We start from the raw sequence: 57,671 nt of genomic DNA on the forward strand, positions 1-57,671 counted from the left end.
ACAGCGGCATTTGTTTGTGGTGCTGTTCAGGCTGAGCTCATCACAGCGACAATAACAGGAAGCGGAAGCGGATCGCTTGGAATCAGCTCTTTCACAGATAGTGTATTTACGTGGACGATTTCATATGACAGTGAAAATGTGTATAAACCGGCTGGCGAAACCACTTCCGTTTTTCTGAACCCCTCGGTATCAGAAATAACAATAGCCGGTTTTGCTTCTGCCTCTGTAACTCTGGAACACGGTGTTTTAACTGCACCCAACGATGCTGCTCTTGTATTTATTCCCATTGCAATGACAGGAATAGTGCAGGGTTCAAATATTCTTACGATTACTGATCCGAGCAAGCCGGGTTGGAATGGAACTTCTGCTTATTCCGCCAGTGGAGGAATTCTCGCGGACTTTACGCTGTTTTCCAATATTATAACTTCTGAAGGTACGTTAACGATGTTGACTGGAGAGGTTGAGTCCTTTTCGGCTATTCCTGAACCGGCAACGATTGGATTTGTCGGATTGTTTGGAGGAGGCCTTCTTGCGGTTCGGCGTTTTTTTATGATGTAAGTTTCTGTATAGGCGGGAAGAAGGCGAATGGAAAATTCCATTCGCCTTTTGTTTATCCGGCAAAGACGTACTGCCCGGTCGGGAAAGAGATACATAGCAGGGTCTTGATGGCTCTGCTTTGATTGCCCGGTTATCGGGATTTCCGGTAGGCGAGGGGGCTTTGTCCGAAATGTTTTCTGAAGCTGTTGCTGAGGTGGGAGGCGTGGGTGAAGCCGGTTTCGGCGGCGATGTGTTCGATGGTCCAGTTGGTGTAAAGCAGCAGTTCGGCGGCTTTGTTGAGGCGCATTTTCATGAGGGTCTGGTGCAGGGTGGTTTGAGCTGATTCCCGGAACCGCCGGTTGAGCAGGCTGCGGGAAATGCCCAGTTCGGCGGCGACTTCGGGGGTGCCGATTTTTTCATCCAGATGTTGCTGCAGGTAATGGATGGCCCGTCGAATCAGTTCGTCGGCCATGACAAAGGTATCGGAACTGGCGCGGGTGATTACCCCTTTGGGCTGAATGAATGCCGTATTGGCCGGAACGGTTTCGCCGTCCATGGCGGCCTGCAGCAGCTCCGCGCCCTTTCGAACCATGCCGGAGGTGTCGCGGTCGATGCTGGAAATGGGCACACTCTGTACTTCACAGACCAGCGGGTTGTTGTCGACACCCAGAATTGAAAAATCGAGCGGAACCTGAAATCCGGCTTCCAGGCTGAGGGCGGAAATCCAGGCGGCGTCGGCATCGTTTGCGGTGAAGATTGCACAGGGGCGGGGCAGGTTCCGTAGTCGGTCGGCCATGGTGTTATTGTTCAGGCTGCCGGCTCCATCGATGCGGATTACCGTTTTTCCGCTTTTCTGCAGTTCAGCACTGAATGCGCCCTGGCGGGCTTCGCCGAACGGTGTCGGTGTGCTGGCATACCAGGCAAAGTGGCGGTGGTTATAGGAGAGAAAATGGCGCGCGGCGATCCGGCCGATGGCCGTGTTGTCGGCGCCGACGCGTGGAAGTTTAATATCATTGCGCCAGGTGGAAAGGTCGACACAGGGGATTTCCGGATGCTGCAGGATAAAGCCGGCTGTGCGCGGATTGTCGGTGAGCGAACTCAGAATTCCGTCGCCGCGCCACCGGTTGACCATGCCGGTGGGGGTGAGCAGATTGGTATCCAGGTGCCAGTTGAATTTCCGGGCGGCTTCAACGGCGGCCTGATGGGTGGGCAGGTCGTAGGCGTTGAGCAGCAGCAGCACTCTTCGTTTATTCAGCATGGAATTATAGAAATGTGTTGTGGCGTATTTTGCAATAATAAATAATAAACCATGCAATATGAATTCTGTCCGTCCCGGCGTAGGCTGTTGCGTTGGTTGTGTATTCCAATTGTTGGAATATAGAGAAGAAGGACAAGAGGGACATGGAACGGATAGATCAAAAGAGGATGACGGCTTCATTGCCGCCGGAACGGGTATTGCAGTTTGGAGAGGGCAATTTTCTGCGGGCGTTTATCGACTGGATGTTCCACCGCATGAACGAGAGCGGTGTGTTCGGCGGAAGCGCTGTGGTGGTTCAGCCGCTGGAAAACGGTCTGGTTGAAAAGCTGAATGATCAGAAAGGCCTTTATACACTTTATCTGCGGGGAATTCAGAATGGTGAACAGGTGGACTCTCATGAAGTGATCAGTTCGATCAGCCGGGGAATCAATCCTTATTCCGACTGGGAAGGTTTTCTGGAAACGGCGGCCAATCCGGATATGCGTTTTGTGGTTTCGAATACGACGGAAGCGGGCATTGCCTATCAGCGTATGGAACCACCGGATTCCTGTCCTGCATCCTTTCCGGCAAAACTGACCGCCTGGCTCGTCCGGCGCTTTGAACTGCTTGGCGGCACTGCTGATTCCGCGATGATTTTCATGCCCTGCGAACTGATCAACTATAACGGCCGTAAATTGAAGGAGTGCATTCTGAAGCATTCTGCGGACTGGAAGCTGGGCGGGGACTTTGATGCCTGGATTGAAAACGACTGTATTTTTCTCAGTACGCTGGTGGACCGTATTGTGCCGGGATATCCCGGCGATGAAGCGGAATCGATGATAAGTCAGCTGGGTTATTCGGACGATCTGATCTGTACCGGAGAAATTTTTCATCTGCTGGTGATTGAAGGGCCTGAGGAGTTGAAAGCCGAGTTGCCGTTTCATAAGGCGGGATTGAATGCAGTCTGGACGGACGACATGCAGCCGTACCGGAATCTGAAGGTCAGTATTCTGAACGGTGCTCATACATCGAGTGTGCTGGCGGCCTATCTGGGCGGTCTGGATCTTGTACGTGAGATGGTGGAGGACGGGCTTTTCGGAAGATACGTGCAGGCGGTTCTGTTTAATGAGATTATTCCGACGCTGGATGTGGAGCGGGAAGAAGCGAAGGTCTATGCGGGGGCGGTACTGGAACGGTTTAGAAATCCGTTTATTCGGCACGAGCTGCTTTCCATCAGTCTGAATTCGGTTTCAAAATGGAAAGTGCGCGTCTTACCGTCGGTAAAAAACTATATCGTGAAATTCGGCGAAGTACCTTCACTACTGGCTTTTTCCATGGCGGCGCTGATTGCCTTTTATAAAGGAGATCTGCGGGACGGGTATGAACCGAATGATGATCCGGCGGTTCTCGAATTTTTCCAAACGGCCTGGTCGGGGCCTGAGGTGGTTGCGCGGGTGCTGGAACATACGGATTTCTGGGGCGAGGATCTTACGGCACTGCCGGGGTTCGAGCTGGAGGTTTCAAAAGCGCTGGGCCGGATGCTGCATGGTGGTATGCGTAAAGCGGTAAAAGACTGGTTGGATCATGAAGACGCTTAAAATCAATGAACGCGATAACGTCGCCGTCGTCATTTCCGACGATTCGGATAAAATTCCGAGAGGGCATAAAACAGCCCTGGTTCCGATTGGAAAAGGAGAGGCAGTCATTAAATACGGCTTCCCGATCGGTTATGCGACTGAGGCGATTGCAGCCGGCGACTGGGTGCATGATCATAATGTAAAGACCGGGTTGTCCGGGGTTCAGGCATATACGTATGAACCGGACTTCCAGCCGCTGGAGCGTATTGCGGATGGGAAAACCTTTATGGGGTATCCTCGGGCCAACGGGGATGTCGGGATACGTAATGAACTCTGGATTGTACCGACGGTTGGATGTGTGAACGGACTGGCGGAAAAGGCGGCGGCGCGGCTTTGTGCAGAAGGTTTGCCGGATAACGTGGATGATGTGGTCGTTCTGGCACATCCGTACGGCTGTTCCCAGCTGGGGGATGATCATGAAGCTTCGCGGGCGATTCTTTCGGCATTGGTAAAGCATCCGAATGCCGGAGGTGTGCTGGTGGTTGGTCTGGGATGCGAAAACAACACCATGAAAGAATTCCGGGAACTGATCGGGGAGGTGGATGAGCGCCGTGTCAAATTTCTGGTAACGCAGGCGGTGGAGGATGAGCTGGAAGAATGTGGGAAACGGCTGCATGAACTGTGCGAAACGGCGGCGGAGGATCGGCGCGAGCCGTTACCGGTTTCCAGACTCCGGATCGGATTGAAGTGCGGCGGGTCGGATGCTTTTTCCGGCCTGACGGCCAATGCACTGGTAGGCGCGGCTTCGGACCGTTTGATTGCGCGCGGTGGATCCGCGGTACTGACCGAGATTCCGGAAGCGTTCGGGGCTGAAACCATACTGTTCAACCGGGCCGAGGATGAGCAGGTATTTCAGGATGCGGTTGATGTGGTGAACGATTTTAAAACCTATTTTCTCTCGCACGGTGAACCGGTGGGGGAAAATCCGTCGCCGGGTAATAAAGCCGGCGGGATTACGACACTTGAAGATAAATCGCTCGGCTGTGTGCAGAAGGGCGGAACTGCACCGTTGAGTGATGTGCTGCGGTACGGTGCGCGGATTCGGAAAAACGGGCTGACCCTGCTGGAGGGTCCCGGTAATGACATTGTAGCCGTCACTGCGCTGGCTGCTGCCGGCTGCCATATGGTGCTGTTTACTACAGGACGGGGTACTCCATTGGGCGGACCGGTTCCGGTGGTGAAGATTTCTTCCAATTCGGTGCTCGCTGAGCGGAAGAAAAACTGGATCGATTTCAATGCAGGTGTGCTGTTGGAGGGGCTGAAATGACTCCGGTTGGTAACGAATTTTTTGATTATCTGGTCGATGTGGCCTCAGGACGTAAAACGCGGTCGGAAGAAAACGGGTATCGTGATTTTGCCATTTGGAAACAGGGGGTGACGTTGTGATGAGAGGGATACTGGTTGCATTGAGTTCATGGATCGCATTCAGTGCTGCAGCACAGCACGCTGAGCGGGTTTATCTGAGCGGTAAAGGGCCGTCGGATGCGGTCGAGTGGGATTTCTTCTGTTCCAAGGGTCGGAAGAGCGGGGAGTGGACGAAGATTCCGGTGCCGTCGAACTGGGAGCAGCAGGGGTTCGGCGCATACAATTATGGCCATGAACCGGCCGCGGAAAAAGCGGACGAAACGGGCCGCTATAAGACCACTTTTTTTGCTCCGAAGGAGTGGAAAGATAAACATGTGCGTCTGGTGTTTGAAGGGTCCATGACGCAGACCGAGGTGACGATTAACGGTAAGCAGGCCGGGTTCCCGAATTATGGCGGCTATCTTCCGTTCCGCTATATTCTGGATAAAACCAAGCTTAAATACGGCGAGGAAAATGTTCTTGAAGTGCTGGTAAAGAAGAAACCGGACAACGACAGCCTGGATCAGGCGGAGCGTAAGGCGGATTTCTGGGTATTCGGCGGGATCTACCGTCCGGTTTATCTGGAAGTGCTTCCGCGTGAATTTGTGAACCGGGTAGCGATTGATGCGCGGATGGACGGATCGTTCAGAATGGATGTATTTCCGCAGGTGCAGCAGCCTACCAAATTCCGTGAGGAGTTTAAGGAATACGTGGATGAACTCACTGCGCAGATCCAGACGCTGGACGGGGAGAATGTCGGAAAGCCGATGATCGCCCCCATTTATGGTTCGGCCGGACGCATACGCCTTGAAAACCACATTAAAAAACCGTCGCTGTGGTCGCCGGAACATCCGAATCTGTATCAGGTAAAACTGACGATGAAACACAAGGGGAAGGTGCTGTCGACAACGGTTGAACGTTTCGGTTTCCGGACGTTTGAACATCGGCTGGGCGATGGACTTTATCTGAATGGCAAACGTATTCTGATCAAAGGGGTGAACCGCAATGTGTTTGATCCGCAGCATGGGCGGGCGATTGATGCGGAGCGGGTCTGGCGCGAAGCGTGTGAGATCAAGGCGATGAATGCCAACCTGGTACGTTCCCATATGCCGCCGACGATGGAGTTTATGAGGGCGTGTGATGAGCTGGGTCTGATGGTGATTACGGAGCTGTGCAACTGGCATGATCCGGTGATTGATACGCCGATTGCACGTAATCTGGTGTATGAGCTGGTTACAACCTATCAGAATCATCCGTCGGTGATTATCTGGGCGAACGGCAATGAAAACGGGTTTAATCTGGAAGTGGATGAACTGTATCATCTTTACGATCTGCAGAATCGTCCGATCATTCATCCATGGGCTTATTTTGAGGGGATGAATACCAAGCATTATCCGGACTGGAAGGAATTCCAGCTGCGCCTGAGTCATGATAAGGTTTATCTGCCGACCGAGTTTCTGCATGGTCTTTATGATGGAGGTCACGGGGCCGGACTGCAGGATTACTGGGATGCAATTAAAGCTTCGCCGATCGCGGCCGGCGGGGTGCTCTGGTGCTGGGCCGATGCGGCGATTGCCCGTACAGACCGGGAGGGAATGCTGGATACCGACGGCAATCATTCGGCGGATGGTATTGTCGGTCCGAACGGAGAGAAGGAGGCCAGCTATTATTCCATTCGTGAAATCTGGTCACCGATACAAATTGCCATGAAAAGTTTGCCGGATAATTTCAGCGGAAAAATCCCGCTGGAAAACCGGTTTTATGAAACCCGCCTGGATGCCTGTTCGTTTGAGTGGAAACTTGTGAATCATACCGGACCGTTTGAAGAAACACAGAGCAGTGTGCAGGCCGAAGGACGGGTGACAGGACCGAAAATAAAACCTGGAAAAACGGGGATGCTGAAACTGCGGCTTCCGGAGAATTGGAAAAAGGCTACGGCACTAGAACTGCGAGCATTCAGTTCCGGCGGACGGGAAATTATGCAGTGGGCCTGGCCGATCCGTTCCCCGGAAATTAAAGGTGCCGAAGCTGTCGTGCGGCAGGCTGATGACAATCCGTTCGAGATTACAGCCGGTACAACTACCTGGAAATTTTCTCCCGAAACCGGACAGTTGCTGAACTGCAGTGCCGAAGGATTCGGCCGGGGCCCCGTACTTTATGCGGGCACGCTGGATGGCGCTTTGGAATTTTCCTGTGTCTGGAAAACCTCGGTTGCGAAAAAGAACAATACCGTTGTCATTCGTTCGGTCAGCGAAGATGCGTCATTCAGCTGGACGGTTCTTCCGGATGGTTCGGCGGTGCTGGATTATGATTTTTCGGCTCCGACTAACGAACTGGTGTATGCCGCAATCGGGTTTGATCTGGAAGAAGCCGCGGTGGCTTCGAAGCGGTGGCTGGGGCAGGGCCCGGACCGTATCTGGGGCAACCGGCTGCGCGGTCCGCAGTTCGGGCTGTGGGAAAATGAATATAACGATCATGTTGTCGGTGTGAACTGGGGCGAAACGCCCTTTAAAGGCATTTTCGGAAATGTCGACTGGATGCAGCTGAATCTGAAATCCGGAAAGACGCTGGTAGCCGATACGGATTATGCGGCGGTCGGTGTGCTGCGTCCGGCCAATGCGGAGGGCGAGCGGAATAAACACGGGCCGACCAGTCCGGTGCATGCATGGTGGCATTACCCGGAATCCGGCGGTTTGTATCTGTTCCATAAACTTCCCGGGACGGGAACCAAATTCGCCAACGCGTGGGAGCTGGGACCGCAAGGAAATGTGACTGTACTCAAAAGAACAATTGCCGGCCGGATACAATTGATGGTTAAATAATTACCCATTAGAATTCATTCGGAGGGGATTATGAAAAATGAGAATAATAGAGGGATCTCAAAAGGAGCGCCGAGCGGTTTTCTTATTAGTATAATCGTTCATGCTGCGGCATTTATGCTGGCCGGATTGCTGGTGGTCTTTTCGGTCACTCAGAAAGAAGAGAAAAAATTCGTGCCGCCCAAACCGGTTGACCGTCCGAAGATGAAACTGAAAAAGCCGAAGGTGAAGGTGAAAAAATCATCGAAACCGAAGGCGACCAACCGGATTGTTACCAAGGTGCAGAAAGCCAGTATGCCCGATATACAGCTTCCGGAACTGTCCGGAATCGGAGAGAACCTGAGCGGGGATATCGGCGGTTTTGAGATTATGCCGGATTTGGAATCGCTATCGGTACTGGGAAGTTCGCAGTCAATCGGCAGCGACCTGGAAGGCACGTATTATGACCTGAAGCTGGATCGGCAGGGTCGGTTTATTTCCAACGATAAAGAGACTTTCCGGGCCAACATGATTGATTTTGTCCGGAAGGGCTGGAAGCCTTCGGTGCTGTCGAAATTTTATCGTGCGCCGAAAAAGATTTATGCGACTTCTCTGATTGTTCCGACAACGCAGTCGTCCATTGCGCCGGCCGCTTTCGGCGACCGCGATGCCAGTGGGGCCCAGTGGATGGTGCATTATAAAGGCCAGCTGGTCCATGCGGAAGGCATTACGTTCCGCTTCTGGGCGGCGGCCGATGAAACACTGCTGGTCCGGGTGGATGGAAAAATTGTGGTGGGTGCAAAATGGGCGAATACAGATACCGGGTGGTCCAATGTTGAACCGGATACCGTGACACCGTTCTGGCAGAGTTCATCCATGGATTCCTACCGGTTTATTCTGGGGAACAGCCGGGCTGCTGTGGGGGACTGGATTACGCTGGAACCGGGCGTTCCGCTTGATCTGGAAATCATCATCGGTGATAACGGAGGTAAGGCCAGTTTCTTCCTCGCCGTAGAAGAAAAAGGGGTGGAGTACCCGAAAAGCAAGCAGGGTGGTCCGATTCTTCCGGTGTTTAAAACGGCTCCGATTTCCCGTGATATGATGGATATCATTTATAAGGATCTGGTTGAAGGCGAGGTGAGCCTGACCGACGGACCTGTATTCAATGACTATGCCGGCGGTTCTGCTGAAATGAGTCCGGAACCGGCTCAGGCCGCGAATCCGGTGCCGGTTGAGCCGAATCTTCCGGAGTCGGATGTCGCCACCTGGGAGCTGCAGGATGGTACCGCTTTCGAGGCCGAGCTGGTGAATGTGATGGCCGGTACGGCTGTTTTTAAGAATGCACGGAATAAGGCGGTGAAGGTGCCGCTTGAAAAGCTGACCGAGCTCAGTCTGCGGAATGTGGAGCTTTCTCTCCCGCCGGAATTCGACATTAATTTTGTGCGGGACAGTAATCAGAAGACGTTTGCGATGGACAGTTATGATGCGGATAATATACGGCCGCCCGAACAGCGCTGTTATTATGGGTTCCGGCTGAAACAGGTCGGCACCGGAGATTATCCTTATCGTGTAAACGCCGAGATGTTTGTGATTGGTCAGGAAAGGCTGGGTACAAAATATATTCTGCTGGACCGGCAGGAGACGTCGTTTATTCCTACCCGGGAAAATAAGAAATCGTACAGTTTTAAGAGCGGACGCGAAGTGGTACTTCAGAATTATGAAGTGGAAGGAGAACCGCGTGGCGAAAAATATGCCGGTTATCTGGTGGTTCTGACGGATGAGCGGGGCCGGGAAATCGGTTACAGCACTTCGGATGAGTGGCTGTATGAAAATCTGGATAATCTGAAACGGCAGAAACCGGGAAATTATATCAATAAGCAGTGTGAACGTGTTTTCCCGACGCGGCCTCCGGCTACACTTTATTAATGTCCTGCAAGGATGTTGTGTGATGCCGGGCTGGATCTGAATGCTTTGAATGCCGAACAGCAGGAGGCTTATGCTCGGCTGGGCAGGGTCCTTGATCAGCATAAGTATGTTCCGGTGGAGCGGTTGCAGATTATTAAATGTGAGGTGCCGGTGAGACCGGGGCGGAAAAGCCGGCTTTCCTGTAAAGTCTACCCGTCCAATGCAATGCGCAACGGGGTGATTTGGGAAAGTACTGACCCGGAGATTGCCGCGGTGGATAAGTTCGGGGTGCTGCATGCGCATCAGCCCGGTAAGGTTAAGGTGAATGCCTATTCCTGGGATGATGCAAAACCTTCGGCTAAAAATGAAGGTGAGACCTATCTCCGGGACGGGATCCAAAGTTCCGTAACCGTAGCGATCGAAGAATGAACTCGGGGCGCGTACATTGTAGCAGAGTGGAAATGTGTTATTTAGAAAATTTGGACAGAAAAAAACAACCAATATGCCCAGTGACAGTCGTTTTCATAACTGAGATATTGTTCGTTGCCTGAACCGTTTGAAAGGATGAAATTATGAAGAAGTTAATGTTATTTATTGCAGTTTCGTTGGTTGCGGGAGTCGGGGCGGTTTTTGCGGCTCCGGAGCGACCGAATATTGTGGTTATTCTCGCGGATGATGTGGGGTCCGGGGATATCAGCTATTACCGCAAACATTTCATGGACGGGAAGCCGGTGTTTGAGACCCCGAATATTGATGCGCTGGCGGAAAACGGCATGTGGTTCACGGATGGACACTCCTCCACATCGCTCTGTGCTCCGACGCGTTATGCGATCATGAGTGGGAAAAACAACTACCGGTCGGAAGCCCCGTGGGGCGTCTGGAATTCTTTTTATGAAGGGGCCATCAAGAAGGGCGATACCACGCTGGGAACGGTGGCTCGCGACGGCGGATATGCAACCGGCTTTATCGGTAAATGGCATCTGGGCCTGAACTTTAAAAAACTCAAGGGTGAAGGGTATTATCGAGGCAACGATAAAGACGACAAAGTGGTGAATGCGGATATGACACAGGTGGCGTATGGCGGTCCGATTGATATGGGATTTGAGTACAGCTATGCTCTCCCGACCGGGGTGCAGGGGCCGCTCTATCTGGCCTACGAAAATGAGAAGTGGGCACCGTTTGAAGAAGGAGTATCTGAAATCATCTGTTTCAATGAGGAGAATGGATGGGATCCTGAAACAGTGACAGAAGAGGATAAAAAAAGTGTTGGAGTGGAAGGGGTTCTTACGATCTCCGACAAAGGTCCGGGTATGGGGGATTCCCGCTGGGATACCTCGCGCATTCCCGATATCATTTCGAGCAAAGCGGTGGGCTTCATCAATGAGTATGCCAATAAAAAACCGTTTTTCCTCTACTACTGCAGTCCTGAAGCTCACCGTCCGCATATCCCGCCGGCCGAAATGGATGGAGTTAAGATCCGCGGAACGCTGCCGTCGCGCCATATGGAGTGCATCAAGGCACTGGACCTTGAAGTCAAGCGGATTGTGGATGCTCTGAAAGCCAATAATGTGCTGGAGGACACGTTGATCTTTTTCATGACGGATAACGGCGGGCTGACCTGGAAGGTTCCGGGAACGCTGGAATCCGGACACCGGCCGAGCGGAAACTACCGCGGGGCAAAGAGTGCTCCGCATGAAGGCGGCCATCGTGTTCCGTTTATTGCTCATTGGCCGAAACATATCAAACCCGGCCAGACCTCTGATGAACTGGTGGTTACTCACGATCTGATGGCGACCGTGGCCCAGATTGTCGGAATCGAACTGACCGATGAGGATACGCTGGATTCAACGAGCATTCTTCCGATTCTTCTGGGGAAGGAGTTTAAACCGCGCGATTTTCTGGCCTGGCAGTCGGGAGCCACTTTTGAGGTGATGTATCGGGAAGGTCCGTGGAAACTGATTATCCAGAGCAATCACCCGCTTAGCAGGTGGGAGCCGATTGAGCTGTATAATCTGGAGACCAATCCGAATGAAAATCCGAAGAAAAACCTGATCAACCATCCGGAATACAAAGCACGTGCGGAGAAAATGTTCGAAAAGTATATGAAAATCCGGAAGAGCGGAGTGCGCACGGCACCGGTTAATTCTTAAGGAACAGTGTTATGAAAAAAATATGGATTCTTTTCCTGATTCTCTCGGGCATGGTTCTTTCGGGAACTGCGGCTAAACGAAAACCGAATGTGGTAATTCTTTATACCGATGACCAGCCGATGGATTCGTTCGGTTTCATCGGGGGCAAGGCACATACCCCGAATATTGATAAGCTGGCGAAGGAAGGGGCTTATTTCTCGCGGGCCTATGCCACGAGCAGTGTCTGTTCGCCGAGTCGTTATTCCGCGCTGACGGGGCAGTATGCCAGCCGTTGTCCGTCGCCACAGTTCCGTAAGGAAATCAGTGCCGAAGGTGTGACGAAAGTGCTTTGGAATATGGGCATGGAAGAGGGCCAGTGGAACTTCCCTCGGGTCATGCAGGCCAATGGATATAAAACCGGTATGGTCGGCAAATGGCATGTGGGATCGAGCGGTAAACACGGCCACCGCAAAACGGTTCCGGGTACTGATCCCAAAGATCCGGCGGTTATTGAAGTGTTGAAATATAATCAGGAATACTACTGCAAGGATATTGCCGAGTTCGGTTTCGATTATGTGGGTGCGGCGTTTCACGGTAATCCGAATGATGATCCGAACCTGGTAAAAACCGGATGCAATGTACACGTGCCGGAATGGCAGACGATGCATGCGCTGAAGTTTATCGAGGAGAACAAGGACCGGCCGTTTGTGTTGTATTTTGCCACGACGTTGCTGCACGTTCCGGACTGTACGGCCGATCTGAAGAAGGATCCGCGTCTGACGCCGCTGGGCTGGATGGATGAACCGATCGCTCCGGGGGTTCTGCCTCCGCGTGAAGATGTGCTGCGTCGGGCCCGTGAAGCCGGAGTTCCGGAAAGTCAGAACGGAAAACTGATTGCAGCCACCTGGCTGGATGATGTGGTCGGTGCCGTACAGAACAAGTTGAAAGAACTGGGGCTGGATGACAATACGCTGATCATTTATTTCAATGACAACAGCACGGATGACCAGGGTAAAGGTTCCTGTTATCAGGGGGGCGCACATGTGCCGATGATGGTAAGACTGCCGGGGGTTGTAAAACCGGGAGAACGGAAGGAGCTGGTAGCCAATATTGACATTGCTCCGACGATCTTTGATTTCTGCGGCGTTACTCCGCCGGAAGATATGGTTCTTGACGGGGCCAGTCTGATGCCGCTGTGCCGTGGAGAAAAGGTCGAGGATTGGCGCGATGCGATGTACCTGGAAATCGGGCTGACGCGTGCGGTGGTTACCGACGATAATTTCAAGTATCTCGCGTTCCGTGTTCCGGAAAGCTACACCAACCGTCCGAAAGAAGTGATTCAGCAGGAGCACCGTGAAGCATTGGCGAAAATCCATAAAATGTTCCCGTGGACGCAGAAGATGTGGCATGAAGAAGAGAATCCGCGTTATATGCACATGGGGATGGCTCCGGGAGGGCATCATATGGAGCGCTTCCAGCTTTATCTGAACAATCCGCCGTTCAAGGATAATTATTTTGATCCGGACCAGCTCTATGATCTGAACCGTGATCCGCGCGAAACAACCAATCTGGCCAACAATCCTGAATATCAGGCGAAGTTGCAGAAGATGCAGAAAAAACTGAGAAAGCTGCTGCAGGATGTTCCGGGTACCTTTGCGGATCTGAAGCCGGAAGAATAACCGGAATCGGCGATGGCGGTACTGGGCAGAAGAGTTTTGTGTGTGGCTGTTCTTTTGGTGACGGCCCAAACTCCGGATGCCGGTGCTGCGGAATCGCCGTGGGAACGGAATAACCGGATTGCTATCAGCGCGGATGGCAATCCGGATGCCGATGCGGATGATGTCGGCGCCACGCCCTTTTCGCTGGCCATGCTTGCGAAAGCGGGACTGCAGGACAATCTGGTCCATTTTGATTTCAATAATTTTCTGGAATACCGGAAAATTGAGCCGGCTGATAACCGGATGTGGATCGGAGCTATGGGCGGGCAGGCCCGCTGGGGCTTTGAGCGCAGTCGTTTTTTTGATGCGGCCATGGATCCGGCCGGTGCAATTGCTCATCTGATAGAAGTCATCAATGCATCCTCCGCCGAAGATCCGCTCTATCTGATTGTGGCCGGGCCGATGGAGTTGATTTATCGGGCGTTGGAGGCGGCTGATCCGGTTGCACGGAAAGAGGTGATTCTGGTTTCCCATCATAATTACAATGAATATTTCAAGGCGCGTCTCTGGCATCGCAACTGGAATGATATTCAGGCGCTGGTGCCGGAGATCGGCTATTTGAGAATTAAAGATCAGAACGGCTGGAACGGCAGCGGCCTGAAAGGAAAAGACGATGCCGATTTTCACTGGCTGCGGGATCATGCGGATCCGAACCTGAACTGGGTTTATGAACGGATCGTGGCCGGAAAACCGGATGTTTCAGATGCAGGGATGCTGGCCTGGCTTATCGGTATTAACGGTGAAGAAGAAAGGGTGACGATTCCGGAAATGGCGGCCTGGTTCGGTACGGAACCTATTCCGCAAAAAAACGGAAATGCTGACGTTCCGAAAGCTCCGGCAGGGGTTGAACCCGACGTTGTTCCGCCCGAAACCGAATTTGTTTTTCAGGAGGTGGACGGGAAGATTGTGATCGAAGCTGAAAGCGTACCGCTTTCCGATTACTGGGTGCTGGATAAGGCGGACGGAGCAATCTGCTGGATGCCGCCCGGCAGGCATAGAATCAGTCATCAGCATCAGGGGGTACTGCTTTATAAACTCCGTATTTCCAATCCTGGGAAATACCGTATGGCACTGAAGGCTGCGCATGAGAGCATCGGTTTCAAAGACCGATGGAGCAGCTGTTTTACGCTGATGGGACTCAATCCGGTCCATCCATACGGGGTTACACGGAAGACCGGTTTTGAATCGGGGAAATATTCCGGTTTTACGTGGGATACGGCTCATAAGAACTATGGCGCATTTCGGTCGAAAGAGGGCAGTCTGTCAGAACCGGTTTATAATTTATCAGCGGGAGATCACTGTTTCTGGATCTGTGGAAGCTCCGGCGGTTTTCGGATTGATAAAATTCATTTTTATAAAGAAGGAGTCGCAGGCTTTAAGAGCGATGCTGAAGCGGTTACTCCGATGATTCCGGGGAAATAATCAGAAAAGGAGAATGTATTGACGATGAAAAAAATAAGTTTGCTTTTAATCAGCGGGCTTTGTGCTGCTGCCGCCGGTGCTGCCGAAAAAAGACCGAATGTTCTCTGGATTGTAACGGACGACCAGCGGCCGGATTCGCTGCAATGTTTCAATCGGGCGGTTTACGGTACGGATGAAAGTCCGCTGGGTTATGTGGAATCGCCGAATGTTGATGCGCTGGCGGAAGAAGGGGTGCTGTTTACACGGGCTATCTGCAATTCTCCGGCGTGCGGGCCGTCGCGTGGGTCCATGCACAGTGGTCGCTATCCGTTCCGCAACGGGCACTATCAGTTTGAGCTGACCCATCAGTTTCCTGATTTCGTGAAACCGATTATTCATCAGACACTGCGCAAAAACGGTTACAGTACCGCAGTATTCGGCAAGTCGGATTCCTATATTTACACCGAAGTGGGCAAATACGTGACGACCGGACTGTTCGGCACAAAGGTTCACTTTAAGCATGATCTTCAGGCGAACGGTTTCGGCGATATTTATGCCGGAGGGTGGAGCCCGGAAGGGTCGACGGAAAAGGTGATGTATCCCGACGGAACCATCCGTGAATATTTTCTTAAACGGAATTCGGGTGAACTGACCGAAGAGGATATTGCCCAACGGAAAAAAACGGATGAGGAATTTGATATTCTCCGAGCCGATACGGAAGGTTTTTACAGTAAAAAGCTGATCTATGGCGGGGTTAACCCGCAGCCGGAAGATAAGACGATCGACGCCTATATTGTTAAGGAGTTCGAGCGCTATCTTGATCATGCCGATACGGAGTACAGCACGTGCTTCGGCCGGAAACAGCAGGGTGTACCGACAGCAAAACCGGCGATGACAGAAATCGGTTTCCGCCTGCCGCATACGCCGGTGCTGCCGCCGAAATCCTTCCGCGACCGTTTCCAGAAGAAGCACTACCGGGTTCCGGAGTTCAGTAATGATGAAGTGGCGAAACTTCCGCCGCAGCTGCAGCAGCTCTCCCGGGGCATGAAGGTGCTCGGTACGCCGGAGGACATTTCAGCGAACCGCGCCTATACACCTGAAAAATTTCAGCAGGCGGTTCAGGATTATTATGCCTTCTGTGCCCATGGCGATGCGCTGATCGGTGAAGCGGTGAAGAAATTCAAAGAATACTGTGCGGAGAACGGACGGGATTATCTGATTATCTACACGGTCGGGGATCATGGCTGGCATCTGGGCGAGCAGGGTATTGAGACCAAATTCAGTCCATGGCGTCAGTCGGTTCATAACGCGGCGATTGTGGTGTCGTCCGATAAAACGAAATTCCCGGCGGGTATGATCTACGATGAAATCATTGAATATGTTGACTTCATGCCGACGATTCTTGCGGCTGCAGGGGTGGATATTCATGATCCGCAGTATGATTATCTGGATGGATACGATCTGGCCGAAGTGCTTTCCGGTAAAGCCGTTAAGCGCGAGTATGGGCTGGGGGAAATGAATCTGATTTACGGTCCGCGCGCCTATATGCGCTCGAAGGATTTCGCTTTTTCAATGCGCACCCGCCCGAATAACGGAAAGCCGAAAGAAGGTAATCTGAATAAAGACATCAAGTGGGCATTGGAGTGTCCGGTGGAGAAAGCGGAGCTGGCGCTGTATGATCTGCGCAAGGATCCGCTGGAACGCAACAATGTGGCAGCGGATCCGGAATACCGTCAGCTGGCGGAATGGTTCCGTCAGAAACTGGGTCGTATTGTGTTGGGTGACGGTCGGGTGGAATGCGACTGGGATCAGAAAAACAGTTATAAAATCAGTAATTTTGCCCAGGGCGCTGACGATAAGAAACTGGATATTCCGCCGGAAATTATTCCGTAATTCGTGATGTTCTCAAAGGAGTGAAGAAATATGAGACTCAGCAGTGTTTTTTTGCTGGCGGCAGTCTGTTCGGCGGTGTCGGGGATGGCTTCGGAAAAAATGTCGGACCGCCGGCCGAATATTCTGTGGATTGTAACCGATGATCAGCGGGCGGACTCACTGTGCTGTTTTAATCGGGCGGTTTACGGCTGTGATGAAAACCTGCTGGGCTATGTGGAATCGCCGAATGTTGACGCGCTGGCCGAAGAGGGGGTGCTGTTTACACGCGCCATCTGTAATTCTCCGGCCTGCGGTCCGTCGCGCGGTTCCATGCACACGGGGCGCTATCCGTTCCGTAACGGGCATTATGCTTTTGAGCAGACGCATCAGGAGCCCGATTTTGTGAAGCCGGTTATTCATCAGATCATGCGGAAATACGGTTACAGCACCGGTGCTTTCGGTAAATCGGATTCCTACATCTATAACTATCCGGCGGACACCTATGACAATGACGGGATATTCGGAATGGATGTTCATTTTAAGCATGATCTCCAGGCCAATGATAAGGGGGATATCTTTGCCCATGTCTCCCGGAGAGAAGTCGGTGGTAAAACCGTGGTGCTGGGTCAGGAAGAGAAGGTGATGTATGCGGACGGTACTGTGCGTGAATATTTCATCGATCGGAAAGACGCGGAACTGACGCCGGAGGATATCGCGGCGCGGGAACAGACTGACCGGGAATTCGGACTCCTGCGCAATTATCCGGAAGGATTCTGGAAACATACGTTGATTTATGGCGGCCGGAATCCTCAGCCGGCGGATAAAACCATCGATGCGTACATTGTAAAGGAGTTTAAGGATTATCTTTCCAATGCGGATAAACCGTATACGACATCGTGGGGTAAAGCGGTGAGAGGGGTTCCTTCGGACCGGCCGTTTATGATTGATGTAGGGCTGCGGCTGCCGCATACGCCGGTTCTTCCGCCACAGTCCATCCGCGACCGGTTTGCGGATAAAAACTATAAGATGCCGGAGTTTGATGGTGCCGAGGTGGAAAAACTTCCGCCGCAGTTGAAGTCGTTGAGCAAAGGCATGCGGATTCTTCCGGTTTCACCGGAGGATGTTGATGCCGGTCGCGCATTTACGCCCGATGATTTCCAGCAGGCGTGCCGCGATTATTTTGCTTTCTGTGCGCATGGGGATGAACTGATCGGCGATGCGGTTAAAGCATTTAAACAGTATTGTGCGGAGAATGGACGGGATTATCTGATTATCTATACGGTTGGAGATCATGGCTGGCAGCTGGGCGAGCAGGGCATTGAGTCTAAATTCAGCCCGTGGCGGCAGTCGGTTCATAATGCGGCGATTGTGGTGTCGTCCGATAAAACGAAATTTCCTCCCGGGCTGGTGTACGATGAACTGGTTGAATATGTGGATTTTGTTCCAACGATTCTGGCGGCCGGCGGTGTGGATATTCACGGTCCGGAATTCGATTATCTCGACGGGCAGGATCTGGCCGAGGTGATCGCCGGTAAAGCGGTTAAACGCGCGTATGCGCTGGGCGAAATGAATCTGGTTTATGGTCCGCGCGCCTATATGCGTTCGAAAGATTTTTCATTTTCAATGCGCACCCGTCCGAATAACGGATTACCGAAAGCAGGTAATCTGAACAAAAATATTCGATGGGCTTTAGAGTGCCCGGTGGAGAAAGCGGAGCCGGCGCTGTATGATCTGCGCAAGGATCCGCTGGAACGCAACAATGTGGCGGCGGATCCGGAGTACCGCAAACTGGCGGAATGGTTCCGTCAGAAACTGGGCCGTATCGTACTGGGCGACGGTCGGGTGGAATGCGACTGGAGCCTTAAAAACAGGTATAAAATCAGCAATTTCGTAAAAGGGGCTGATGATAAGAAGCTGGATATTCCGGCTGAGCTGATCCCTGAGTTATAATCGTAAACTGTCCTGGAGTATCGAATGGTTGAAAAAAACAGTATTCAGACGCTGGCAAAAGGAAGCGTATTGCTTTTGACTCTTTTTCTGGTGTCGTGTCAGTCCGTAACGAAATTACGCGGGCCGAAAGCCCCTACGTTTGTTGAAGGAGAAAATCCATTGCCTGCCGGTATGAAATGGAAACTTGTGGACGGCATGTCAGATGAGTTCAACGGTAAAAAAGTGGACCTGAAAAAATGGCAGGTTGAACCGGTCGGGAACAGCTTTACGTGGGAGGGCCGCCCGCCCGGACTGTTTCTTGCAGACAATATCTGGGTGGAGGAAGGCAACCTGCGTGTGAAAGTGGACGTGCTGGATGAGCCGTATGAAGGCGTGGAGGGAACCTATACGTATTCAGGCGGAATTGTCCGCTCTATCATGCCGGGACAGGTCGGCTGGTATTATGAATGTCGGATGAAAGCCAATGCCACAGAGATGTCTTCGACGTTCTGGATGCTGACGATTGGCGGACCGGATGAAGCGTTGGAACTTGATATTCAGGAGTGTGTCGGGCGGACGACGGATCTGACAAAAAAGTGGGCGAAAAACTGGGATCGCATTTTCCACTCCAACGCAATTCACTGGCGTTATTTCAGTGAACCGAAAGAGACGAAAGCGCAGGGGTGGGCCTATCTGGAGGAAAAGAATTCCAGCCGTTATTTCGTGTATGGTGCCTGGTGGAAATCCCCCGAAGAAATCCGATTCTATCTGGATGGGAAATATATGTATTCCATTAATCCGGAAACGCACTGGGACTGGCCGGCCTATCTGCACATGGCCGTTGAAACCTATGACTGGAATCCGATTCCGGAAGACGGCGGGTTAGTGGCTTCGGGGACTCTGGATGAACGCACTACCAAATATGACTGGATTCGTACCTGGAAGCTGGTTGAAGAGTAGGCGATGATGCGTATGGAAAACAGTGCTGTCCCGGGGATGTTCATATGAGTAGCCGTGCCGGGAATTTCCGTTGGACGATCTGTGTTCTGCTGTTTCTGTCGGTTCTGATTAATTATCTGCATCGGCTCAGTATCAGTGTGCTGAAAACACCGCTGAGCGAAATGTTCGGCTGGAGCAATACAGATTACGGCTATATTTCCGGTGCATTTTCCTTTGCCTATGCCTTCGGTTATCTGCTCGGAGGCCGCTTAAGTGACCGGTGGGGAGTACAGAAGGCATATCCCTGGTTTGTGGGGGTATGGAGTTTCTTTGCGGGATTGCATGGTTTGGCGGTGCTGCTGGATTTTGAAACCACCGTTTCCGCTATTGCTCCGGAAATCCGGACGACGTTTCCCTGGCTGGTGATATCGGTTGTCACGGTTCCGATGACGGCTGCCGGATTCATTTATGGCCGTATTGCTCTGGGATTATGCCAGGGCGGAAACTTTCCGGCAGCCATTAAAACGGTGGCGGAATGGTTTCCGGAAAAAGAAAGAGCTCTGGCGACGGGCTGGTTCAACGCGGGCTCCAACGCCGGGGCAATGCTCTGTCCACTGCTTGTGAGTTTTCTGTTCAGCACAGTGGGGTTTCAGCTGACGTTCTATATTACCGGAGTGATTGGTCTGCTCTGGGTCATTGCATGGAAACTTCTTTATCGACCGCCGGCGGAGCATCCGCGACTTTCAGGGGAAGAACGGGCCTATATTCAGGAAGGGCAGCCGGATAATGAAGAGATTCCGGTGAAGGTTCCGTGGCTTAAACTGTTTGGATACCGCGCGGCGTGGGCATATCTGATTGCCAGTATTCTCGCCGGGCCGGCGTGGAGTTTTTATCAGTTTTTCCTGCCCGATTTTCTGCAGAAAGGATTTGCCCTTTCGCAGGCGGCGACCGGCGGCTGGACCAGTGCCTTTTTTGTGGTGGCCACTGCCGGTGGAATTCTGGGGGGCTGGTTTGCGGGTAAGCTGATGGCCAGAGGATGGACGCTTAATAAGGCGCGGAAAACCGCATTGCTGGTCTGCGCTCTCTGTGTGGCCCCGATCTATTTTGCGCCATTTGTTCCGGCGGTCTGGATGGCGGTACTGATTGCGGGAATTGCAGGGTCGGCGCATCAGGGATGGTCGGCCAACCTTTTCAGTGTGGTGGCCGATACCATGCCGCGTGAAACGATCAGTTCGGTTGTGGGCATGGGCGGTTTTACGGCGTACATGACCGGCGGTTTTGTGAATATCATTACCGGGTCCATTCTGGACCGGACAGGAAGTTATGTGCCTGTTTTTGCCTATTTTTCCGGGATGTATCTGCTTTCTCTGGTCGTTATCCAGTTGCTGGTGCCTCAGATCGGGAAAAAGCGGTATTAGAGGCCTGCTGAATGCGGTAAACCGGAAGTTTTCAATGGTGATAATGACAGGTAATTTTTCCACATGAGCGTTTTAGAGGAACTTTGATTTGATGGATGGTGCGTTCAAGCCGCTGAAGTTTCAGACTCCGGTTTATGAAGAGGGGCAACCGGTTTTTCCGGAAGCTCCGATTCGGGTGACGCCGTATATGCTGCATAATATACGGAACTGGAAATGGGAAGTGGAGATCAAGGTGTTGACTCTGCAGTATGTGATGAGCGGGTATATTTTGTATCGTTTGGGTGAGCAGACTGTGGAAGCGACCCGGGGAATGTGTTTTCTTTTCCGACCGGGGCAGAAACTGGTAGGGCGGGCTATAGATGGTAAACCGGTGACAATGTTTGCGGCGCACTTTGAAGACCTGCCGGATGTGGGGGAAGATGCTGGTGTTATTCATGCTCCGATTCGGGAGGTGACTCTTTTTGAAGAGACTGCGGAATATGCTGTGAAATGCCGGCAGTACGATGGCGTCCGCTCTGATATTCAGACAGAAACGGCACTGCGCCAATTATTCCATCTACTGCAGGATAATCTGGCGGTCGGCGGTCTCAGTGCAGTCCAGTTGTTGGTGGAGGAGTTGCTGGAGAAGATTAAACGGAATCTAGACGGTGACTGGCGGGTGGAGGTGATGTGTGAAATAACAGGACTTTCACGCTCGCAGCTTACCCGCTGGTTTAACCGGCTTACCGGTACGTCTCCAAACCGATATGTAATCGAGTGTCGTATTGCCCGGGCGATTCAGTTGCTTGGGATGACAACCAGCTCGGTTTCTGAAATTGCTGATACGCTGGGCTATACCGATGTGCCTTTTTTTATCCGGCAGTTCCGGAAAGAAACCGGTGTTTCTCCGGGATCATTGCGGAAGCTTAAAAATAGGAATATGACACAATAGTCCAGTTATTGGGAGGATAGTTTTCTTAGGAATCCGGGGTGGTTTTGCTATATTTATTCACTATGAAAACAGATAAAAGTACCTCCGTCATATCTCGCCGCAGTACGCTGAAAGCCGGTGTTATTACTGCCGGTGCTGTTGCCGCACCTACAATTATTCCTTCTTCGGTTCTCGGCGATAAAGCACCGTCGAAAATGCTGACTATGGGCTTTATCGGTGTCGGTAACCAGGGCACAAAAGTGAATATGAAAAACTTTCTGCAGCAGGAGGATTGCCGGGTGATTGCGGTCTGCGATGTGAAGGCGAAAAACCAGGCCAATGCACAGCATATCGTGAATGAGAAATACGGCGATAAAGGATGCGCCGGTATTCCCGATTTCCGCGATCTGCTGGCGAGGGATGATATTGATGCCGTCTGTATCTCCACACCGGACCACTGGCATGTTCCGCTTTCGATTCTTTCCATGGAGGCCGGTAAGCATGTGATCAGCGAAAAGCCGACCCTGACGATTGCCGAGGGGCGCGAGCTGGTGAATGTACAGAAGAAGACCGGAAAGGTGTTCACGGTCGGTCTCGAGGATCGTGCGGTCATTCACTATTATAAACTGGCTGAAGCGGTCCGCAACGGAGCTATCGGCGATCTGATAAAAATCGATGTCGGCCTGCCCTACAAATCCTGGAGCTATCCGAATCTGCCGGAAATCCCTGTTCCCGATGATTTCAACTACAGAATGTGGCTGGGTCCTGCGCACTATAAGCCGTACACGGCAAACCGTACGGAACCGCAGGCCTGGAGGCAGCAGGATGCTTTTGCGGCAGGTGTTCTGACTGACTGGGGGATGCATCTGTGTGATACCGCTCAGGTCGCCAATTTCTCCGAACGGACCAGCGCGGTGAAAGTGGAACCCGTTAAGTTCATTATTCCGAAGAATTCCATGAATGATGTCCCGAATTATTTCGACCTGAAATTTACCTATGCAAACGGTGTGACGATGAATGTACTCTCGTCGCAGCCCCGTATCATGTTCTATGGCACAAAGGGCTGGTGCGGATGCGACGGCTGGCGCGGGCAGCTGATGGCGCACGATAAAAAGATTCTGAAGGCTAAATATGAAAACAGCAGAATCTGGAAGATGCCTCCCTATGAACAACGCAATTTCCTTGATGTTGTACTCAAAGGTGCGAAGCCGAATTATGATGCCGAGGATCTGCATCGTCTGAGCACGACTCTACTGACCGGTTCCATTGCCATGAAGCTGAACCGGACGGTCAAGTGGGATCCGGAAAAGGAAGAGTTTCCTGACGATGAAGAAGCTAATGCTCTTCGTTCCCGCAAGGCTTCTGAGGACTGGAAAAACGCTTAAATCACCCCGAGATTACATTGAATATGCGGGAAAAATGATGTTCCGAATTCGTGTGTTCAGTGGATTCGATGGTTAACTGAATAGTATCAATTAGAGACGGAGGCAGGCCATGAAACAATGGATTATCTACGTTGCATTGCTGTTTTCTTTCGGCGTATTGGCTGAAGAGGGATTTCATCAATACAAAAGTCAGGGAGTGACGTGGACCCCGAAAATTCCGGGACAGGATTGGATTGTTCATCAGAAGGATCGTCCGCAGCCGCCGCGCGTTAAACCCGCACCGTATAAGGGAATGACGCCGCCGCCGTCGGACGCCATCGTTCTTTTTGACGGAACGTCACTCGATAAACTGCATACGAAATGTCCGGTTATCGACGGAGCCATCCGGATCAATGGAGGTCTTTCGAGTAAGGATGCATTCGGTGACTGCCAGCTTCATATCGAATGGCGGACGCCGACAGAGATCAATACTGACAAGATCAATAATTCGGGCAACAGCGGAATTTTCCTGATGGGGAAATATGAAATTCAGGTTTTTGATTCTTATTCGGTTGAGCTCTATGCCGACGGCTCGGCTGCTGCGGTGTACGGTCAAACACCGCCGATGTTTAATGTCTGCCGCAAACCGGGTGAATGGCAGACCTATGATATCTATTTTAAAGCTCCGGTTTTCAAGGACGGCAAACTGGTGACTCCGGCGTATGTTACAGTGATGCACAATGGGGTCTTTGTTCACGTCAATACGGAGATTACCGGACCGACCCGGCATAATAAGGTGCTGCCCTATGAAGCTCACGAGGCTAAACGTCCGTTCTGGATTCAGGCCCACGGCAGTCCGGTTGAGTATCGCAACATATGGATAAGAGATCTTGAAAAATGAAGAGGCCGGCGGCGGAGTGCATCTGCTATTTTCCGGACGCTTTGACGAGGGCGAAGAAACGGTCCTCGTACTTTTCCCATAGATTATTGAGTTTCAGCATTTTGGCCAGACCGTTGATTTTTGAGGGATCGCGCGAGGCTTCAAGAAACGCTTTGTCGATGTTATCGATCAGGCGTTTTTTCATATCAACGGACTGCTGCTGAAAATCCTGCATATTGCCCTGAGCAGAATGCTGTACCAGATCAACCATCAGTTTCATCAGGCAGACCTGCCATGGATCATCCACCCCGACCAGAATAGCACTCAGCGGATCATCTTTTGCTGCAACCTCCTTTTTTACGCGGTCCAGTACATTATTAATATGGTCGGTGACCATGTATTCCTTCAGTTCCTGTTTTTCCAGTGTGAAGCCATACTGGATAATCCGGAGTTCATTGGCGTGTTCCCGGAGCCAGTCGGCATATGCCTGAGCATCAGCACCCAGATCTCCGACATCGACCTGTCCCAGAGACTGCGGGGTGATGATGGCCGGTTTCAGGGCCTTTAAATGGCCCTCGCGCACGATGACGGTGTCGATGCGGTCCATCTGCTGACAGACGAGGTGGTAATTAACCACGGTATCGCCGAAGGTTTCCAGTTGACCGGACGGTGTAGTGATCAGCTCGGTATTGTTTACCGCATACCAGAAATCAAATTGTTTATCTGTGCTCATAAAAACGATTATCTTTTTTTGTATACCAGAAAGTTCACAGCTTCTGACCGGTCTTCGGGATAAACGCTCAATACCGGTCGGTTTTTCGTGTTTATTTCATATTTTTTTCATTTGCCTGATAGTCGGCAAACTTCATGGAAACAACCTTTGAAATACCGCGGGTCTGCATCGTTACACCATAGATTACACTGGCTGCGGCAATCGTCTGGCGGCTGTGAGTAATAATGATGAACTGCGACTGAGTCAGGAAGTCGGTGAGTGCTTCGACAAAGCGGTTGATGTTGGCATCGTCCAGTGCCGCGTCAAGTTCATCGAGTACACAGAATGGGCTCGGTTTCACTTTAAACAGCGAGAAGAGCAAAGCCACCGCCGTCATTGTGCGTTCTCCACCGGATAACAATGAGATGGTCTGCAGTTTTTTTCCGGGCGGACGGGCAATGATTTCGATACCCGCCTCCAGAACGTCTTCATCGTCAGTCAGAACCAGTTTTGCCGAGCCGCCGCCGAAGAGTTTCTTGAACATTTCCTGAAACTCGGCATTCACTTTGTCGAACGTATTTTTAAAGAGTTCTGTGGTGGTGCTGTTGATAGTTTTGATCATTTCAAGCAGCTGTTGTTTGGCGGCAGACAGATCCTCCTGCTGTTTCATCAGGAAGGCGTAGCGCTCTTCATGTTCTGCATGTTCTTCGATGGCCACCAGGTTGACCGGTCCCATTGAGTCCAGTTTGGCCCGCAGCTCGGCTACGCGGGTTTCGATCACTTCACGTTCCGGAATTTCATCGTTTTCCCATTGCGGAGGGTCGGCTTCCGCCAGTTCTTCTTTCGTGATGTGATAGGCCCGGTGATACGCTCCAGGGCATTATCATACCTCATTTTGAACTCAGCCTTTTCCACTTCAAATTTTGATTTTCTGTTCTGTTCGGTCTCAAGATCCTTCCGGATTCCCCGGAGGCGGTTTTCGGCCGTGGTCAGCAGTTGTATGGTTTCTTCGCGGCGCGAACGTTCCGCTTCCAGTGTCCGGGAGGTTTCTTCCAGCCGCTCTTCCAGCGGCTGGATCCTGCTCTGCTCCTCTTCGATGGAAATTCTAAGATCTTCAATGCGGCGGTTATAGGAATCCACGCCGCTCGACCGCTCGTTGATCAGTTCTTCAAGTTCCGCGATGCGGGCTTCCATCGGCTGTTTCCGATTGTTCAGATGTTCCAGAATATTGGTCTTCTGCGAGTAGATAATCCGGTGTTCGGAGGTAACCTGCAAAGCACAGTTCCTCTCTTCCTCCAGAGTCGTCAGCATGCGGGTCTGCTCGGCACTGGTCTGGCGCACCTCGGCCTGACGGTCGCGGCACTCCTTCAGTTCTGTCGCCAGTTTCTGTCTGAGCTCCGTACCTTCGCTCTCGTTTTCCTGCAGACTGTTCAGTTCAAACGTTACCGTTTCAATGCGATCCCGGGCTGTTTTCGTTTCCCGGACAATGACCTGTTTTTCACCCTCCTGCAACGCGAGTTCGCGGCGGAACTCTTCGAGCATACTGCGCGCATGGTTGATGGTTTCGGCAATGGTGGATTCATCAGAGCGTAGCGTGTCCAGTTCGGTTTCCAGCGATTGGATTTCCTGTTCCAGTGTGGAAATTTCGTCCTGCAGCTGCTCACGCATCTGATGGCGGGCGAGAGGACTTTTGTCTTCCGTTCCCGGCATCCAGAGCTCGGAGGAACCGCATCCGGATACAACGGTTCCATTCTGGGTGACAACAACCGTATCGGCGGAAAGGACGTCCGGAATTTCAACTTCGGACCCCACCACGCGGACATTCCAGAAGAGCCGGCGAATCAGTGGGGCAACCGTATCGTCAAACGTAATGCAGTCGAGCAATGACCGGCCAATGGCCGAAGAGTCAAGTTGTGCCTCCTCTTTTGAGGAGGCAACGCTCAGAAGGCGCACACTGCCGGCTTCATTATCGCGCAGCCAGTTAAGGGTCTCGCGGGCGAGGGCTTCATCGCGAACCACAATGGCATCGATGCATGGACGAAGAATCGCTTCCAGTGCTGTCTGGTATTCCGGCGATGTGGTCATCTGTTCGGCCAGCGGGCCGATAATGCCTGAACGGTCGGGGGTAAAATCATCCTTGGGATTGAGCAGGATCTGTGCACCGGGCGGGAAGCCTTCCTGACGCGCTTCACCACCGGAGAGCATTTCGTGCCGGGCGCGTTTGGCCGCGACGGTTTTCTGCAGCTCGTTGAGTTTGCGCTCGTTTTCAACAATGCGGTCTTTACGTGATGCGCGGTCTGAATTGAGATTGTTCAATGTTTCAGCCTGCTCAGATACCTTATCCTGAAGCATTTCCACCATGGCGGTCATTTCCGCTTCACGCTCCGTGTACGAAGCCAGAGAGCGTTCCAGTTCGGCCTTTTCGGTGGCCAGCCGCTCTTTTTTCAGCATGGCCTCGCGGTCGCGCGCATCCAGTGCATTGAGTTCATTCTGCATTTTGGAGGCTCGGGAATCGAGGGCCACGGATTCATTGCGCAGATCATTAAGCGCCAGGCGGGTGGCGTTCATTTTTTCCTCGGCCTGTTTCTGAATCTCGGTAACCTTTTCCAGTTCTATGCCGGCGGCCTCTTTGGCGACTTCCGCCTCCTGGATATCGTGAATGATTTTTTCGAGTTCTGCACGGTGGGCTTCCAGGCGAACCCGCGCTTCTTCAGTTTCCTGCGTATTGCGCTGCGCGAGGGTCGTCAGCTCGGCAATGCGGTCGGTGTTCATGGTAATCAGGTTTCTGGTTCGTTCCAGTTCACTTCGTGCACCGGAAGCCTGTTCCATGGCCCGGGATATGGTTTCTTCCAGCTGAGTCAGAGCGGCCCGCGAGCTTTCAGCCTCCTTTTCGGCTGATTCCACCTGGGCGTGAAGTTCGCTGACTTTGTGCTCCAGTACCTGCAGTTCGCCGGTCAGTTCATTGAGTTTCTGTGCATATTCTGTGAGGCGCTGATTGGTGACATAGATATCGAGGGTGCGCATCTCTTCGGAAAGTTCCTTATAGCGGCGCGCCTTACCGGCCTGGCGCTGCAGCGAAATAATCTGACGCTTCACTTCACGGACCACATCGTCCAGCCGCAGCAGGTTGGCTTCGGTGTGTTCGAGTTTGCGCAGAGCCTCTTTTTTGTCGGCTTTGTATTTCGTGATTCCGGCGGCTTCCTCGAAGACGATTCGACGGTCGTCGGCCCGTGCAGAAAGAATCTGGTCGATTTTACCCTGTTCCAGTACGGAGTAGGAATCCGTGCCGACGCCGGTGTCCATGAACAGGCGCTGAATATCCTTCAGTCGGCAGGCTTTACGATTGAGAAAATAGCCGGATTCGCCGGAGCGGAAAACGCGGCGGGTAATGCAGACTTCGTCGTATTCGATTCCGAGAGCTTCCGAGCAGTCGGCCAGTGTAATGCTGACTTCTGCCATACCCAGCGGTTTGGCGGAATCGGTACCGTTGAAAATGACATCCTCCATTTTCGCCCCGCGCAGGGCACGGGCGCGCTGCTCACCAAGCACCCAGCGAACCGCGTCGGAAACATTACTTTTTCCACAACCATTCGGGCCCACAATCGCTGTCATGCCCGGCTCGAAGTCCAGCTTGGTCTTGTTCGCGAAGCTTTTAAATCCAACAATTTCAAGGGTTTTCAGATACACAGAATCTTCCTCCAAAAAAACGATTGCCGAAACTAGCACAATCCGCAGAACGGAGAAAAACCGAAACTGGCCGGAAATCAGGTGTTGCCATAACGTTCCGATGGTTGAAAAAAGGAGCCGGGGCGGCCTCGGCCGTCCGGAACTCGGCCGAGGAGCCGGAACCGTCAACCGCCGCGTTTTTCCGGCGGTTCCGCTCGGTCTGATTCTCCCGGTTGAAACGCCTATTTATCAGTGCCGAATTTGGCAATTTCAGTCATGAGGCGCGCTCCGTCGAGGCAGGCGACGTAGGGCTTGAGATCTTCGGCGTTTTCGATGACGTAGTCGGTGAGTTGTTTTTTGACCACTTCGGTCAGTTTTTCGGGGTTCCAGGGTTTTGAAATGTAGTGGTGGAGGTTGGCTTCATTTACGGCGCGGACGGTGTCCTCGAGACCGGCCTGGCCGGTGATGAGGACTTTACGGGAATTCTGATATTCATCATCATTTTCAAGCGATACCAGAAATTCAACGCCGCTTTCGCCGGGCATCATGTGGTCGCAAAGGGCAAGCCCGAGTTCAATCCCTTCGTCTTTAAATTCCTGAAGGACATCGCGGGCATCGCTGACATCTTCTGCGGCTTCGATACGGAAGGTATCGGCAAATGGTTTGAGGTCGCGGAGGATGGCTTCGCGGACTTCGGTTTCATCTTCTACACACAGTATGGCGATTTTTTTCATGATGCGTTCTCCTGACTTGATATTAATACGGATTTCGACGGGCCTTCAACGGGGAGGGTGATGGAAAATTCCGTGCGTCCCGGTTCCGAAGTGACGTCGATGGTTCCTCCGTGCCGGGTGACTATATTTTTAGTGATCGAGAGCCCGAGCCCGAGCCCGAAGTCGACCCGCCCTTTGCGGGTGGTGAATCGGAGCTCAAAAATTTTCGGAATGTTTTCCGGAGGAATTCCGGGGCCGTTGTCGATGATTCCGACGCTGATTGTTCCGTCATCGTTCTGTCGGGTCCGGATGATCAGCCGGCCTTCGTCGCCCATGGCATCAAGCGCATTGCCGATGATGTTGGTCCAGACCTGGTTCAGTTCTCCGGCGCAGGCAATGATTCCGGGGATTTGTCCGTATTCTTTTTCAATGGTAATATTCCGCAGCCGGTTGGAAAAGAGCAGGAGGGTGTCGTCGATTCCTTTGTGGACGGAAATGTATTCGTTTTCCGGACTGTCGGCGTGGATGTAGGAGCGCAGACTCTGCACAATGCCGGAGATGCGTTCGGCGCAGCTGTTGATGTTGCGAAGCGCGGAGCCGATCTGATGATAGAGCTCGAGTTTGTTGAGTCGTTCGTCCGGGCTCCCGGGAATGCCGGAGGCGAGTTTTTCGTATTCTCCGAGATCGTGGATGCCGATTTTGACCATGCGCTCGGCAAGTTCCCGGCTATTGAGCTGTTCCGTTAGTTTTTTCCGTAAAGCGCGTTGCTCCCGGGTGGAGATCGGCTCTGAATGAAAGGAACGGTTGAGTATTTCCTGCATGCTGCGGCTGTCGGTCATCTGGTCGGCAAGAGCCAGCAGATCTTTATGTACAAAGTCAGAGGCGCGGATGAGGGCGGAGACGGGGTTGTTGAGTTCGTGAGCGACTCCGGCGGAAAGCTGGCCGAGTGTGGCCATTTTTTCCGATTCAACAAGCATGGCCTGGGCTTTCTGCAGTTCGTCGAGCGTCTGAACCACCTGTTTGTGCTGAGAGGCCATATCCTTGTTGAGTTTGAAAATCTCTTCCTGAAGTTCGATCTGCCGTTTGTGCCGCCGGCCCATGGATTGGAGCAGCACGGATATGAACAGGTTGCGCAGAGTTTCACTTTTCTGAAGGGCGGAGTCGAGCTGCTGATGGGTCACCCGCAGCAGTTTGAGCGGGGTCTTGGCGCAGCAGGAAAAAACTGCACGGGAGTTCCGGGCCAGTGCAATCAGGCCGAGAATGCGTCCGGCGGTTTGTGAATGGAAGATGATCCGTTCGCCGTTGATTTTCCGGTAGAGTTCAACCTGTCCTTCGAGAAGAATCCATATGCCGTTAAGGATCTGTTCCTCTTCAAACAGAGTGACCCCCGGTTCGATACTGAGCCGGGGCGGAGAATTGAGCTGATAGTCGAGTTCGGAGATCAGGCCGTCTTCAATCTCTTCTTCGGGAAGATTGAGCAGGCCTATCTGAAGGGGGTTGAAGGCTTCACTCATTCAGGCATGACTCCAAGGAGATTCCAGAGTTTTGACGCAAAACCGACGTACAGAATACTGCCGAGAAGGCCGAAGATAATACCGGTGATGGCCATATCCTTGGTTTTGATGGCGCCGGTGGCGTAGGCGATGGCATTCGGCGGGGTTGAAATCGGCAGAGCCATGGCGAGCGAGGAGCCGATGGCGATGAATACGGCAGAGGCCACCGGGCTGATGGCCACACCGGGGGCGGTGGCCAGGCTCATACCGATGGGGACCAGCAGGTTGGCGGTGGCCGAGTGAGAGATGACGGAGCCCATCAGCAGAGCGGCGATAAACATGCCGGCGGCAATAAAGGCCGGAGACATTTCCGACCAGTTGATCAGGCCGATCAGCCATTGATCCAGCCCGCTTCTGCCGACTCCGCTGCCCATAGCAATGCCGCCGGCGACGAGCCAGAGTACGCTCCACTGCATGGAGTGGAATTCCTTGGTATTGATTACGCCGGTGGCAAGCAGTACGACAACGGGCATGAAGCCGACAATGGTCGAAGGAATGCCGTGCAGTTTTTCGGTGAACCAGAGCAGAATCGTGGCTGCGGCAACAATATAGAAAAGAATAGCCTTCGGAGTGGTTTGGAATTTGGAGTCGATATCAATTTCAATTTTGGAATCGTTCCGGGCGTAGAATTTCGCAAGGACAAACCAGGCGAAGAACAGCACGATGAGCATGAACGGGATGACCATGATCATCCAGTTCACGAAGCTGATGTTAATACCTTCCTTGGCCAGCGCTCCCAGCGCGATGGCGTTTGGCGGGGTGCCGACCGGGGTGCCCATCCCGCCGATGTTCGCCGCAACCGGAATGGCAAGAACGAGGCCGATTTTCGTGCGGTCGCCTTCCGGAAGCTTGGCAATGAGCGGCAGGACCACGGCGATCATTGTTGCGGTGGTGGCGGTGTTGCTCATGAACATCGAGAAAATGGCGGTGATGAGCATAAGCCCCAGAATCACCCGGGAGGGTTTGGTTCCGAAGGGTTTAATCAGAACGCGGACGAGATTGGTATCGAGATTGAATTTGGCCGCACCGTCGGCGAGGAAAAAGCCGCCGAGAAAGAGCATAAGGACCGGACTGGCAAGTGCGCCGTAGAAGCTTTTATAAGAGGGTGCATCAAATCCGTCCGGCAGAGGAAGCATGGCTTTGTCGGATATAAAGAGAATTTCCAGAATGATGATGAGTGCTGCTGTGGCGTGGAGCGGAATGGCTTCTGAAATCCATAGCGCAATCGCCATCAGAAAGATGGAAAGCACACGGTGGCCGGTAAGCGAAAGACCTTCGAATTGAACCGCAAACGGAATAATGAATGCAATGATTGCAATGAAAAGACCCGCCATTTTGGTTTTACTGAACCCTGAAGCTTTTACTGTCATATTAACTTTTCCCCCGAATAGTAAATCTGCGCATTATGCATAAAGCTGTTTTCAAGGCAATCGGCAAACAGAAATATCGGATAGAATATTATGATGCTGTGGTGTCATCTTCGCCTTCTTACAAAAAATACAGGTAGACAAGGCCGGAGCAGTTTGCAACCGTGTACGCTTTGGTAATCGGGAGAGATATACATGCCGGCAAAACGTAAGTATAATGTTAAAGGAACTAACGATTTTATCGTGCTCGCCGCGATTTTCTTCTTTCTCTGCCTATGGGCGATCAAAGATGCCTGGTTTCCTTCAGAAAAAGTTCTCAGAAAACACCCGCTGGAGATGATGGCCACGTTTGAGGTGGACGGGACGGTTGAGGATGTACTGGTCGAGGTCGGGGATTCCGTGGGTGAAGGTCAGGTGATTGCCCGGTTGCGCAGCGATCGGATTGCTGAAGAGTATGAAAAAGCCAAAAAGGAATTTACTGAAAAACGCAAAAAACATCAGATGATGGAGCTGGCGCGCAAGAATGCAGAGAAAAACGGGGTTTCGGATCAGGGGTATGCCGATATCGTGAAAAGCGAAGAGGAGGCTCTTGCTGCACGTGAAAAAGCGCACGCACGGGTGACTGAATTAAAGAACAAAATCGATTCTGCTGTACTGCTTTCGCCGACAAAAGGGAAGGTGGTGGAGATCAGGGTCGGGGCGCATACGATGGTGGACCGTGTTCCGGCTGAATTTGATGGTACGGTTGCGCTTGATAAAGAATCCCGGAAAATAACAGTCACCGGTGCAGACGGTCAGCTGCAGGAGTTTACTGCCGGTGATACTCAGGTATTCAAAGTTCATGATGGTGATGAGGTGGCGGCGGGTGATGTGCTGGCCGCCGATGCGGCGGTTCTGATTGATCCGAAAGACCATTTTTATCTGTTTAATAAAAGCCTCGCGATTTTCAGCTTTTTTGCATTCTGGACGTTTCTGGCCATTCATATTCTGGGCCGGTGATTTCCGGGAAGTGGTAAATCACCCTAATCTTCTAATTATCACCGGATTAGCTTGACCGCGAAAAGCGGCGGATTATTATCCGTGGTTCATTTTTGCGAAAACAAGCGTTCTTTTTATTGAAACGTCTATAAATCAAGGAGATACATCAAAATGACGAAACGTGATTTGGTAATGCGCATCGCCGACGAAACCGGCCTGATTCAGCAGGATGTTTATGCGGTGATTCAGAAGAGCCTCGACTATATTGTTGAAGCTCTTGAAAACGACGATACGGTTGAGTTTCGTAATTTTGGTGTGTTTGAAGTCCGTGAGCGCAAACAGCGCATCGGCCGTAATCCGAACAAGCCCGAAAACGTGGTAACCATTCCGGCCCGTAAGGTTGTGAAGTTCAAGCCGGGCAAAATCATGCGTGAACGTATTACCGGCGAGTAATCGATGGCTTCCAACGAGTTTCAGCCGCTTCAGGGCATGTCCGACATTCAGGCGCCGGAGATTTATCTCTGGCGCATGATGGAGGAACGGGCGCGCAACGTTTTCACCAGCTACGGCTACGACGAGCTGCGCACTCCGGTGCTTGAAAAAATCACCGTTTTCCAGCGTTCGCTCGGCGAAACCACCGATGTGGTGAAAAAGGAGATGTACTCCTTCAAACCGAGCAAACACGAGCTGGCGATGCGTCCGGAAGGCACGGCAGGGACTATGCGGCATCTGGCCGGACGTGGTGAAGAGGGGCTGAATGCGCGTGTGTTTTACATCGCGCCGATGTTCCGCTATGAACGTCCGCAGGCCGGGCGGAAACGGCAGTTTCATCAGGTCGGCGTGGAGGCTACCGGTGAACCGAATCCGCTGGCCGATGCCGAAGCCATTGCGTTGCAGAAAAGTCTGCTGGATGCCTGGGGACTGACCGGTTCCACCATCAGAGTAAGCACCCGCGGCGAACCGGCCGACCGCCCGAAAGTGGCGGAAGGTCTGCGGGAAGCATTGCGTCCGTATGAGCAGGAGCTTTGTGAGGACTGTCAGCGCCGGATTGATGAAAATGTGCTGCGCGTGATCGACTGTAAAAACGAGAGCTGCCAGAAGGTTGTTGACCGGATTCCTTCACCGATTGAATTCATGAGCGAGGCATCGCGCAGCTATCTTGATCAGGTTATCCGGGCGCTGGAAACGATGGGTGTTGAGGTGACGGTGGATCCGAAGCTCATCCGCGGGCTTGATTATTATGTGCATACGGTCTGGGAAATCAGTCATTCCGCACTCGGTGCTCAGGATGCTCTGGCCGGCGGCGGCCGTTATCTGATCGATCTCGGCCGGAAAAATATTCCGGGCGTGGGGTTTGCGGTTGGTTTTGAGCGGGCGATTATGGCGCTGGAAGCCTGCGGGATTACCGGAGAGCAGTTTGCGCCGGAAGGCGGAATCTGGCTGGTTTCGCTTGGTGAACGCGCGCTGATGGAGAATATGAAACTGGCTGCTGAACTTCGGGCTAAAGGAATCCGCTGCGGCATGGAGCTGGCACCGAAAAGTATGAAGGCGCAGATGCGCAAGGCCAGCCGGTCCGGTGCGGCCAAGGTGATTATCCGCGGTGACGATGAAATTGCCGGCGAGACTTTAGTTATTAAGGATATGGAGCAGGGGACGCAGGAAAACGCGCCGCTTGCGGAGTTGTTCGAAAAGATTTAATGGAGAATACGATGCATCGTTACAGAACGCATACTTGCGGCGAACTTAGAAAAGAACACATCGACGAAACCGTCAGGATTTCCGGGTGGGTGCACAGTGTGCGTGACCATGGCGGAATCATCTTTATCGATCTGCGCGACCATTACGGTCTGACCCAGGTGGTGATTGACCCTTCCAAACCGTTTTACAAAGGGGTTGAGCACTGGCGTGTGGAATCCACCATCTGCTTTACGGGTAAAGTGGTTGCCCGTTTTGAAGAGGCGGTTAATCCGAACCTCGCGACCGGCGAAATTGAAGTGGTTGCCGAAGAGATGGAAACACTCGGCGAAGCCAAGGTGATTCCGTTTCAGGTGGCGAAGGATGAGGACTGTAACGAAGCGCTGCGCCTGGAATACCGTTTCCTCGATATGCGCCGTGAAAGTCTGCATCGTAATCTGGTGCTGCGTTCCCGGATCATCAGTCGTCTGCGTGAACTGATGACGGCTGAGGGCTTTATGGAAATGCAGACGCCGATTCTGACCAGCAGCTCGCCGGAAGGTGCGCGGGATTATCTGGTTCCGAGCCGGGTGCATCCCGGTAAATTCTATGCATTGCCGCAGGCGCCGCAGCAGTTTAAGCAGTTGCTGATGACCTCCGGTTTTGACCGCTATTTCCAGATTGCACCGTGTTTCCGTGACGAAGATGCGCGTGCCGACCGTTCTCCGGGTGAATTCTATCAGCTTGATATGGAGCTGGCTTTTGCGACGCAGGAGGATGTGTTCGAAGTGAACGAAAAGGTGCTGCACAAAGTGTTCACTGAATTTTCGGATAAAAAAGTCGACGATATCCCGTTTACGCGCATTCCGTATAAGGAAGCGATGGCGAAATACGGAACTGATAAGCCGGATCTGCGCAATCCGCTGATTATACAGGATGCGACCGAGCTGTTCCGCGACTGCGATTTCAAGGCTTTTGCCGGCGTCGTTGCTTCCGGCGGTAAAGTACTGACCATTGCCGCGAAAGGCTGTGCCGGCGAATCCCGTAAGTTTTTTGACGACATGATCAGGTTTGCGCAGTCGGTCGGTTCGAAAGGACTCGGCTATCTGCGCTGGAACAACGGTGAAGTGCAGAGTCCGATTGCCAAATTCCTTTCTGAGGGAACGCTCAATGCGCTGAAGGAACTCGGTAATGTGGAAGACGGGGATGTGATGTTCTTTATTGCGGATAAAGAAAAGGAAGCGACTGAAATCGGGGCGCATGTCCGCGATGAACTCGGTAAGCGTCTTGATCTGATTGATCCGAATGTCTTTAAATTCTGCTGGATCGTTGATTTCCCGATGTATGAACTTGATGACGACGGTAAGGTTGAGTTTTCGCACAACCCGTTCTCGATGCCGCAGGGCGGTATGGATGATCTGCTGAACAAAGATCCGCTGGAAATTCTGGCGTATCAGTATGACATTGTGGTGAACGGGGTGGAACTCTCTTCCGGTGCGGTGCGTAACCACAGTCCGGAAATGATGATCAAGGCCTTTGATATTGCCGGTTATGATCAGTCGGTCGTGGAAAGTAAATTCCCGGCACTTTACAAAGCGTTCCAGTATGGTGCTCCGCCGCATGCCGGTATTGCCCCGGGCGTTGACCGCATGGTCATGCTGCTTGCCGACGAGCCGAACATTCGTGAAGTGATTGCGTTTCCGATGAACCAGAAAGCGCAGGATTTGTTGATGGGTGCTCCGGGCAATGTGGAATTCAATCAGATTCGCGACCTTCACCTCCGTCTGCATCTGCCGAAAAAGGCTGAGAAGGAAGAGGGTAAAGAAGGAGCGGCGGAATAGTTCCGATCCGTGAAGTTTTCCGATCTCTGGAAAAGCCGTCCATTGCGGGCGGCTTTTTTGTTCCCGGAGTCCAGGTTGGCGATTGCTGTTAAGGCCGTTTAACAGGGCCTGTTCGGGGGGACAGAACTGAATATACCTGCAGTTCAGGTTGCGTTAATCCGAGACAAATGCAGCTGATCGTATTATTGTGCTGCATTGTCATCTATCGGTTGGCAGGGGAAAACGTCCGCGTATTTTTTTGCCAAGACGGTCCGGGACAGGCATATTTCCCGGACTTTTTTTGAACATTGGAAACTTCAGGAGATGAACTACCATGGAACAGTTGAAGAAAAATGAAGCTTTTAGCGGTCCCGAAGGGCCGGTCGTTCTCGTTATTATGGATGGTGTCGGCATTGGGAAAAATCCGGAAACGGATTATGTGAAGATTGCGAATACACCGAATCTGGACTGGCTGAAGGAAAATGCCATCTATACTGAAGTTGCGGCGCATGGCCGGGCAGCCGGATTGCCGGATGACGGTGATATGGGCAACTCCGAAGTCGGTCATAATGCAATCGGCTGCGGCAGGGTGTTTGATCAGGGTGCGGCGCTGGTGCGTAATGCCATCAATACCGGATCCATGTATGAAGGCGAAGTCTGGAAAAAGGTGATCGGAAATGTGACCGAAAAGGATTCGACGCTCCATTTTATCGGTCTCTGTTCCGACGGTAATGTGCATTCCAATCTTGAGCATTTTGAGGCGATGGTGAAACAGGCCAAAGCTGAAGGCATTAAAAAAATACGTCTGCACGCATTGATTGACGGCCGGGACGTTCCGCCGACATCGGCTCTGGAATATGTAGAACGCATTGAAAATTTCCTGACGGAAATGAATGCGGATGGAACGGTGGATTACAGCGTGGCTTCGGGGGGCGGCCGCATGGCGATTACGATGGATCGCTATGATGCGAACTGGTCGATGGTTGAAGCGGGCTGGAAAACGCACGTGAAAGCGGAAGGTCGGATGTTTACTTCCATGAAAGAAGCGGTTGAAACCTTCCGTGCGGAAAAACCGGGTATTCTGGACCAGGACCTTCCACCGTTTGTTATCGAGCGCGACGGCGCTCCGGTCGGTCCGATTGTGGACGGTGACAGTGTGATTCTGTTCAATTTCCGCGGTGACCGTGCGCTGGAAATCACCAAAGCTTTTGAAGCGGAGGAACTGAAAGAGTTTCCGCGCGGTCCGAAGCCGGATGTGCTGTACGCCGGTATGATGCAGTACGACGGCGACCTGGGGGTTCCGAAGCTGTTCCTGGTTGCGCCGCCGGCTATTGACCGGACGATGAGTGAATATCTTTCGAATGCAGGTGTGAAGCAGTTCGCAATTTCAGAAACCCAGAAATTCGGCCATGTGACCTATTTCTTCAACGGCAATAATTCCGGAAAATTTGAAACGGAAACCTGGAAGGAAATTCTTTCCGATGTCTGCCCGTTTGAAGATGCACCGCGCATGAAAGCTGAAGAGATCACCGATGAAGTCGTTGCGGCGATCAAAAGCGGTGAATATAAATTTATCCGTCTGAATTTCCCGAATGGCGATATGGTCGGTCATACCGGTGTGTTCGAAGCGGTGAAAGTGGCGATTGAGGCGGTGGACGAAGGTGTCGGCCGTATTATGGAAGCGCTGAAGGAAACCGGCGGTATCATGGTCTGTTCGGCCGACCATGGTAACTCGGATGATATGTGTGCGCTGGATAAAAAGACCGGGGAGATTAAACGCGATGAAGATGGAAAGCCGCTGCCGAAGACAGCGCACTCGCTGAATCCGGTTCCGGTGTTTGTTTATGACCCGTCGAATGCGGCGCATGCGAAGAAGGCCGATGTTGAAAAACCGGGGATTGCGAATCTGGCGGCGACCTGCATCACACTGCTGGGATATGAGCCTCCGGAGGATTATACGCCGAGTCTGGTAACAGTCGGCTAAACGAACGTTAACCGTGAAGTTCGCGAAGAACGCGAAGGTGTGCATGGATTACTTTGCGCCCTTGGCGTTCTTCTGTTATTAGATAGGATCTATGAAGCTTACTCTGCAATCAGCTCTGGCACTGACTGTTTTATGCGGAATTGTATCTGCACAGATTCCGGATGTCGGGTCTTCCGTAAACCTGTATGATTATTTCGATTCCGGAGACGGGATCGAAGGGATTAATGTGCCTTATTACGGGGAGGATGGAGAGCTGCAGGCCCGTCTGTTCGGCGGTTATGCAAAACTGCTTGACGGCGGGAAGGTTGAGGTCACGAATATCCGGATTGATGTCTATGATGAGGGCCGGGTGATAATGACTGTTTATGCACCGCAGTGTTATACAGCACTGGAAGAAACGGAGCATGAGAAGGTCCTGAGCATTTATTCCGATGGGGATGTGCTGATTGAAATGGAGCAAATGACTGTGGCCGGGCGCGGTTTCCGTTTCAGTTCAGGCAGGAACCGTTTTGAAATTCTGGAGGATTCCCGGATTCTGGTTAAAAAGGGTGCGCGCGGGATGAAGGGGGAGGATCTGTGATCCGGTACTTCTTTGTTTTTTCGGGCCTTTTACTGCTGGTTTCATGTTCACCGCAGAATGATGCCGAGGGGGATGAGTCGTGGGCGGATATCGAAGCTATTGCTGACGATGCCGGCACGGTTTCGTCTGCTGCCGGTGATGAGCCGGGAGATCGTATGCCGGCGTCCGGAGCTGCGGTTGCGGAAGAGTTTATTCCGTTTTCCGAGCGTCTGGAAGCGATGAAAACGGTGGGGCGTAAAGCGGGGGAAACGCTGCTGAGCGGAAGAAGTCTGACGCTGGATTATGAGCGGCGTTATGTTGCACTGAACGAAAATGTGGTGGTGCAGGATGATGAGGGCCGGTTGACATCGGAGCGTTTGATCGGGCGTTTTTCGACTTCGAATACTGTAGAGTTTATTGAGGCGGAAGGCGGAGTGACGCTGGTTCAAAGTAACCGGACGGCGACAGCGGATCATGTCATCTATAATCACCGCAGCGGTTTTGTGAAGCTGGAGGGCCGGGCCTCGGCATCGCAGGACGGAAATCGATTGTCGGGCGAGCGGATTCAGCTGTGGATTCGCGGTGACCGCCGGATGATCTGTGAGCCGAATGCATTGCTGCAAATTACCGGAGATTCGGCGCTGGTGCTGGATGGAATTGAAGGTGAATCCAGACTGGATACGGAAATCCGTGCGGACCGGGCGGTTTATGATGAAGCTCAGGGGTGGCGGAGCTGGTGGGAAATGTGCGTGTGCGTGATCCGCGGGCGGCAATGAATTGTGAAAATGTGCGCCTGTTTCTGAAAGATGATCACGAAATTGATTGGATAGAGGCGGTCGGCGGAGTAATAATCCAATCAGACGACAGGAGAGCGTTGGCCGGGCGTGCGCTGTACCATGCTGATGAGGGAAGATTTACGCTCGAAGATGAGCCGAAGGTGAAGCAGGGACTGAATGTGATGACGGGAGAGCGGATTTTTTTCTGGCATGAAAACCGGCGAATGCTGTGTGAACCGAACGCCCGTGTGCTGCTCTATCTGGATGAGGAAACCAAAGCAAAATTCCTGAAAGATTTAGACGAATAAATGGCTGCTGAAGAAACCTATCTGATCCGGACCGAAAAGCTGGTGAAGGCATATAAAGGCCGTAAGGTCGTCCGCGAAGTTGATGTGAATGTCAAAGCCGGTGAAATTGTCGGGCTGCTGGGGCCCAATGGCGCGGGTAAGACCACCACATTCTACATGATTGTCGGGCTGATTAAGCCAACGAAGGGCAAGGTCTTTTTTCGCGACAAGAATGTTACCGGCACACCGATGTTCAAGCGGGCACGTATGGGCATGGGCTATCTTTCGCAGGAACCTTCCATTTTCCGTAAGCTCACCGTGCAGGAGAATGTGATGTCTATTCTGGAGACGCTGCCGCTCTCTTCGAAGGAGCGGAAAGAGCGGCTCGAGCAGTTGCTGGATGACCTGAAAATTACAAAACTGGCGAAACAGAAAGCCTATACCCTTTCCGGCGGGGAGCGCCGGCGGTTGGAAATTGCCCGCTCGCTGGTTACAAATCCGGCGATTATTCTGCTGGATGAACCGTTTGCCGGTGTGGATCCGCTGGCGGTTGCTGATGTTCAGGAAATTGTTAAAACGCTGAAGGATAGGGGATTGGGCGTTCTGATTACCGATCACAGTGTGCGCGATACCCTGGAGGTGGTGGACCGGGCTTATCTGCTGTGTGACGGCCAGGTGCTGCGTGAGGGCGACAGTGACTTTTTGGTGAATGACGAAATGAGCCGTGAACTTTATCTGGGTCCACGGTTCAGTATGTAAACTACGAAAGGAGCAACCCATGCAAGTTAGCATTACAGGTCGGCATCTCAATGTCACTGACAACGTCAAAGCTCACGTGGAAGAGAAGCTGGAGCGATGTCTGGGTGTGTTTCCGCGAATAGAAACCATTCGGGTGATTCTTGATCAGGAAGCTCGGGAAAATGTGTCTGAAGTGATTATTCAGGCTTCGAATCATATTCGCGTAACGGCAAAAGAGAGGTCGGAGAATCTGTATGATGCGATCGACCGCTCCATTGAACATGCCGAGCGCCAGATGCGCAAAGAGCGAGATAAAGTACAGGATCATCATAAGTAAAGATTCGTGAAGAATTCAGAATGAAGAGTTGCTATTCAGGTGGTAAATTCTTCATTCTGATGTTCTGAATAGATTTTGGAGACCGATCGTGGCCATTACCGTTAAAACTCTGTGGGATGAGGGTGCAGATAAGCTGCAGCTCAGCATTATTGCGGGCGAACAGTATCTGGACCGTAAACTGCCCGAAACCACCATGAACCGTCCGGGGTTGGCGCTGACCGGTTTTTTTCAGTACTTTGCGAATCAGCGTCTTCAGATTTTCGGTCTGGCTGAATTTACTTATATGAAGAGTCTGACGCAGGAGGAGCGTTCCCGGCGGCTGGCGGACCTTTTTGATCAGCAGATTCCCGGCATCGTCATTACCCGGAATCGCAAACCGTCGAAAGAGATGATTGAACTGGCTGAAAAACATAGAGTGCCGGTTTTCCGTACGCCGATGGTGACAATGAACTTTGTGAATGAGTGCACCGTGATTCTTGAGAAGCTGACAGCGCCTCAGGAACGCATTCAGGGTACCTGTCTGGAGATTATGGGTATTGGTGTACTGCTTCGCGGTGATCCCGGGATTGGTAAAAGCGAAACAGCGTTGGCGCTTATCGAACGCGGTTACAGTCTGGTTTCTGACGATGTCACTGAAGTGCGTGCAAATTCCCGTGGCCGGCTGGTCTGCTGGGCCAATGAAGTGACGCGTTATCATATGGAAATCCGGGGTCTGGGGATCATCCATGTGCCGAGCCTGTTCGGGATTGCCGCTATTCGCCGGCAGACGGAACTCGACCTGGTGGTTGATCTGAAAAATCCGACAGGTAATGAGGATCGCACGGGAGTGCAGCCTGAAACGGTTGAAATTATGGGTATAAAGGTTCCGTATATCACGTTGCCGGTCCGTTCCGGGCGTGATATGGCGAATATTGTAGAGGTAGCCGCATTGAACCAGAAGCTGAAGGAGCTGGGTCATGATGCGGCGAAAGAGCTGGATGATAAAATTATCAGCCGGCTTACCAGAGGGCGGGTGCGCAATGGCTGATCAGATCGTGGAGAAAAAGTTTGAAGTGCTCAACGAGTACGGCATCCATGCCCGTCCGGCAGCTCTGCTGGTGAAAGCGGCAGGAAAATATGATTGCGATATTTTCATCGAAAAGGATGGAAACAAAGTGTCGTGTAAAAGCATTATGGGGCTGATGACCATTGAGGGTTATCCGGGAAGTATCATGAAGGTAACTGCGTCGGGGATTGATGCCCAGGAAGCCATGGATGAAATTGAGGAGCTTTTTGTTAACAAATTCGGCGAGGACTGATTCCGGTGTCTGAATCACAGGTGAAAAACGAGATTGCCCTGAAGGGGATCGGCGTATCTCCGGGCATTGCGGTATACACCTGCCGTCTATTTGCTCCTCAGACTGAAAAAGCGGTCCGGCGGTCTATTTCCGAGGAGGAAGTTCCGTTTGAAATAGCGCGTTTTGAAGAAGCGCTTATTGCCACTCATGAACAGATCAGACATATCCAGAAAGAGGTGGCTGATGTGCTGGGTGATGAACATGCCAGTATTTTCGATGCACATATTCTGGTGGTTGATGATCGTACATTTATTGAAGAGGTCATTCGCTCCATCAAGAATGATCTGATCAATGTTGAACCCATTCTGCAGACCGTATCCAACCGTTATGCGGATATGCTGTCAAAAATGGAAGATTCCTATCTCTCGGAACGCGCTGCGGATATCCGGGATGTTACAAAGCGTATTCTTGCCAATCTGGCCGGCGAAACCATCGATCAGATGAAACAGGTGAAAGAGCCCTGTCTTGTGGTGGCGCACGATCTGGCCCCATCCGATACCGCGAGTATTGACCGTAATCTGGTTAAGGCTTTTGCAACTGATCTCGGCAGCTCTACATCACACACCGCTATTATGGCGAAAGCGCTGGAAGTTCCGGCGGTGGTGGGATTGCATAATATAACGGCGGTGGTTTCACCCGGAGATCAGGTGCTTCTTGACGGAGGAAAAGGACTGGTATTTGTCAATCCGACCCGGGAGCGTCTGGAAGAATACCGGAAACGCGCTGAGGAACAGCAGCAGATCCGTACCGAACTGGAGTCTCTGCGGGATAAGGCCCCGGAAACACTCGATGGCTATCTGGTTCCGATCACGGCGAATATTGAACTGCTGGAAGAGCTGGAGGGTGTGGATGCCCGTGGCGCTAAAGGTATTGGTCTGTTCCGGACGGAATTCATGTTTCTGGGCGCTCACAGGCTTCCTTCCGAAGATGAGCAGGCAGCGGCTTATACGCGGGCTGCGAAAAGTCAGTATCCGTCGCCGGTGGTTATTCGTACGCTGGATCTTGGGGCGGATAAAATGCCGGTGGGTTTCGAGAATCCCGATGAGTTGAATCCTTTTCTGGGGGATCGTGCAATCCGGTTGTGTCTTGCGCGGCCGGAGCTGTTTAAAACTCAGCTTCGTGCAATTCTGAGGGCCAGCGTGTATGATAATGTGCGGATCATGTATCCCATGGTCTGCTGTGTTCGGGAGGTGCAGGATGCTAATACGCTGCTGCGCCAATGCATGATGGAACTGAGCGAGGAGGGCGTTCCGTTTAATAAAGACATCCAGATCGGCACGATGATCGAAGTGCCTTCCGCCGCTCTGATTGCTGATATTATTGCGCCGCATGTCAGTTTTTTCAGTCTGGGAACTAACGATCTGATCCAGTACACCATGGCCGTGGATCGTGGAAATGAAAATGTGGCGCACCTTTACAATCCCACACATATGGCCATCATCCGGCTGATTGACCATGTGGTTAAAGTGAGTCATAAAAACGGTTTATGGACGTGTGTCTGCGGACAGATGGCTGCGACGGCTCCGTATGTCCCGTTGCTGATCGGTCTGGGAGTGGATGAGTTGTCGGTGAGTCCGTCGCAGGCACCGTTGATCAAAGATGTAATCCGTAAACTGCATTATTCCAGTGCAGTTGAGCTGGCCCAGACTGCGTTGAATTCACACTCTGCTGAGCATGTTGAGCAACTGTGTATTGATCTTATCCGTAGAATTGCGCCGGAAGTGCTCGAACTTTCGGAATAACGGTTCTTTCAATCCCCGGAACGGTTCAGGCGTCGCCGGCGCGTAAATGCTGTACCTGGACCATCGTGTATTCCCAGCCCTGCTGAATGTACTGCCATGTATAACTGTAAACGGCGACCGTGTCATCTTTCAGTAAATCCCGGAAGGTGGCGGCTTGCGGAGTTCCGACCAGCACCATCCACAGACCGATCACCAGCAGATTCGCAATATAGATGACCGCATACGAGAAGATGCGGCCATGTTCCTGCACATCCGGCTGCTGTTCGGCCAGCATGCTGATGGTGAATGTTACATGAAAGGCCCAGGTGAGGCCTACGCCGGCCAGCCACCAGATACGGTAAGGTTCCACGTCGAGCGACAAGGAAAGCAGATAGTATACGGCAATAACAATGACGGTATAAAACGGAAAAAAATAGGGGGACAGTGTAATCAGAAAATTAGTTCTGGAGAGTTCAACGTGTCCGCCATCTTTACCGACTTTCATGCCGCCGACGCGGCTGCCCATCATCAGGGCCCAGAGGGCATGGGTAAGTTCATGGGCAAGGACATAGGTTCGGACCGGGCGGGGGAGAATGAAATAGATCGCCACCCATACGGCAAATCCGATAGGTAGTGCCCATATTTCCTGCGGATGAGTCGGAGCAGTGGATACCGAATCCTGATAAAGGGCATAAATGGCTGTGGAGACGGCCCAGCAGAGTGGGAGCAGGCCGATCCCGATCAGCATTTTGATGAATTTCCACATGCCGGGTAAGTAGCATTTCCAGGAGGTGGAAGCAATGGATTCCAGCTCCTGAAAACGATACAGATTCTACTGTGCTCCGGAGCGCAGACGCCGTTCCTGATTGACGGCGTAGCGTTTTGCCTCCATCGGAAGCTGCTTGGCTGTTTTGGCTTTTTTGTAAATTTCAAGAGCTTCGGAGATACGGCCCTGTTGCTCAAGGGTGCCGGCCAGTGTGAAATAGGCCTCAGGTGCTGCACGACCGGTGTCGATAACGCGGCGCATGATTTCTTCGGATTCGGATGCGCGCCCGGCCTGCTGAAGGAAATAGAGGTAGGAAGAGGTGTAATTCCAGTTTTCAGGAACCTGAAGCGCCGCCTTTTCGAGCCATTCGAATCCTTCTTTTTCGCCTTTTCGAGCCAGCAGAATCCCCAGGTTATAGGCTGCCTGAGCCATTTGGGGTTCTGCAGCCAATGCGGTTTTCAGATGATTTTCGGCATCGCTCATTTTTCCGAATTCAGCATCCAGCAGGGCGATATTGAAATTAACCATCGGGCTGTTCGGTTCGATTTTCAGTGCGCGCTGTAACATTTCGTAGGCTTTGTCACTGTTGCCGGTGCGGGCATGCACCATAGAAGCGTTGATGAGCGGCTGTACGACATCATCACGCAGTTCCATCGATTTTTCGTAGGCGGCGAGTGCTTTTTCGGGTTCGCCGATACGGTCGTAATAGATTCCCTGATTATAGTGGGTGGACCATCGGTCGGGCCAGATGATCAGTGAGTTCCAATATTCGTCGTGTGCTTTTTCGTAGGCTTCGCGTTCGGCCTCGGAAAAACCGGACAGGTTGCGGGCGATCAACGACTGGGCAGCTCGGATACGAACGGTGCGGAAACGGTCGGTGCAGCGTTCGAGGAGGGCTTTGGTGGTTTCGTAAGAGTTGTCGTACTGAATCGAGGCTGCGGCCGCGGCACGAACCCACTCGTGTTTGTGGTTCAGCTGTTCGCGCATTTTCGGCCATTTTTCGGGATAAGGGCAGTTTACCAGCAGGCGGAGCATGGCTACGCTGACTGCAGGATCGCAGTCCTCATCGTCGAAGAACGCCAGAATTTCCGGAAGACGGTCCCATTCGCCTTCGCGGCAGAGGCTTATGATGCGGCCCTGCTTGAGCACCGGTTCGCCGGATTTTTCGCCGAACCATTCTTTGACATAGCGTGCGGCCCATTCGACATCCTCTTTTTGTGGCCTTTATAATCGCCCATGATGGCTTCGGGATTGTTATGGCAGAGGTTGCAGGCGTTCGGGGAGCCGAATTCAAGGGTTGCCTGCGGAGACGGGGGGCGGAAAGTGTGATCGGAGCGTGACATGAATGCCTGTGCAGTTGTCGGCATATGACAATCGATGCAGGTAACTCCGGCTTCGGCGCTATGATGTGAATGTTCGAGAATATTGTCTACCCGTTCCCGGTGGCAGGGGAGGCAGGACTGGTTCGGGTTGTCTTTGAAACGGAAACGGCCGCTTGATGTGTGGCAGTGAATGCATTCCAGCTGTCCGGAGAGTGCGCATTGGTTGGCCATCCAGGCGGTTTGAGTGTAGTTTTCGCCGAGATCCCGACCGTCCGGCCAGAAATCGCGGTCTTCGTAGGAGGTGAGGTCGTAGTGGTCGAAAAAGAGTTCGCCCGGGGTGAAGTCGCGGGTGAGGATCTGGCCTTTGGCGTGGCAGGGGCCGCAGGTGGAGTCGCGCTGTTCAAGATTGAGATCTTCGTGGAAACGAAGGAGTTTGAGATCTTTCAGCTTCTCTCCTTTTGCCGCCGCTTCTTCGGCGGCTTTTACATGGGCTTCGGCGGGGCCGTGGCATACTTCGCAGTTAATACCTTCCTCTTTCCAGGTGGTGTTGTAGGAATCGTCTTCGGGATTATAGTTTTTTTCGAGCTGGCTTACATGGCAGTCATGACAGGAGGTGTTGAAGGTGAGCGAGCGGTCGGTCCAGTGTACGGCTGAATCAGCCGGGCCGTCGTCCTGGAAATCGCGCACCATGCTGCCGGTGGCATCATACCATTCGCCGCTATGAACATAATAGGCAACCGGTGCGACCTGCAGTTTCCCTTTTTCCATGGGAATAAGGAAATAACGGACATTGCGTCCGCCGAAGGAGTGGCGGATCCGCCAGGTTTTTTCTGTGCCGTCGGCCAGAATTCCATGGAGGACACCGCCCTGTTCGTCGAATTTGACAATGAAGGATTCATCGCCGATTTTCAGAGGTTCCTTCATCGGTTTCATGGTTTTCACCAGACGTGCGCTGAAAGCCTCCATCGCTTTCCCGTGGTGTGAAGTGCTCCAGAGTTCGTAAAACCGTTCGTGGCAGGCCAGGCAGTCGGATGAACCGAGATATTCACCCTGAGCGGTGAAGTCTATGGCTGAAGCCGATGTGGCGGACAGAAGAAGTGTTGTGGTGTAGGCAGCGATTTTGGTTAGCTTTTTCATGTTCTCAGTATGTAGTGTTTTTTCTGCTGTAAGTACAGTCATTTAGGATGACAGACATGTAATAAGACGGCGCGAATCTACTGGTTTTGCAATCTTTCTGACGCTATCTTAAAGGTCTAAATGAGTGATAAGAAAACGACGATTCTATTCGATTTTGATGGTACATTGGCTGAAACCATGATGCTGATTCATGAGGTGTTCAACAGCCTTTCGGGTATTTACGGCTATCGACATCTTCCGACAGAGGAGATTGCGGCCGCGCGTCATTTAACAGTGCGTGAGTTTATTGATCATGTTGGTATTCCGCTTTGGAAGGTGCCGATCATTGCGATTCATGCACGCCGTTTAATGCACGCTTCCATGGAGCAGGTTATGCCTCCTGAAGGATTGGTGGATGTGCTGACGCAGATCCATGAGAGTGGCCGGTATATGATGGACATTCTCACATCCAACCGTCGGAAAAATGTCATGACCTTTCTGGCCCGGCACCGGATCAACTGGTTTGATGAGGTTGAAGCCACGCATGCTATTCTCAGCAAACGCCGGCGGGTGGAGAAATATATCCGCAACAGGGGGCTGAATCCCGGCGATCTCTATTATATCGGGGACACGACCGTTGATGTGGAGAGTGCACGGTATGCCGGGGCAAAGACGGTGGCGGTTTCCTGGGGACTGAATACGCCGGAGGCCCTGGCTAAAGTGAATCCTGATTTTCTGGTGAATGATCCTGCAGAACTGCTCGCTATTTTTCCTTCGGTTTAACGGTTTCCAATGATTGGAAACGGGATATAGTGGTATCTCTAACCATTGGAAGTGAAGATGAACGACGGGGACAGCAAGGAACTGGAGCGGGATTTCAGTGAGCGTTTTGAAACGCTCGCCAGTTTTTATGATACGGATGCCCTCACTATGTCAGAGGAGGAAGTGCAATCTCTGACGCCGATTCTTAATTCGCTGAAACAGGATAAGCACCGGTATCGGGTTATTGATGAAATTGCCGAGGGCGGCGAAAAAAAGATTCTGCTCGTTCACGATCACCGGTTGGACCGTCGCATTGCCATGGCACGAGCTGTTCGGAACAAGTCGCCGCAGGATCTTGAGCAGTTTCTGCGCGAAGCGCGTCTGACGGCCAATCTTGCCCACCCGAATATCATGCCGGTTTACAATATGGGTCTGGATGAGGAGGGCGAGCCGTTTTTCTCCATGGAGTTGATTCCCGGGGACAGTCTGAAGACGATTATCCGTAAATTGCGCGACGGCGATCCGGCCTACCGGATGGATTATCCGATTGAAACCCTGCTGAATATTTTTCTGAAAATCTGTGAGGCGATTGCCTATGCGCATTCACGCGGGGTGCTTCATCTCGATATAAAGCCGGATAATATCCGCGTCGGGGAATTCGGAGAGGTGCTGGTTTGTGACTGGGGGCTTGCGCGGGTAGTTCATGGTACACCTGATCAGAATGCTGAAGATTCCACAGAACTCGACGGGGATATTCTCAATGATATGACGCTGTCGGGTACGCTGAAAGGTACGCCGGGATTTATGGCGCCGGAACAGACGCAGGCCTATGGTGAAAAAACGGAGAAAACCGATATCTATGCTCTTGGAGCACTGTTGTATAATCTATTGACGTATCGGCTTCCGGTTGAGGGAAATTCGGCCAATGAAGTCATTCAGAATACGCGGGCCGGAAAAGTCATTTCTCCGCGACGGCGCCGCCCGGACCGCAGGGTTCCGAAGAGTCTGGTGGCGGTGGTGATGAAGGCGTTGGCACTGGAACCGGCGGACCGGTATGACAGCGTGCTGGAGTTGCGGTCTGAGATTCAGCAGTTTCTGAGCGGGCATCCGACCAAAGCCGAGCATGCCGGCTGGATTACGAAAACTTCACTGCTGCTGCAGCGCCACAGCCGCGTTTCGTTTCTGCTGATTTCGTTTCTGATTATCCTGGCCTTTGTTATTTCCGGTTATCTGGTTGAAATTGCTCATGAAAAGGCGGAGGCGATTGCGGCACGTAAAAATGCTGAAGCCAATTTCCAGCTGTATAAAAAGGAGCAGCAGCAACGCCAGCAGCTCGGCGTGAATCTGGGCGAGGCGGTTTCCTATACGGTACGCAGCCGTGACTTTGTGAATGCGGCCTCTATGATTCAGCTGCTTGAAACCGGGCTGAAAGAAAATGTGGATACGGTCAAGCGGCAGAACCTTTTTGAGCAGAAGGGTATTCTTCATTTTGTGCTGCAGGAGTTCAATGCCGCCAACGACAGTTTCGAGAAGGCCGGTGAATCCAAGCGGATCGGGCAGCTTCGAACGCTCAGCGAAAAATATGCAAAAATCAAACCGGTGGATAAAAAGCAACTCACCGACCGGCAGCTGGCTGATCTTATTCATGAGTCGAACTCAGCGCAGCAGATGACTATTTTTTATGTCTATTATCACCATATGCGCCGTCGGCCTTCACTTGCAAAGGCGGTGGATTATGAGCCGCTGGCCGCTGCCGTGCTGGATAAGCTGAACTATACGAACTACGCTAAAAAGAACGGACTTAAGTATACCTGGACGAAAGAGGGCGGTATACTTGATCTCAAAGGATCGCCCTACACCGTTTTTTCAATCAACATCATTGGCGTCTATCGCCGGAATGTGCTCGAACCGCTTGAGCTGAAATCGCTGGATTTGAGTAATACCCGGATTGAGCATCTGTATGAGTTGCGTGGCATGCAGCTGGACGAATTGAAAATTTCGGGCGTTGCCATCTCCAGTAAATCGAAATCCTCGATGCTGAATCAGCTCAATCCTCTTCGTTTGAAGCGGATCGTGATGGATGTTAACAAGTTTCCTGAAGATACCGTTGCGGCTCTTAAGGAGAAAATGGAGGTGGTCGGCACTTATGCCGAAGCTGAACGCTTGAAAAAGATTGCGGAGGAACGGCGGAACGCTGGGCGTAAAAACCGGGCGGCCACGAAGAAGTAGCAGGTCTATTCAAGCTCGTTGCGAAGGTGCCGGATTTCCTGAATCAGACGTTCTTTCACGCGGTTTTTCAGACGGTAAACCGAGTTCTCTTTCAGGCCCAGTTCGCAGGCGATCTCTTCAACGCTTTTGCCCTTCAGGGTGAGGCGGAATGCATCGACGGCCTTACCGGAAAAAAGCGGTTCAATGTTTTCCAGTGCCATATTGGTGAGATGGATTTCCCACTCCCGTTCCGCAATATCATTGATTTCCGGAAGGCGGATGGCTTTGAGATAGGTGAGTGTGTCGTCTTTGCTGGCTTTCTCCAGGCGGTTGGCTTCGCGGGTGCGTTTGCGAATGAAATCCGTAACACAGTTTTTGGTTACCGTACTGAGCCAGCTGCGGAAACGGTTGATTTTTTCGTATTCCATTTTGGGCAGACTGTTCCATAGATTAATCAGCACCTGCTGCAGGATATCCTCGGTATCGTGCTCGGAAATATTCATGCTCCGGATGATGGCATAAATATAACGACGATATACGCGTACAAACTCTTCCCAGGACTGTTCGTCCTGCTGGTTCTGAACGCGCTGAATAAGGGTTGCTCGGGTTTGATACTGATCTTCGGCCGCCACGGGTCTGTCTCTCCTGCTGAAAATGAACTGTTAAGCTAGGCCCGGAGCGCTGAAAAAGCAAAGAGATAATTGGCTGAATGTAGTGGCAGGGGGTTGACATATCCGGTGGAAATCCCTAAAACGTCACAAGTTTCAGAGTGAAACGCTTCTCTTATGTTCTGGGGATTCCAACTCAAACTTTCATTCCAACATTCATGTCGGATCTACATCGTAAGACCATCACATTAGGGATAACCGGTGGTATTGCGTGCGGAAAATCGGAAGTGGGAAGGATTCTCGGTGAGATGGGTTTTGCTGTGTGCGATGCAGATCGTGTTGCACATGGTCTGATGGACAAGGGGACGCCGGTTTTTCAGCGGGTTATTGATCACTTCGGTGATGAAATACTTACGGAAGACGGGCGGATATCGCGTCCCGATCTTGGTAAAATAGTGTTTGAAGATTCATCCCGGCTCAAACTGCTGAATGCGCTGGTACACCCGGCTGTCAGGGAAGCATTGGAAACGTGGATGACGGCACGGAAAAATGAAAATAGATCTTCGGCCATCCTGCTGCCATTGTTGTTTGAAAGCGGAATGGACGATCTCGGATGGGATGCGGTGGTCTGTGTTTCAAGCTCTGAACAAACTGTTTTTCAACGATTGGAAAAGCGCGGGCTGAGTCCGGAAGAAGCTGAACAGAGAGTTCTCTCCCAAATGCCGCTGGCTGAAAAAGAGAGTCGGGCGGATGTTGTGATTCCAAATCATGGAACTCTGGGGGAACTGGAGTTGGCCGTACGGAGAATCGTTGGGGCCATCATGCTTGAAAGGTAAATATGAACGACGAAAAAGACGTGGTTGAAGAGGTTAAACCCGCTGCGGAAGAGCCTGCGGCACCGGCAAAGAAAAAAGCGAGCAAGAAGAAAGCTTCAAAAAAGAAAGCAGCCGCAAAGAAAACGGCAGAAAAGGCCGAGCCGAAAGAAAAGGTTGAAGCGGTAGAAAAGACTGAGCCGGTGAAAACAACGGAACCGGCAGAAAAAAGTGAGCCGGAGGAAAAGACCGAAGCCCCTAAAGCCGAAGCGCCGGAAACGGCAACTGCCGAAGCGCCGGCTTCCAAACCGGCCGAAGCGCAGAAAAGGCCGCCGCAGGAAAATGATCAGGGTGGAGACCGGAAGCAGAATAACCATCCGCGCCAGAACAATGGCAAACAGAATAACGGAAAGTTTAATAAAAAGAACCGGAATAAAAACAAGCAGCGCCGCAATGAAGAGCCGCCGCCGAATACCGAAAATCTGCCGCCGTTTTCCCTGCACGAAATGCAGGTGACACCGATTAACGATATCAAAAACCTGGCCGAAGAATACGGCCTGCAGGACTATGCCGGCTACAGTAAGCATCAGCTGATTTTCGAACTGCTGAAAAATCACGGTCGTCGTGGAGGGCCGTTGCAGGGCCGCGGAGTGCTGGAAGTGCTGCCCGACGGATTCGGGTTCCTTCGCTCGCCGCTGAACAGTTACCAGCCTGCTCCGGATGATATCTATGTCTCTCCATCGCAGATTCGGCGCTTCGGTATCCGCACCGGCGATTATATCGAGGGTTCCATTCGCGCCCCGAAAGAAAAGGAACGTTTCTTTGCGCTCTACAAAATTGAACGCATCAATGAGGACGAGCCCGAACATGCGCGCAAGCGGGTACCTTTTGAAAACCTGACCCCGCTCTTTCCGGATGAACGATTGGTCATGGAAGTGGAAAACCCGAAAGAGATCTCTATGCGGGTAATCGATCTTGTTACGCCGGTCGGTAAAGGCCAGCGCGGGCTGATTGTGGCTCCGCCGCGAACCGGTAAAACGGTTCTCATGCAGAAAATGGCCAATAGTATTTCGGCGAATAATCCGGAAGCAAAACTGATCATTCTGCTGATTGATGAACGTCCGGAGGAGGTGACGGACATGCGGCGGAATACTAAAGCCGAAGTGCTTGCTTCCACGTTTGATGAGCCGCCGGAGCGGCATACTCAGGTGGCTGAAATTGTGATCGAAATGTCAAAGCGTCTTGTGGAAAAAGGACAGGATGTTGTTATCCTGCTCGACTCCATCACCCGCCTTGCACGTGCGTACAACACCACGTCGCCGCACTCAGGGAAGATTCTTTCCGGTGGTGTTGATTCGAATGCGCTGCATAAACCGAAGCGCTTTTTCGGTGCGGCACGGAATATTGAAAATGGCGGCAGTCTGAGCATTATTGCCACGGCCCTGGTCGATACGGGAAGCCGAATGGACGAGGTGATTTTTGAGGAATTCAAAGGCACCGGTAACATGGAGCTTCATCTGGACCGCGAATGTGTGAATAAGCGGATTTATCCCGCGATTCATATCGAAAAATCGGGGACGCGAAAGGAAGAGCTTCTGCTTCATCCTGATGAACTTTCCAGAATATGGACCCTCCGTAAGGCCCTGAAAGATGTGCCGGGCGTGGAGGCCATGGAACTGCTCATCAACCGGCTCAAAAAAACCAGCAGCAATCTGGAGTTTCTGATGACTCTGCAGGGCAATCAGTAAGGACATTTTCAGTGATTGGGGAAAGGCGGCTGGATGGCCGCCTTTTCTATTTTCCGGCTTTTGACAATATTGCTCCGGTGGGTTAGCCTGCGCTAGGTGTCAACGGAGGATGTATGCAGACGACGTCTAAGGTGAATGCGATACTGCTGGCCGGTGATCGACGTGCGAGTATTGCACTCCATAATGAAAATAAAGCCTTTCTGGAGCTTCGTGGAAAACCGCTCTTTATCCATGTGCTCGAAGCCTTGCTTGGGGCTGCGCATGTAGGCGGGGTTGTGATTGTCGGACCTCGTGAGCGACTGCTCAAATCGTTGGATACCTTTCAGATTTCGGATAGAGTTACCGTAGTCGAACAGCGCGAAAATATGATCGACAATTTCAAGGTCGGTTATATCTGCTCACTGGGGTTGGATGAAACAACCGAATTCTGGAGTCTGAAGGAGTCCGGTCATAAATCCACTCCGGTGCTGGTGGCTCCCTGCGATATCCCGATGCTGCTTCCCGAGGAAGTGGATGAATTTTTAAACCGTTCTAACATGCATGAGTACGACTATTCCATCGGGGTGACCTCGAAAAACGTACTGCGGCATTATCATCCGGATGAGAACCATCCCGGCATTCGCATGATTTATTTTCATGTGAAAGAGGATTTCATGCGGCATAACAACCTGCATGTTGCCAAACCATTGATGCTTAATCATCTGGACTACATTGAAAAGATGTATGAATGGCGGTACCAGACCCGGCTGGCCAATATTGTCCGGATGATTTTTTCAGCACTCACGCACGGATTCCGTTTTGCCAAGGGGCTCCGTGTGTTTATTTTGATGCAGTTTTCTCTGTACTGCGATCGGCACAGGCATCCGAAACTGGCCGACCGGATTCGCTCAATGGCCGGTTTTAACCGGCTTTCGGAAGGGATCGGTAATGTTCTGGGGGCGCGGGTTCAGATCGTTTATACGCATTTCGGCGGTGCTGCGCTTGATGCTGACAATGAAAAGGATCTGGCGGTCATGGAGCAGCGTTATGAAGATTGGATGAAGGATCAGCGGAGTCTGTTCTCCTGATCAGGAGATTTTTTCAACAACAATGCGGTTGCCGTGTATTTCCACCACTCGGATTTCGGTTTGTCGGGCGATAAAATCGCCGCGCGTTACTACATCAGTTTTCCGTTCGTCAATGTAGGCTGTTCCGCCGGGCCGCAGGTCGGAATGTGCAATTCCCTGCAGGCCCAGCAGCGTGTTGTCCTCCTCCGGGTCCGGTACTACATCCTGCAGGCTCAGACTTTTCAGGGCTTTGGTTTCCGGAAGAAATTTCCCGGCGAGAATGGCAATGAAAAATGTGCCGATGAAGGCAATCATGACTTTCAGCAAGGGGACTGAAAATGTTTCCGGAGAGAAATCCACCGGCCGCCAGGAGCCGGGCATACGTTCGCTCATGGCATTGACAAAGGATGCAAAAATGAGCAGAAGGCCGGAAAACCCCATAATACCGAAGCCGGGAGTGATGAAAATTTCAATCGCCAGCAGGCTGAGGCCGAGAAAAAACAGGATCAGGTCTTCATAACCCGAGAGTCCGGCGATGTGGTGGCCGAAGAAAAAGAGCAGCAGACAGACAGCGCCGGCAATGCCGAAAATACCGATGCCCGGTGTTTTGAATTCCAGCCACAGGCCGCCGAGTCCGATCATCATTAGAACCGGAGCGATGGAGGCAATCAGTCGAGCCAGTTTTTCGGCAGCCGTCACTTTGAGTATCCGTTTTTCCGCGCCGGTCAGTTCTATTTTGTCTAGCAGAGCATCAATATCCTTTACGGTACCTTTTGAAAGCAGGGGCGTTTGGTTTTCGCCGACGAGCTGCTCGGCCTCTTTGTTTGTGAGTGTGAGGAGCCGTCCTTCCTCACTGATGACTGTTCCGTTTACACTGTATTCCATGTCGGCACGGACCATGGCTTCAGCCAGTTCGGGATCATAGCCGCCCTGTTCCGCAGCGGCCCGAACCATTGCTGCAACGGCTGAGGTCATTTTTTCCTGCACTTCATCCGGCATATCCTGAACGCCGCCCATGGGAGACATCATCATCGGGGTGGCTGCACCGATCACACTGCCGGGGCCATATAGATGTTCGGGGTGGCCATGGCAATGATCGCGCCGGCGGAATAGGCATCCTGTTCAATAAAGGTATAGGTCGGGATTTCGATCTTACCGATGATGTCAATGATCTCCTTGGCCGCATTCACTGCGCCGCCGGGGGTATCCATTTCAAAGATGATGGCATCGGCGTTTTTGCTGACGGCGTCATTGACGCCGCGCCGGATCACATAGACCAATGCGGGTTCAATCATATCTCTGATCGGTACGATGTAAACCAGCGGGGTTTCATTGGTAGTCCGGCCTTTTGCCGGGAGCGACAGCAGCAGGGAAGTCAGTGTGAATAGGAATATCCGAAGCATGGAAATTTCTCCGTTAGATGCAGAAGTATTTTTTTCCAGAGTCAGGAAAAAGGAAAGGCTAAACTTCCAATGACTGAAAAAGGTGCTTATGCTGGAGTTTATTATGAATCTTTCAGGAAAAAGAGCGTTGGTGACCGGTGGAGCGGTGCGAATCGGCAAAGCGATTGTTCGGGCCCTTCAGGCGGAAGGTGCAGAGGTGGTGGTTCACTATCTCGGTTCTCAAGCGGAGGCTGAGGCACTTTCACCTTATACGGTTCGGGCAGATCTGGGTAATTTGGAAGAGGTATCCGGACTGGTCGAGACTGCAGGACCGCTGGATATACTGATCAACAATGCCTCACTTTTCACGAGAGATTCTCTGGCTGAGGCCCGGCCTGAGCGTGCGCTTCGGGAACTGAATGTAAATCTGCTTGCACCGTTGGAACTGATCCGCTGTTTTGCACAACAGGCCGGAAGCGGTGCGGTGATAAACCTACTTGATCGACGTATTCGTGCCAATGATTCTTCGGCACTGCCGTATTCTCTTTCCAAGAAAGGATTGGAAGAGCTGACCAGACTGGCTGCGCTCGAACTGGCACCGGGGATCCGTGTGAATGGTGTTGCACCGGGACCGATTCTTCCTCCTCCGGGGGATAGCGGAGAACATTTTGCTGAGCGGGCAGGGCGGATTCCTCTGGAGATTTTTCCAACACCTGGAAATATTGCGGAGGCCGCTATTTTTCTTCTGAAAGCAGACTACTGTACCGGTCAGGTTATTTTCGTGGACGGCGGTCAGCATCTGCTGGGTAATGGTGTGTTTAATCAGGGAGTATAGGCGGCTTTGCCGTATTTTTAAATTGTTGATTTCCAATTGCGGTTGAGGGGGGCTGCGATGGGAGCAATATAGGAGAGGTTATGGATAAGATTTTTATTCGCGATTTGGCGCTACGGTGCATCATCGGCATTTATCCGGAAGAACGCCGTGAAAAGCAGGATGTTGTGATTAATGTGGAAATGCATGCCGATCTGCGTTCGGCGGGACGGTCGGATAACATTGAGGAAACGGTCGATTACAAAGCCATAAAGAAGGCCATTCTAGCTCTTGTAGAGGGTAGTTCGTTCCAGCTGATAGAATCATTGGCAGAACATGTCGCCGAAATTGCTCTGGCAAACAAAATGGTCAAGCGAGTGATTGTGACCATTGATAAACCGGGAGCCCTGCGCTTTGCCCGGGCGTCTGCCGTCGAAATCAGCCGGCCCTGAAGTATCTATTTCATACATTTGAATGTATGAGTTATAAATCCGCAATCACACTGAATATTTATGAGTTTCATACATTTAAATGTGTGAATAATTCATCAAAGTATTATTCGGGTTCACTGAAAAGCAAGGTGCTGATTTTTTAGGCAATGCTACCTTCAAATTCGCCCATGGCACGGAACTTGTTGTAACGGTCTTCCAGGATTTCTTCATCGGTCATGGCTTTCAGTTCGGCCAGATTTTCGAGCAGAGCGGTTTTAAGATTTGCAGCTGCCGCATCGTGATCCGTATGGGCACCGCCTTTGGGTTCAGGGATTATGGCATCCGCGAGTTTTAGCTCCATTAAATCTTTTCCGGTAATCTTCAGGGCTTCGGCAGCTTTGTCGGAGTATGCGCGGTCT

The 57,671-nt window shown here is 52.1% G+C and carries 49 protein-coding genes and 1 pseudogene (2 of these 50 cut by a window edge); 36 read left to right on the plus strand and 14 right to left on the minus strand.

From position 1 onward, the window contains the following. Positions 1–558 carry the 3' portion of a hypothetical protein gene (locus EGM51_03240; protein QBG46457.1) on the plus strand. 27 nt of this gene lie to the left of the window's left edge, so 558 of the gene's 585 nt are visible here — the last part of the coding sequence; its start codon lies off the left edge, out of view; it ends in the stop codon at positions 556–558. Between the two features lie 130 nt (positions 559–688). On the opposite strand, the gene EGM51_03245 is transcribed toward EGM51_03240, so the two are convergent. Beyond that, complete coding sequence (locus EGM51_03245) at positions 689–1,975, minus strand: helix-turn-helix domain-containing protein (GenBank protein QBG46458.1); 1,287 nt, start codon at positions 1,973–1,975, stop codon at positions 689–691. Here EGM51_03245 and EGM51_03250 point away from each other — a divergent pair. From EGM51_03250 to EGM51_03320, 15 genes and pseudogenes are all read left to right on the plus strand, one after another. After that, positions 1,939–3,372, plus strand: a complete 1,434-nt coding sequence (locus EGM51_03250; GenBank protein ID QBG46459.1) for a tagaturonate reductase — start codon at positions 1,939–1,941, stop codon at positions 3,370–3,372. The two genes, EGM51_03245 and EGM51_03250, sit on opposite strands and share 37 nt — an antisense overlap. After that, positions 3,359–4,797 (plus strand): annotated as a pseudogene (locus EGM51_03255) (altronate dehydratase). Before EGM51_03250 ends, EGM51_03255 begins: the two are co-directional and overlap by 14 nt. Further along, entirely contained in the window at positions 4,797–7,577 is a 2,781-nt protein-coding gene (locus EGM51_03260) for a glycoside hydrolase family 2 (GenBank protein ID QBG49232.1), read from the plus strand. The pseudogene EGM51_03255 and the gene EGM51_03260 overlap by 1 nt, the downstream one beginning before the upstream one ends. A gap of 30 nt (positions 7,578–7,607) precedes the next feature. Continuing rightward, complete coding sequence (locus EGM51_03265) at positions 7,608–9,479, plus strand: hypothetical protein (protein QBG46460.1); 1,872 nt, start codon at positions 7,608–7,610, stop codon at positions 9,477–9,479. 12 nt (positions 9,480–9,491) lie between these two features. Continuing rightward, on the plus strand, positions 9,492–9,887 hold the full coding sequence (locus EGM51_03270) for a hypothetical protein (protein QBG46461.1): 396 nt from the start codon (positions 9,492–9,494) through the stop codon (positions 9,885–9,887). A gap of 143 nt (positions 9,888–10,030) precedes the next feature. Beyond that, complete coding sequence (locus EGM51_03275; GenBank protein QBG46462.1) at positions 10,031–11,608, plus strand: sulfatase; 1,578 nt, start codon at positions 10,031–10,033, stop codon at positions 11,606–11,608. 11 nt (positions 11,609–11,619) lie between these two features. After that, positions 11,620–13,266 carry a sulfatase gene (locus EGM51_03280; GenBank protein ID QBG46463.1) on the plus strand — a complete coding sequence of 549 codons (1,647 nt, stop codon included), beginning with the start codon at positions 11,620–11,622 and terminating at the stop codon, positions 13,264–13,266. A gap of 57 nt (positions 13,267–13,323) precedes the next feature. Then, on the plus strand, positions 13,324–14,727 hold the full coding sequence (locus tag EGM51_03285) for a hypothetical protein (protein ID QBG49233.1): 1,404 nt from the start codon (positions 13,324–13,326) through the stop codon (positions 14,725–14,727). Positions 14,728–14,751: 24 nt separating this feature from the next. Then, complete coding sequence (locus EGM51_03290; GenBank protein QBG46464.1) at positions 14,752–16,599, plus strand: sulfatase; 1,848 nt, start codon at positions 14,752–14,754, stop codon at positions 16,597–16,599. A gap of 30 nt (positions 16,600–16,629) precedes the next feature. Further along, the gene (locus tag EGM51_03295) at positions 16,630–18,528 is read left to right on the plus strand and encodes a sulfatase (protein QBG46465.1); all 1,899 of its coding nucleotides are present in this window, start codon (positions 16,630–16,632) and stop codon (positions 18,526–18,528) included. A gap of 75 nt (positions 18,529–18,603) precedes the next feature. Continuing rightward, positions 18,604–19,467: a glycosyl hydrolase gene (locus tag EGM51_03300; protein QBG49234.1), complete on the plus strand. Its 864-nt coding sequence runs from the start codon at positions 18,604–18,606 to the stop codon at positions 19,465–19,467. Between the two features lie 44 nt (positions 19,468–19,511). Continuing rightward, complete coding sequence (locus EGM51_03305) at positions 19,512–20,864, plus strand: MFS transporter (protein ID QBG46466.1); 1,353 nt, start codon at positions 19,512–19,514, stop codon at positions 20,862–20,864. A 91-nt stretch (positions 20,865–20,955) separates the two neighbouring features. Beyond that, on the plus strand, positions 20,956–21,795 hold the full coding sequence (locus EGM51_03310) for an AraC family transcriptional regulator (protein QBG46467.1): 840 nt from the start codon (positions 20,956–20,958) through the stop codon (positions 21,793–21,795). 62 nt (positions 21,796–21,857) lie between these two features. Next, a complete protein-coding gene (locus EGM51_03315; protein ID QBG46468.1) occupies positions 21,858–23,159 on the plus strand; it encodes a Gfo/Idh/MocA family oxidoreductase in 1,302 nt (433 codons plus the stop codon). A gap of 109 nt (positions 23,160–23,268) precedes the next feature. After that, positions 23,269–24,039: a DUF1080 domain-containing protein gene (locus tag EGM51_03320; GenBank protein QBG46469.1), complete on the plus strand. Its 771-nt coding sequence runs from the start codon at positions 23,269–23,271 to the stop codon at positions 24,037–24,039. Positions 24,040–24,064: 25 nt separating this feature from the next. Here EGM51_03320 and EGM51_03325 read toward each other — a convergent pair whose 3' ends face one another. The 6 genes from EGM51_03325 to EGM51_03350 form a co-directional block, all read right to left on the minus strand. Beyond that, entirely contained in the window at positions 24,065–24,751 is a 687-nt protein-coding gene (locus tag EGM51_03325; protein QBG46470.1) for a hypothetical protein, read from the minus strand. A 91-nt stretch (positions 24,752–24,842) separates the two neighbouring features. Beyond that, positions 24,843–25,511, minus strand: a complete 669-nt coding sequence (locus tag EGM51_03330; protein ID QBG46471.1) for a hypothetical protein — start codon at positions 25,509–25,511, stop codon at positions 24,843–24,845. Continuing rightward, a complete protein-coding gene (gene smc / locus EGM51_03335; protein QBG46472.1) occupies positions 25,508–28,642 on the minus strand; it encodes a chromosome segregation protein SMC in 3,135 nt (1,044 codons plus the stop codon). The genes EGM51_03330 and smc overlap by 4 nt, the downstream gene beginning before the upstream one ends. Continuing rightward, positions 28,639–29,130 (minus strand): response regulator, encoded by a 492-nt coding sequence (locus EGM51_03340; GenBank protein QBG46473.1) that lies wholly within the window; start codon positions 29,128–29,130, stop codon positions 28,639–28,641. Before EGM51_03340 ends, smc begins: the two co-directional genes overlap by 4 nt. Continuing rightward, positions 29,127–30,623 (minus strand): cyclic nucleotide-binding domain-containing protein, encoded by a 1,497-nt coding sequence (locus tag EGM51_03345; protein QBG46474.1) that lies wholly within the window; start codon positions 30,621–30,623, stop codon positions 29,127–29,129. Before EGM51_03345 ends, EGM51_03340 begins: the two co-directional genes overlap by 4 nt. Next, on the minus strand, positions 30,620–32,032 hold the full coding sequence (locus EGM51_03350; GenBank protein QBG46475.1) for a DASS family sodium-coupled anion symporter: 1,413 nt from the start codon (positions 32,030–32,032) through the stop codon (positions 30,620–30,622). Before EGM51_03350 ends, EGM51_03345 begins: the two co-directional genes overlap by 4 nt. A gap of 192 nt (positions 32,033–32,224) precedes the next feature. On the opposite strand from EGM51_03350, the gene EGM51_03355 reads away from it, so the two are divergent. The 13 genes from EGM51_03355 (at position 32,225) to ptsP (ending at position 44,261) form a co-directional block, all read left to right on the plus strand. Continuing rightward, positions 32,225–33,028, plus strand: a complete 804-nt coding sequence (locus EGM51_03355) for an efflux RND transporter periplasmic adaptor subunit (protein QBG46476.1) — start codon at positions 32,225–32,227, stop codon at positions 33,026–33,028. 150 nt (positions 33,029–33,178) lie between these two features. After that, on the plus strand, positions 33,179–33,460 hold the full coding sequence (locus tag EGM51_03360) for an integration host factor subunit beta (protein QBG46477.1): 282 nt from the start codon (positions 33,179–33,181) through the stop codon (positions 33,458–33,460). A gap of 3 nt (positions 33,461–33,463) precedes the next feature. Beyond that, positions 33,464–34,705: a histidine--tRNA ligase gene (locus EGM51_03365; protein QBG46478.1), complete on the plus strand. Its 1,242-nt coding sequence runs from the start codon at positions 33,464–33,466 to the stop codon at positions 34,703–34,705. A gap of 11 nt (positions 34,706–34,716) precedes the next feature. After that, positions 34,717–36,522, plus strand: a complete 1,806-nt coding sequence (gene aspS / locus EGM51_03370) for an aspartate--tRNA ligase (protein QBG46479.1) — start codon at positions 34,717–34,719, stop codon at positions 36,520–36,522. 313 nt (positions 36,523–36,835) lie between these two features. After that, the gene (locus EGM51_03375) at positions 36,836–38,485 is read left to right on the plus strand and encodes a 2,3-bisphosphoglycerate-independent phosphoglycerate mutase (protein ID QBG46480.1); all 1,650 of its coding nucleotides are present in this window, start codon (positions 36,836–36,838) and stop codon (positions 38,483–38,485) included. A 91-nt stretch (positions 38,486–38,576) separates the two neighbouring features. After that, positions 38,577–39,065 carry a hypothetical protein gene (locus tag EGM51_03380; GenBank protein ID QBG46481.1) on the plus strand — a complete coding sequence of 163 codons (489 nt, stop codon included), beginning with the start codon at positions 38,577–38,579 and terminating at the stop codon, positions 39,063–39,065. Beyond that, positions 39,062–39,820, plus strand: a complete 759-nt coding sequence (locus EGM51_03385; GenBank protein QBG46482.1) for a hypothetical protein — start codon at positions 39,062–39,064, stop codon at positions 39,818–39,820. Before EGM51_03380 ends, EGM51_03385 begins: the two co-directional genes overlap by 4 nt. Then, a complete protein-coding gene (locus EGM51_03390) occupies positions 39,769–40,128 on the plus strand; it encodes a hypothetical protein (GenBank protein QBG46483.1) in 360 nt (119 codons plus the stop codon). The genes EGM51_03385 and EGM51_03390 overlap by 52 nt, the downstream gene beginning before the upstream one ends. Next, positions 40,129–40,866 carry an LPS export ABC transporter ATP-binding protein gene (gene lptB, locus EGM51_03395; protein ID QBG46484.1) on the plus strand — a complete coding sequence of 246 codons (738 nt, stop codon included), beginning with the start codon at positions 40,129–40,131 and terminating at the stop codon, positions 40,864–40,866. Positions 40,867–40,885: 19 nt separating this feature from the next. Further along, the gene (raiA, locus tag EGM51_03400) at positions 40,886–41,182 is read left to right on the plus strand and encodes a ribosome-associated translation inhibitor RaiA (protein QBG46485.1); all 297 of its coding nucleotides are present in this window, start codon (positions 40,886–40,888) and stop codon (positions 41,180–41,182) included. A 46-nt stretch (positions 41,183–41,228) separates the two neighbouring features. Beyond that, positions 41,229–42,209: an HPr(Ser) kinase/phosphatase gene (gene hprK / locus EGM51_03405; GenBank protein QBG46486.1), complete on the plus strand. Its 981-nt coding sequence runs from the start codon at positions 41,229–41,231 to the stop codon at positions 42,207–42,209. After that, positions 42,202–42,480 (plus strand): HPr family phosphocarrier protein, encoded by a 279-nt coding sequence (locus tag EGM51_03410; GenBank protein QBG46487.1) that lies wholly within the window; start codon positions 42,202–42,204, stop codon positions 42,478–42,480. Before hprK ends, EGM51_03410 begins: the two co-directional genes overlap by 8 nt. Beyond that, the gene (ptsP, locus tag EGM51_03415; protein ID QBG46488.1) at positions 42,465–44,261 is read left to right on the plus strand and encodes a phosphoenolpyruvate--protein phosphotransferase; all 1,797 of its coding nucleotides are present in this window, start codon (positions 42,465–42,467) and stop codon (positions 44,259–44,261) included. The genes EGM51_03410 and ptsP overlap by 16 nt, the downstream gene beginning before the upstream one ends. Before the next feature lie 25 nt (positions 44,262–44,286). On the opposite strand, the gene EGM51_03420 is transcribed toward ptsP, so the two are convergent. The 3 genes from EGM51_03420 to EGM51_03430 all read right to left on the minus strand — a co-directional run bounded on the left by EGM51_03420 (position 44,287) and on the right by EGM51_03430 (position 47,507). Further along, entirely contained in the window at positions 44,287–45,006 is a 720-nt protein-coding gene (locus EGM51_03420) for a hypothetical protein (GenBank protein QBG46489.1), read from the minus strand. Between the two features lie 66 nt (positions 45,007–45,072). Beyond that, positions 45,073–46,155: a tetratricopeptide repeat protein gene (locus EGM51_03425; protein QBG46490.1), complete on the minus strand. Its 1,083-nt coding sequence runs from the start codon at positions 46,153–46,155 to the stop codon at positions 45,073–45,075. Then, positions 46,131–47,507, minus strand: a complete 1,377-nt coding sequence (locus tag EGM51_03430; protein QBG46491.1) for an ammonia-forming cytochrome c nitrite reductase subunit c552 — start codon at positions 47,505–47,507, stop codon at positions 46,131–46,133. The genes EGM51_03425 and EGM51_03430 overlap by 25 nt, the downstream gene beginning before the upstream one ends. A gap of 78 nt (positions 47,508–47,585) precedes the next feature. On the opposite strand from EGM51_03430, the gene EGM51_03435 reads away from it, so the two are divergent. Both EGM51_03435 and EGM51_03440 read left to right on the plus strand, forming a co-directional pair. Continuing rightward, the gene (locus EGM51_03435) at positions 47,586–48,227 is read left to right on the plus strand and encodes a carotenoid oxygenase (protein QBG46492.1); all 642 of its coding nucleotides are present in this window, start codon (positions 47,586–47,588) and stop codon (positions 48,225–48,227) included. Between the two features lie 57 nt (positions 48,228–48,284). After that, positions 48,285–50,435, plus strand: coding sequence for a serine/threonine protein kinase (locus tag EGM51_03440; protein ID QBG46493.1), 2,151 nt, complete (start codon positions 48,285–48,287; stop codon positions 50,433–50,435). Positions 50,436–50,440: 5 nt separating this feature from the next. Here the strand turns inward: EGM51_03440 and EGM51_03445 are convergent, their stop codons facing one another. Further along, positions 50,441–51,070 (minus strand): sigma-70 family RNA polymerase sigma factor, encoded by a 630-nt coding sequence (locus EGM51_03445; GenBank protein QBG46494.1) that lies wholly within the window; start codon positions 51,068–51,070, stop codon positions 50,441–50,443. A gap of 170 nt (positions 51,071–51,240) precedes the next feature. On the opposite strand from EGM51_03445, the gene EGM51_03450 reads away from it, so the two are divergent. The 3 genes from EGM51_03450 to EGM51_03460 all read left to right on the plus strand — a co-directional run bounded on the left by EGM51_03450 (position 51,241) and on the right by EGM51_03460 (position 54,649). Next, positions 51,241–51,858 carry a dephospho-CoA kinase gene (locus EGM51_03450; protein ID QBG46495.1) on the plus strand — a complete coding sequence of 206 codons (618 nt, stop codon included), beginning with the start codon at positions 51,241–51,243 and terminating at the stop codon, positions 51,856–51,858. 2 nt (positions 51,859–51,860) lie between these two features. After that, entirely contained in the window at positions 51,861–53,582 is a 1,722-nt protein-coding gene (gene rho / locus EGM51_03455; protein QBG46496.1) for a transcription termination factor Rho, read from the plus strand. A 113-nt stretch (positions 53,583–53,695) separates the two neighbouring features. Beyond that, a complete protein-coding gene (locus EGM51_03460; GenBank protein ID QBG46497.1) occupies positions 53,696–54,649 on the plus strand; it encodes a hypothetical protein in 954 nt (317 codons plus the stop codon). Here EGM51_03460 and EGM51_03465 read toward each other — a convergent pair whose 3' ends face one another. Together EGM51_03465 and EGM51_03470 are read right to left on the minus strand one after the other, a co-directional pair. Then, positions 54,650–55,660, minus strand: coding sequence for a hypothetical protein (locus EGM51_03465; GenBank protein ID QBG46498.1), 1,011 nt, complete (start codon positions 55,658–55,660; stop codon positions 54,650–54,652). Between the two features lie 17 nt (positions 55,661–55,677). Continuing rightward, positions 55,678–56,031, minus strand: coding sequence for a hypothetical protein (locus EGM51_03470; protein ID QBG46499.1), 354 nt, complete (start codon positions 56,029–56,031; stop codon positions 55,678–55,680). An 88-nt stretch (positions 56,032–56,119) separates the two neighbouring features. Here EGM51_03470 and EGM51_03475 point away from each other — a divergent pair, with 88 nt between their 5' ends. Together EGM51_03475 and folB are read left to right on the plus strand one after the other, a co-directional pair. After that, positions 56,120–56,845, plus strand: coding sequence for an SDR family oxidoreductase (locus tag EGM51_03475; GenBank protein ID QBG46500.1), 726 nt, complete (start codon positions 56,120–56,122; stop codon positions 56,843–56,845). Positions 56,846–56,925: 80 nt separating this feature from the next. Next, entirely contained in the window at positions 56,926–57,273 is a 348-nt protein-coding gene (gene folB, locus EGM51_03480) for a dihydroneopterin aldolase (GenBank protein ID QBG46501.1), read from the plus strand. Between the two features lie 139 nt (positions 57,274–57,412). Here folB and EGM51_03485 read toward each other — a convergent pair whose 3' ends face one another. Continuing rightward, positions 57,413–57,671 carry the end of an acetyl-CoA carboxylase carboxyltransferase subunit alpha gene (locus EGM51_03485; protein QBG46502.1) on the minus strand. The gene runs 710 nt beyond the window's last position, so only the last 259 of its 969 coding nucleotides appear in the window; its start codon lies off the right edge, out of view — the gene reads right to left on this strand; the stop codon is at positions 57,413–57,415.

The sequence above is a fragment of the Verrucomicrobia bacterium S94 genome, assembly GCA_004299845.1.
GTDB lineage: Bacteria > Verrucomicrobiota > Kiritimatiellia > Kiritimatiellales > Pontiellaceae > Pontiella.

Excerpts from the sequence above, each read along its gene's own strand:
- EGM51_03290 (QBG46464.1), top strand. The coding sequence starts at position 14,752 with ATGAAAAAAATAAGTTTGCTTTTAATCAGCGGGCTTTGTGCTGCTGCC.
- EGM51_03435 (QBG46492.1), top strand. The coding sequence starts at position 47,586 with ATGAGTGATAAGAAAACGACGATTCTATTCGATTTTGATGGTACATTG.
- EGM51_03295 (QBG46465.1), top strand. The coding sequence starts at position 16,630 with ATGAGACTCAGCAGTGTTTTTTTGCTGGCGGCAGTCTGTTCGGCGGTG.
- EGM51_03305 (QBG46466.1), top strand. The coding sequence starts at position 19,512 with ATGAGTAGCCGTGCCGGGAATTTCCGTTGGACGATCTGTGTTCTGCTG.
- EGM51_03250 (QBG46459.1), top strand. The coding sequence starts at position 1,939 with ATGGAACGGATAGATCAAAAGAGGATGACGGCTTCATTGCCGCCGGAA.
- EGM51_03365 (QBG46478.1), top strand. The coding sequence starts at position 33,464 with ATGGCTTCCAACGAGTTTCAGCCGCTTCAGGGCATGTCCGACATTCAG.
- EGM51_03465 (QBG46498.1), bottom strand. The coding sequence starts at position 55,660 with ATGATGATGTCTCCCATGGGCGGCGTTCAGGATATGCCGGATGAAGTG.
- EGM51_03360 (QBG46477.1), top strand. The coding sequence starts at position 33,179 with ATGACGAAACGTGATTTGGTAATGCGCATCGCCGACGAAACCGGCCTG.
- raiA (QBG46485.1), top strand. The coding sequence starts at position 40,886 with ATGCAAGTTAGCATTACAGGTCGGCATCTCAATGTCACTGACAACGTC.
- EGM51_03470 (QBG46499.1), bottom strand. The coding sequence starts at position 56,031 with ATGCTTCGGATATTCCTATTCACACTGACTTCCCTGCTGCTGTCGCTC.
- lptB (QBG46484.1), top strand. The coding sequence starts at position 40,129 with ATGGCTGCTGAAGAAACCTATCTGATCCGGACCGAAAAGCTGGTGAAG.
- EGM51_03260 (QBG49232.1), top strand. The coding sequence starts at position 4,797 with ATGAGAGGGATACTGGTTGCATTGAGTTCATGGATCGCATTCAGTGCT.
- EGM51_03340 (QBG46473.1), bottom strand. The coding sequence starts at position 29,130 with ATGAAAAAAATCGCCATACTGTGTGTAGAAGATGAAACCGAAGTCCGC.
- EGM51_03355 (QBG46476.1), top strand. The coding sequence starts at position 32,225 with ATGCCGGCAAAACGTAAGTATAATGTTAAAGGAACTAACGATTTTATC.
- EGM51_03325 (QBG46470.1), bottom strand. The coding sequence starts at position 24,751 with ATGAGCACAGATAAACAATTTGATTTCTGGTATGCGGTAAACAATACC.
- EGM51_03440 (QBG46493.1), top strand. The coding sequence starts at position 48,285 with ATGAACGACGGGGACAGCAAGGAACTGGAGCGGGATTTCAGTGAGCGT.
- EGM51_03315 (QBG46468.1), top strand. The coding sequence starts at position 21,858 with ATGAAAACAGATAAAAGTACCTCCGTCATATCTCGCCGCAGTACGCTG.
- EGM51_03310 (QBG46467.1), top strand. The coding sequence starts at position 20,956 with ATGGATGGTGCGTTCAAGCCGCTGAAGTTTCAGACTCCGGTTTATGAA.
- rho (QBG46496.1), top strand. The coding sequence starts at position 51,861 with ATGAACGACGAAAAAGACGTGGTTGAAGAGGTTAAACCCGCTGCGGAA.
- EGM51_03450 (QBG46495.1), top strand. The coding sequence starts at position 51,241 with ATGTCGGATCTACATCGTAAGACCATCACATTAGGGATAACCGGTGGT.
- EGM51_03475 (QBG46500.1), top strand. The coding sequence starts at position 56,120 with ATGCTGGAGTTTATTATGAATCTTTCAGGAAAAAGAGCGTTGGTGACC.
- EGM51_03320 (QBG46469.1), top strand. The coding sequence starts at position 23,269 with ATGAAACAATGGATTATCTACGTTGCATTGCTGTTTTCTTTCGGCGTA.
- EGM51_03375 (QBG46480.1), top strand. The coding sequence starts at position 36,836 with ATGGAACAGTTGAAGAAAAATGAAGCTTTTAGCGGTCCCGAAGGGCCG.
- EGM51_03380 (QBG46481.1), top strand. The coding sequence starts at position 38,577 with ATGAAGCTTACTCTGCAATCAGCTCTGGCACTGACTGTTTTATGCGGA.
- EGM51_03430 (QBG46491.1), bottom strand. The coding sequence starts at position 47,507 with ATGACTGTACTTACAGCAGAAAAAACACTACATACTGAGAACATGAAA.
- EGM51_03280 (QBG46463.1), top strand. The coding sequence starts at position 11,620 with ATGAAAAAAATATGGATTCTTTTCCTGATTCTCTCGGGCATGGTTCTT.
- EGM51_03420 (QBG46489.1), bottom strand. The coding sequence starts at position 45,006 with ATGTGGAAATTCATCAAAATGCTGATCGGGATCGGCCTGCTCCCACTC.
- EGM51_03350 (QBG46475.1), bottom strand. The coding sequence starts at position 32,032 with ATGACAGTAAAAGCTTCAGGGTTCAGTAAAACCAAAATGGCGGGTCTT.
- folB (QBG46501.1), top strand. The coding sequence starts at position 56,926 with ATGGATAAGATTTTTATTCGCGATTTGGCGCTACGGTGCATCATCGGC.
- aspS (QBG46479.1), top strand. The coding sequence starts at position 34,717 with ATGCATCGTTACAGAACGCATACTTGCGGCGAACTTAGAAAAGAACAC.
- EGM51_03245 (QBG46458.1), bottom strand. The coding sequence starts at position 1,975 with ATGAAGCCGTCATCCTCTTTTGATCTATCCGTTCCATGTCCCTCTTGT.
- EGM51_03270 (QBG46461.1), top strand. The coding sequence starts at position 9,492 with ATGTTGTGTGATGCCGGGCTGGATCTGAATGCTTTGAATGCCGAACAG.
- EGM51_03345 (QBG46474.1), bottom strand. The coding sequence starts at position 30,623 with ATGAGTGAAGCCTTCAACCCCCTTCAGATAGGCCTGCTCAATCTTCCC.
- EGM51_03410 (QBG46487.1), top strand. The coding sequence starts at position 42,202 with ATGGCTGATCAGATCGTGGAGAAAAAGTTTGAAGTGCTCAACGAGTAC.
- EGM51_03265 (QBG46460.1), top strand. The coding sequence starts at position 7,608 with ATGAAAAATGAGAATAATAGAGGGATCTCAAAAGGAGCGCCGAGCGGT.
- EGM51_03460 (QBG46497.1), top strand. The coding sequence starts at position 53,696 with ATGCAGACGACGTCTAAGGTGAATGCGATACTGCTGGCCGGTGATCGA.
- EGM51_03275 (QBG46462.1), top strand. The coding sequence starts at position 10,031 with ATGAAGAAGTTAATGTTATTTATTGCAGTTTCGTTGGTTGCGGGAGTC.